The sequence below is a fragment of the Dietzia maris genome (assembly GCF_036287335.1).
Classification (GTDB): domain Bacteria; phylum Actinomycetota; class Actinomycetes; order Mycobacteriales; family Mycobacteriaceae; genus Dietzia; species Dietzia cinnamea.
This window is the reverse complement of sequence record NZ_CP143053.1, coordinates 3,199,600-3,254,936: the sequence shown is the minus strand read 5'-3', so window position 1 is coordinate 3,254,936 and position 55,337 is coordinate 3,199,600. Positions and strand designations below refer to the sequence as shown.

Here is a 55,337-nt window from a genome sequence, read left to right as displayed (position 1 = left end):
CCGGAGGCGTGGGCGGCGGTCGGTTCCAGCGAGATGGCGTACGGGGATGTCGCCGCCTTCGGGGTCACCGGGGGGTTGCGCGAGGGGATCATTCGCGAGATCGACGCCTACCGCATCGCCCACGGCCGCGGAGCCCTTGCGCCCAACGCCGACCTTGACCGCGAGGCCCAGGCGTGGGCGGATCGCCTCGCCGCCCGGGATGAGGTGATTCACAACACAGCATTGATCAACCGGGGTCACGGGGAGAACATTGTCGCCGCGGGCACCCATTGTGGGGCGATCTGCCTGGTCGACCTGTGGAAGAACTCGCCCGGCCACAACGAGAATCTCCTCGACCCGGGCTACCGCTCGGCGGGCATGGGCATCGCCTACTCCGGCAACGGCAAAGTTTTCGTGGTACACAACTTCGCGTACTGACCTATGAACTCTGACTGAGCTACTCGATCCGGCAGCGGTGCTCTGAGGGGGCCGAGACGACGGGAGAGATCATGTCCGAACGGATACTGCGAGCACTGAGGCTCAAGACCGATCCGGGGGTGTTCTTCTCGACTGTCGGGGTGATCCTCGCCTTCGTCGTCATCACTTTCTTCGCCGGCGAGTGGGTGGGCGAGGTCTTCGGCACCGCGTCGGGTTGGATCATGACCAACCTCGGGTGGTTCTACATCTTCGGCGTCACCGCCTTCCTGGGCTTTCTCTTTTGGATCGCGCTCAGTCGGTTCGGGCACGTGCGGCTCGGCGGCGACGACGAGGACCCGGAGCACTCCACCGCGGCGTGGTTCGGCATGCTCTTCGCCGCGGGCATCGGCACGATCCTCATGTTCTGGGGCGTCGCGGAGCCCATCTCTCATTTCGCCACGCCGCCGCGGGGGAACGTGGAACCGGGCAGCACGGACGCCGCGCAGGAGGCGATGGCGTTCACGCTGTACCACTTCGGTCTGCACACGTGGACGATCTTCGCCCTGCCGGCCCTCGCGTTCGCCTACTTCATCTACAAGCGCAAGATGCCGCCGCGCGTCAGCTCGATCTTCGCCCCGATCCTCGGGGACAAGGTCTTCGGTCCCATCGGCAAGACAATCGACGTCGTGGCGCTCGTGGGTACCGTCTTCGGCGTGGCCACCTCGGTCGGCCTCGGTACCCTGCAGATCAACGCGGGCCTGGCGGAACTCTTCGGCATCGCGATGTCGCCGGTCGTCCAGGTGCTCATCATCGCGGTCGTCACGTCCGTGGCCTGCATCTCCGTGGCCCTGGGGCTGGAGAAGGGCATCAAGCGGCTGTCCAACCTCAACATCGCCATGGCGATCGCCCTGCTGCTGTTCATCCTCGTCACGGGCCCGACCCTGTTCCTGCTCAAGGGCACGGTCGAGTCGCTGGGCGTCTATCTCGCCACGCTGCCGGAGCTGGCCCTGTGGAACAACGTCTTCCCCGCCAGTGACGACCTGGAATCGTGGCAGAACACGTGGACCGTCTTCTACTGGGCGTGGACCATTACGTGGTCGCCGTTCGTGGGCATCTTCATCGCCCGGATCAGCCGCGGCCGCACCATCCGTCAGTTCGTCTTCGGCGTCCTCGGCCTGCCGGTGGGCTTCTCGGTCCTGTGGTTCGGGATCTTCGGTATGGCCTCGTTCCATGTCGAGTTGTTCGGCTCGGGCGGGCTGACCGAGGCGGTGGTCGACGAGGGTGACATCCCGGGTGCGCTCTTCGCGTTCCTGTCGAACTACCCGCTCGCGACGTTCCTGTCCGGTCTCGCGGTCGTCCTCGTCGTCATCTTCTTCACCACGTCCGTGGATTCCGCGGCGATGGTCGTGGACATGATCGCGTCCGGGAAGGACGACGACGTCCAGGTCTCGCCCACCCATCAGCGCGTGATCTGGGGCGTGCTCATGGGCGCGGTCGGTGCCACGATCCTGGCGGGTACCGGCGAGGGCGGTCTGACCGCCCTTCAGGAGGTCATCACGGTCGTCGGTCTGCCGTTCTTCGTGGTGGGCTTCGTGATGATGTACAGCCTCGTGCGGGGTATCAGCAACGATCTCGGCGAGCGGCCGCCCACGGTGACCCGCCAGTGGCGCCGTGCGTACTCGCCGGAGGCGCTCGAGCGGAACGAGCACTCGCCGTCGCCCGAACCTGTCCACCCGCTGCATCACATCCCGGACTCCGAGCAGGATGACGGGGCGCCGTCGGCCGCCACCGAGGAGGGCTAGGCCAGCGGGAAGGGCTCGGCCAGCGGGGAGGGCTAGTGTCCGCGCACGTCGAGCATGGTCATGCCCGCGTGCATCTCCCAGACGAGGATCTCGGCGCCCTGCGCGCCGGCGGTGACGCGTCGCCCGCCCGTGGCGGTGAGGCGCGCGGCGTCGCCGGTGTCCAGGGCGCCCTCGCCTTCCAGGGTGACCGACCCGAGTGGGACGTAGAGGTGGAGGAAGGGCGCGTCGGGGAGCTCGACGGTGCGTCCGGGTGTGAGCCGGGCGGCGTGGAGCGCGGACGTGCGGTTGCGGATCCGGATGGCGGCGCGGTCCTCGTGGGTGGGTAGGCCCCCGGCGACGACGACGAGGTGGTTCTCGAGCTCGCGCGGATCGATCTCCATTTGTTCGTAGCCGGGTTGCTCACCGGTCGTGTCCGGCACGACCCACATCTGGACGAGGTGGACCGGTTCGGCGGGGGTGTCGGCACGGAGCGAGCCGTCGCGCCAGCCGTCGTTGCGTTCGGAGTGCAGGATCCCCGAGCCCGCGCTCATCCGCTGGGCGAGCCCCGGGTAGATGACGCCGCTGTGGCCCTCTGAGTCCTGGTGGACCAGCGAGCCGGACAGGACCCACGTGACGATCTCCATGTCGCGGTGCCCGTGGGTGTCGAAGCCGGTGCCGGGCGCGATGTGGTCGTCGTTGTTGACCAGCAGTCGCCCGAAGTGCGTGTTCATCGGGTCCTGGTAGCGGCCGAAGGAGAACGAGTGCTGCGAGTCCAGCCAGCCGCCCCGGTCGCGGGACCGCGCACGGGAGCGGTGGATCTCGACGCCGGGGACGAGCGCGGGCACGGTGACCTCCTCGGGACATGGCGGGCCCTGTGCGAGCGCCGCCGGCTCCGGTGACGCATCAACTATAGCGGCGGGGTGGCCGCGCCGCGCCGGGGATGGCCCGCGCCGCATCGGGGTCGCCCGCACCCGCACCGGGGCCGGGGGTCGCCCGCACCGGGGTCGCCCGCACCCGCACCGGGGTCGCCCGCACCCCCGGGCCGGGGGTCGCCCCGATCTGCGCCGAGTGGTCACAAGCGCAGGGCCGACGGGGTCGCGACCGGCGCAAACGTGATCGGATTCGACCGTTCGGCGCTACCCCGCCGGCTGACGGGCGGGATCCGGTGGCATCCGAGTAGGGGGATGGTTAGCGTTCGGAGTCGCACATCAGAACGGGCGTCCAGGTTTCTGGGTGGAAGTACCCGCGGGCGACCATGCTCGCAGGTACCGTGACAGGAGTCACATTTATCGACGGAGGGTAGAGGATGTTGCAGAACGCGCTGATCGCCACGGTTCGAGTGAGTGTGGCCACCTACGCCGGGGTGACGCAGCTCCTCGTGGACAACACGCTCGGCCGCGTACTCGACACGAACCCGGACAAGGTCCGCTAGGCGCCGGTCGACCCCTGAGGTGCGCCCGTTTCGGCCTCCGGGGTGGCATCACGGACCTCGCCGACGAGTCGGGCGAGCACGTCCTCCAGAACCACGAGACCCGACGGGCCGGCTGCGGAGGTGTCGTCCGCGGCGTCATCGCGGTCGACGACCCCCAGGTGGGCCCGGGCCCGCTGCATGGTGGCCAGCACGTCGTCCAGTGGCGTGTCGGGCGACACCGAGCCGAGCCGGCGGATCCGCTCGGGGCGCAACGGGCGGGACGGGTCGTCGGCCAGGACGTCCTTGACGTGGACTTACCCCACGTACCGGCCGTCGCGGAGCACGGGGAACCGAGAATGCCCGGTGCGGACGCACAGCTGTTGTATCTCGCCGGTCGTGAGGTCCGCGTCCACCGCGTCGACCTCATCGAGCGGTCGGAGCACATCCGCCGCGGTGATGTGATCGAACCCCAGCGCGCCCGCGAGGAGGGTGGTCTCGTCCTCGTCCAGCAGGCCCGATTCGCCGGCCGCCGCGACCATCCCGCGCATCTGGTCCACCGTGACCGTGGTGTCCACCTCGGACTTCGGCTCGACGCGTAGGACGTGGCGCACGACGAGGTCGGCGGTCTTGTTCATCAGCCAGATGGCGGGCAGGAACACCAGGACGAACACCCGCAGGACCGGACCCAACAGCAGCGCGGCGGCGGCGGGCCGTGCGATCGCCATGTTCTTGGGCACCATCTCGCCGAGCACCATGTGCAGGAACGTGACGATGAGCAGGGCGATCACCAGCGCGATGGGGTGCGCGAACCCGGTCGACACCCCCAGCCACTCCAGCGGCCTCTCGATGAGGTGCGCGATGGCGGGCTCGCCGACAGCGCCGATGAGGAGGGAACACGCGGTGATCCCGAGCTGCGTGGCGGCCAGCGAGAGCGAGACGTTCTCCATGCCGCGCAGCGACCACCGGGCGCGGACGCTGCCCCGCGCCGCGCGGGGCTCGAGGTGGTCGCGGCGCGCGGAGACCATCGCGAACTCGGCAGCAACGAAGAAGCCGTTGCCCAGCAGGAGGGCGGCCAGGATCAGGATCGCGACGCCGTCAGTCATCGGACTCCTCCCGCTCGCCGCGCAGGACAGTGGCCCGGACCCGCTCGGCCCGGTAGTCGCTCACCGTCTCGACCCGCAGCCGCACGCGAGCCCGGGTCGGGAGGTCGTCGCGGTCGCGGTTCTCGTGGTCGTGGGCCTCCAGCTCGACCTCGTCGCCGACCTCGGGCAGGCGGTCCGCCGATTCGGTCAGCACCCCGGACAGGGTCGACGCGGCGCCCGCCGGCGGGATCTCCAGCCGCAGGATCGCGCCCAGTTCGTCGGGCCGCATCATTCCGCCGACCAGGACCGTGTCGTCGTCGATCCGCTCGTGCGTGCGGGACGCACGGTCCTGCTCGTCGTCGATCTCGCCGACGATCTCCTCCACCAGGTCCTCGAGCGTGACGATCCCCGCGGTGCCGCCGAACTCGTCGACGACCACCGCCATCTGCAGGTCGGTCTGCCGCAGGAGCCGCATCAGGGGATCGAGGGTCATCATCTCCGAGACCACGGTCGGCTCGGCGGCGATGTCGCGCACCGGGGTGCGGTCCCGCGTATCGGGATCGACGGCCAGTGCCTGGCGGTAGTGGACGACGCCCACCACCTCGTCGACGGTCTCGCCGAGGACGGGGAAGCGGGACCGGCCGGTCGCGGCGACGGTGTCGAGCAGGTCCTGCGCGGTGTGGTCGCGCAGGAACGTCACCAGCGGCCTGGGCACCATCGCGTCGGCCGCCCGGTGCTCGCCGAACGAGATCGACCGGGTCACGAGTTCGGCGGTGTGGGGGTCCATCACGCCCTCGCGTCCGGACCGCGCCGCCGACGCGCGCAGTTCCTCGGGGGAGCGGGCGTCCCCCGGTTCCTCCGTCGGGGTGAACCCGAGCAGGCGCAGCACCTGGTTGGCCGAGGCGTTGAGGGCGGTGACCAGCCAGCCGAACACGGTCATGAAGGTGCGCTGCGGGCGCACGACCAGTCGCGCCACCTGCATGGGTGCGGCGATGGCCCAGTTCTTGGGGACGAGTTCGCCGAAGACCATCTGGAGGAAGGTGACGACGACGAAGGCCGCCGTCATCGCGATACCGCGGGCCGCGGCCTCCGACATTCCGGACAGGCCCAACGCGCCGGTGAGCAGTTCCCCGACGGAGGGGCCCGTGAGGTATCCCGCCACGAGGCTGGAGACCGTGATGCCGAGCTGGGCCCCCGACAGGTTCGTCGAGGTCTTCGAGAGCGAGGAGTCCAGGGCCGCGGCGACGCGATCGCCCTCCGAGCCGGCGGCGCGGACGTCGTCCCGGTTGACGGTGAGGAATCCGAACTCGACCCCGACGAACAGCGCGTTCGCTGCGATGAACAGGACCAGCGCCAGCGTGAGGAGGAGTGCGACGGTCACCGGGCGACCGGGCTACTGACCGTCGGCCGTGCCGTCGGAGCCGCCGACGGCGTGGTCCGGCTGCTCGGGGGTCCGGTAGACCTTCGCCTGCTCGGCCCTGTCGGCGGAGCTCTCACCGGACGCGCCGGTGGCCTCGTCGGCGACGGCCTGCCCGGTGTTCCCGGCGGTCGGGGGCCGGGACGCCGGGGCGCGGCCCTCCTCGCCGGTACCGCGGGTGGTGCTCCCGTCACCGGCGCCGGAGCCGTCGACGGTGTTGCCGAGCTCCTCCGGCGACTCGTCGGGCACGCGGGCGTCGTTCTCGGATCGGGTCGAGTCGGTCACGGTCGCCTCCGGGTGTCGTCGGTGGGTCGTGCTGTGTGGTGCCTCGGTCTGTGGTGTCGAGCCTAGCCGTGTCCGCCACGGCCCGTCGGGCTCTCGCGGCGTCACAGGTGTGCCTTAGTCTGGTGCCCATGTCGGACAATCCCTTCGGTCGGGTCATCACCGCGATGGTGACCCCCATGCACGACGACGGCTCGATCGACTTCGACGCGCTGCAGCGACTCGCGGTCCATCTCGCCGACCACGGCCACGACGGTCTGCTGGTCAACGGCACGACCGGCGAGTCGGCCACCACTACGGACGACGAGGACTACGACAGCGTCGCCGCGGTCGTCGAGGCCGTCGGCGACCGCGTGCAGGTCATGGCCGGATGCGGCACCAACGACACCGAGCACTCCATGCGAGCGGCCCGCGAGATGGTGGCGAGGGGTGCGGACAGCCTGCTCGTGGTGACCCCGTACTACAACAAGCCCACACAGCACGGGATCGTCGAGCACTTCCGGATGATCGCCGAGGCCGCCGACCGGCCGGTGATGGCGTACGACATCCCGGGGCGCACCGGCACCGCGCTGGCCACCGACACCATCCGTCGGCTCGCGGAGATCCCCCACGTGCGGGCGGTCAAGGACGCCAAGGGGGACCTGTTCGAGGCCAGCCGCCTCATGGCCGAGACCGACCTGCTCTGGTACTCGGGTGACGACGTGCTCAACCTGGCGTTCCTGGCCCTCGGCGCCACGGGGATCGTCTCGGTGGTCGGCCACGTCGCCGGCGACGACTACCGGGCGATGATCGACGCCGTGGACGCGGGCGACCTGCCGCGGGCCCGCGAGATCCACACGCGCCTCATCCCGGCCGTGGACGCCATCATGCACACCTCGCAGGGCGCCATCCAGGTCAAGGCCGCGCTGAAGATGGCCGGTCTCATCGGCTCGGACCGCCTGCGCATGCCGCTGCTCCAGGGGCCGCCCGAGCATCAGGCCAAGCTGCGCGACGGGCTGGCCGCCGCCGGGCTGGCCTGACGGGTCGCTCCTAGCGGAACGCCGCGGCCTCCGTGCACCGCCGCCACAACGCGGCGGCGGTGGCACGGTCGTGCGAACGGCGGCTCGACCGGGTGAGGTGCGGGTGCCCCCGCAGACCACCGAGGCGGTCCGGTCCGACGAACGCCCCGCCCGGCACGTCGGGCACCGTCGCGGCGTAGAGCACGGACAGCGCGCCCGTCTCCGGTGACAGGCCCGCCCAGGTGAGGGAGTTGCCGAGTGCGAAGAACCGGTCGGCGACGGGGTTGCCGCTCTGCCGGATGAGTTCGGTCGCGGTGTAGCCGGGATGCGCGGGGACCGAGCGGAGGCCGCCGCCGGCCCGCTCGAAGTGCCGCTGCCACTCGTAGGCCAGCATGATGCACGCCAGCTTGGAGTTCGCGTACGCGGCCATCGGCCGGTAGCCGCGGACGTCCATGCCGAGGTCGTCGGTGTCGACCCGCCCCATCAGATGCGCGAGCGAGCCCAGCCACACCACGCGGTCCGTCAGGATCGGCTCGAGACCCAGGGTGAGCGCGTGGTGGCCGAGGACGTTGACCCCGAACTGCATCTCGTGGCCCTGCGCCGTGCGGGCGTGCGGGATGTTCATCACGCCGGCGTTGTTGATGAGGACGTCGACCCGGCCGGCACCGGACCGCGCCGCGTCGCTCGCCGCGGCCTCCGCCCGCATGGCGGCGACGAACGCGTCGACGGAGTCCAGATCGGCCATGTCGAGTCGACGCACCTCCGCCCGCTCGCGCGAGGCCTCGGGCAGGGTCGCGCGTGCCGCTTCCGCCTTCTCCAGGTTCCGGCAGGCCATCACGACCCGGGCCCCCCGCGCCGTGAGCGCGGCCGTGGTGGCCAGCCCGATGCCCCCGTTGGCGCCGGTCACCACGAACGTCCGCCCGGTCTGGTCGGGGATGTCGACGGCGGACCATCTGCGGGATCGTGTCATGAAGATCAGTCAACCAGCCGCGCCTGCCCTGCGGTGGTGCTCTCCTGTGGTAACGCGGGGATATCGTCCGCGATCTCTTTGTGACACACTCGTCGGGGTGCGTGAGTCCCACAGGCCACACGCCTCCCTCACCGTTCGAGATCCCGGAGTACCTCCATGACGTTCGACCGCCGATCCTTCCTCCGTCGCGCAGGCCTCAGCGCGGCCGGGGCCGGCGCCATCGCCGCGGGCCTGACCCCCGCGGTGGGCGCTCAGTCCTCCATCCCCGCCGAGATCGGTGCCCTGCCGGGCGCGGGAGCCGGGGTCCCGGTCGGCACGCTGCTCGACTACGCCTCCGGCCCGCCGTCGGCGGCGTCGGTCCGCGCGGCCGGCCACATGGGTGCCGTGCGCTACTGCTCTAACCGCCGCCCCGGCGCCGAGTGGATGTCCGGCAAGCCGCTCCTGCGCCGCGAGGTCGACGACTTTCGTGCCCACGGACTGAACATGGTCTCCTGCTACCAGTACGGTCGCGCCGAGACCGCGGACTGGAAGGGCGGCGCCGGCGCCGGCGATCACCACGCGCCCATCGGCATCCGCATCCACCGGGAGGCCGGCGGGCCGTCGGGCGTGCCGATGTACGTGGCGATCGACGACAACCCCACCCGCTGGCAGTTCGACAACCAGATCCGCCCGTACCTCGAGCGCTGGCGCGCCCACCTGCACGGCTCGGGCATGAAGCTCGGCGTGTACGCCAACGCGCCGACGATCGACTGGTGCCGGCAGATCGGCCTCGGGCAGTACTTCTGGCAGCACGACTGGGGTTCCGGTGGGCGGCTCAACCCGGCCGCGACGATCCACCAGCTGCCCGTGGCGCAGCAGGTCACCGTCGGCGGTGTGGTGTCCGACCTCAACCGCGTCTACGCGCTGGACTACGGCCAGTGGTGGCCGATCGACCCGCTCGCGCTCGCGCAGTCGGCGCTGGGCAGCTCGATCTGACCGACCGGCGACGCTTCGGCACGCCCCGGCGTCGTCCGCGTCCGCGATCCCGCGGCCGGCGACACCGGGGCGCACTGCTATCCGGCGACGGTCACTCGACGGTGATCTCGCCCATCGTGCCCCACTGATCGCCCTCCGCCGGGGTGTTGATGATGCGCGGCGTTCGCTCGAGGTACCGGGCGGCTGACCCCGTGAACTGCTGGAAGTGGTCCGACTGCACATGCAGGGCCGGCGCGTCGCCCTCGCGGAACGCCTCGCACAACAGGTAGGTGTTCGGGGACTCCGGCGAGCGGTACCAGTCGAACCACAGGTTGCCCGCCTCGGCGCGGGTGGCCTCGGTGAACTCGCGGGTGATCTCGAGCCAGGAGTCGGCGAACTCGGGTTTGACGTCAAAGCGCACGTTGATGAGGATCATGTCCCCATCCTGCCGGGCCCGGCGAGGGTCGTCGAGGCGTGGCTCGGCACGGGCGATTCGGCCGTGACTCGCCCGGCGTCGCCGCACACGCCTACCCTGTATCAGGTGACCATCGAGCTGAGCATCGAGAACCCGTGCGTCCCGCAGGCGGAGGCCGACTCCTCCGTCCGCGCCGTCTGGAACCGCTTGTCGCTCGACGCGACCTCGAGCCGGAACGAACCGCTGATCGCGGGTCTGGTCCTGGATCTCATCGACGGGTGCGACGACCTCGGTGAATCCCTGGCGCGGCTCGCCGCGTCCCGGATCGCGACGCCCGAGATCGGCCGCCACGTCCTGGAGAAGGAGATCCGGGCGGTGCTGGTCGAGCACCCCCACGTCCTCGACGCCGTGGCCGCGGACCTCGTGGTGAGCTACGAGAGGAACCCGGCCTACCCCAACTATCTGGTGCCCTATCTCTTCGCCAAGGGTTTCCTCGGGCTCCAGGTGCACCGCGTCGCCCACGAGATGTGGAACTCCGGTCGCGTGATGGCCGCGTCGTTCCTGCAGAGCCGCATCTCCGAGGTCTTCGCGATGGACATCCACCCGGCCGCGCGGGTGGGCTCGGGCATCCTCGTCGACCACGCCACCGGCATCGTCGTGGGGGAGACCTGCGTGATCGGCGACGGCGTCTCGATCCTCCAGGGCGTCACCCTCGGCGGCACGGGGAACGAGGACGGCGACCGGCATCCCAAGATCGGGTCCGGCGTCCTGCTCTCGGCGGGCTCGATCGTGCTCGGCAACGTCCGCGTCGGCGACTGCTCGAAGGTCGCCGCCGGTTCGGTCGTCCTGCACGAGGTCCCGCCCCACACCACCGTGGCGGGAGTGCCCGCCAAGATCGTCCGCCGGCACGCGGATTCGCTGGTCCCCGCCGAGCGGATGGACCAGGAGATCGACCCGCAGGGATAGGGCGGCGAGCCGATGCGGGTCCTGGTGGTCGACGACGAGCCGGCGCTGCGCGAGAGCCTGCGCCGCGGCCTGGCCGCGGGCGGGTGGTCCGTGGAGACCGCCCCCGACGGCGAAGCCGGTCTCGAGATGGCCTGCGGCGACGACTTCGACGTCGTCGTGCTGGACATCATGATGCCGCGCCGCAGCGGGTACGAGGTGGTCCGCGAGATGCGGCAGCGGGGCATCTGGACCCCGGTGCTCATGCTCACCGCGAAGGACGGCGAGTACGACGAGGCCGACGCGTTCGACCTCGGGGCCGACGACTACCTGGTCAAGCCGTTCTCGTTCGTCGTCCTCGAGGCGAGGCTCCGGGCCCTCGTGCGCCGCGGCGCACCCGAACGCCCCGCCACCTTCGAGGCCGGTGACCTCGTCGTGGACCCCGCCGCCCGGGAGGTCCGCCGGGGCGACACCCGGATCAGCGTGACCGCCAGGGAGTACGCGGTGCTCGAGTACCTCGTCCGCAACCGTAACCAGGTGGTGTCCAAGGCGCAGATCATGCGGGCCGTGTGGGACTCCGCCTACGACGGGGACGACAACATCGTCGAGGTCTACGTCGGCTACCTGCGCCGCAAGATCGACGCCCCGTTCGGTGCCCACGCCATCGAGACCGTCCGCGGCCAGGGCTACCGGCTGGTCGACAGCGAGGTCACTCCGTCAGGGACAGTGCCTCGCGGTACGTGAGCTTGCGGCCGGTCTGCATGATCGACCGGCGGTAGACCCGCTCGGCGATCCGGATGATCACCGCGGCGGTGACGAGCGTGATCACGGTGGCAACGGCCGGCTCCCACCACGACGCCGTGCCGGCGACCAGGCGGATCGGCATCGTCACCGTCGACATGATGGGCACGTAGGAGCCGATGACCTGCCACGTGTCCTGGAGGAAGAGGCCTCCGAAGAACACGATCATGATGACCGTGAGCAGGGGTGAGGTCGTGGTCTGGACGTCCTCGGCGCGGGTGGCCATCGCGCCGGCGACGGCGAACAGGCACGCCAGCGCGACAAAGCCGATGACGAAGAGCACCAGGTACCAGACCGCCGCGCCGGCGACCGACGGCAGCAGGGTGGCGTAGTCGGTGAAGCTCAGGCCGATCAGGCCGATGGCCACGAAGATCACCATCTGCCCCAGGGCGAGGGCCGTGGCGCCGACGACCTTGCCGACGAGCAGCTGCCGCAGCGGGATGGCGGCGGCGAGGATCTCGACGATCCGCGACTGCTTCTCCTCCACGACGCTGTTGGCGATGGCGTAGCCGAAGAGGATCGCCGCCATGTAGAAGAGGAAGACGAACACGAACCCGGCGATCACCTGGACGCCCTCGTCGTCCGCCCCGTCGGCTTCGAGGAGACGCTCCTCGACGACCGAGCCCGCGGTGAGATCGGTGACGGTGGTCCCGGCGGCCGTGGCGTTGCGCTCGAGCGCCTCGGTCGCCACCGTCGCGCTGACCGCGGCGGCGACGTCCGGGTCGACGCCGTCGGAGCCGACGAGCGTCCACGCCCCCGGCTCGCCGAGGAGGGCGGCGTCGACGTCGCCGTCGCGTACCGCCTGCTCGGCCGCCGCCGGATCCGCCACCTGCTCGATCCCGAGTCGCACGGTGGGTGCACCCGCGGTCGGCGACGAGCCGGTGTCCTCGCCGTCGGCGGCGTCGGCCCGCACGTTCGTCTGCTCGACGATCGTCACCGCGTCGCCCGAGACGACAGCGATCCGCTTCTCCCCGTCGTCCCCGCCCAGCAGGAACGACACGCCGAACGCGACGACGAAGATCGCGATGGTCGTGAGGGTGGAGATTATGAAGTTCCGGTCGCGGAGTTTGACCATGATCTCGCGCCCGGCGACGATCCGCCATGCGGCGTCCGTGGAGCGGGGCGCGGTGGCGGCGTCGTCGTGGTCGGCCGACGACGGGCGTCGGGTGACAGGGGTGGCGGTCATGAGGTCACCTCGCGGTAGATGTCGGACAGGCTGGGGACGACCCGGGCGAGCTCGCTGACGCTGCCGCGGGCCATCGCCTCACGCAGGACGAGGTCCGTGCTCCCCGGGCCTTCGAGTTCGAGCAGTGCGGTCGGGCCGTCGACGTCCACGACGTGCACGCCGGGCAGTGCACGGACCCAGCCGGCGTCCCCGCCCACGACGAGGCGGTGCAGCACCCGGCCCCGGCTGCGTAGTTCGGACACGGTACCGGTCGACACGACCCGCCCGCGGGCCAGGACGACGAGCTGGTCGCAGAGCCGTTCGACGAGATCGAGTTGGTGGGAGGAGAACAGGACGGGCACGCCCCGGGTGGTGTGCTCGCGCAGGAGGTCGACCATGGAGTCCACCGCCGCCGGGTCCAGTCCGGAGAACGGCTCGTCGAGGACGAGGAACCCGGGTTCCCCGATGACGGCGGCGGCGATCTGGACGCGCTGTTGATTGCCGAGTGAGAGCGACTCGAGCTTGTCGCTCGTGCGCTCGCCCAAGCCGAACCGGTCGAGGAGGTCGAGCGCGGTCTGCTTGGCGCCCGCCGCGCTGCGGCCCTGTAGCCGGCCGAGGTAGACGAGCTGGTCGAGGATCGGCTGCTTCGGGTACAGCCCCCGCTCCTCCGGCATGTAGCCGAACGTGCGCCGGTCGGCGACCGTGACCTCGCGACCCGCCCACGTCACCGTTCCGGCGGTGGGCTGGAGGACGCCCATGATCATGCGCATCGTGGTGGTCTTGCCGGCGCCGTTGCCGCCGACGAAGCCGGTCATCGCCCCGGCGGGGACCTCGAAGGTCACGCCGTCGACGGCGAGGTTGTCGCCGAATCGTCTGGTCAGTCCGTTGACTCCGAGCATTCGTGCCCTCCCTGGTGCCGGTGTACCGCTCACGCTAGGCCCGGGAGGTACGTCGGCGGATCAGCCCACGGGATGATCTGACGCGGACGACGACGGACCGATCTCCTCCTCGAGGGGGAGGCGCGGCCGGGCGGCACGGGCGACGCGGCGGCGGGGAGTGGCCGGGCGGGCTCAGTCGCCGGGGTGGACGAGGCCGACCTCGTAGGCCAGGACCACCGCCTGGACGCGGTCGCGCAGGTGGAGCTTGGCCAGGCAGGACGACACGTGGCTCTTGACCGTCGCCTCACCCACGACCAGTTCGCCGGCGATCTCGGCGTTGGACAGCCCGCGCGCGACCAGGCGCAGCACCTCGGTCTCGCGCGCGGTGAGCCCGGCGAGTGCGGACGTGCGCGACCCCTGTCGCTCGGCATCCGGGGCGTCGTCGGCCGGGGGCGGGGCCGCCAGGCGCTCGATGACCCGGCGCGTGACCTCGGGTGCGAGCAGGGCGTGGCCGTGGCCCACCGCCCGGATCCCGTCGACCAGGTCGTCGGGGTCGGAGTTCTTGAGCAGGAAGCCGCTCGCGCCGGCCCGCAGGGCGTCGAACAGGTAGTCGTCCCGGTCGAAGGTGGTGAGGATGAGGACCTTGGCCAGGTGCTCGCCGGTGATGATCTCCGTGGCGGCGATGCCGTCGGTTCCCGGCATCTGGACGTCCATCAGCACGACGTCCGGACGGAGGCGGCGGCACTTCTCGATCGCCGTCGCACCGTCCGCCGCGTCGCCGACGACGTCGATGTCCGGCTCGACGCCGAGCATCATCGAGAACCCGGAGCGCATGAGCGCCTGATCGTCCACGACGAGCACACGGAGCACGCCGGCGCGGGCGGCCTCGTCGGTGTGCTCGCTGCCGGCGCGCGGTCGGTCGTTCGTCCCGGGCACGGTCACTCCTCGCCGCCGTCGGCGCCCGGCCGGTACGGCAGCCGCACGCGGACGCGGTAGCCGCCGGTCACCCGCGGGCCGATCTCGCACTCCCCGCCGTGCGAGCGGACCCGTTCCCGCATCCCGAGCAGGCCGAGGCCGCTGCCCGAGGTCCCGGTGCGCGGCCGCCCGTCGTCGAGGACCTCGACTTCCGCGTACGGGGTGCGATCAGGGCCCTCCCCGGTACGCAGCACGACACCGGCGCGGTGCGCGGTGGAGTGGCGCCGGACGTTGGCCAGGGCCTCCTGGGCCGTCCGGTACAGGGACAGGCCGATGACCGGCGGGACCTCATCGATCGGGTGCCCGGGGTCGGCGGCCACGGTGACGGTGGTGGAGAAGCCGGCCGTGTCGTGGGAGGCGGCCAGCCGCGCGACGTCCGCGAGACCGTGACCGGCGGTCCGGGACGCCTCGCCCGTCGACCGGGGCGCGTCGCCCTCGGAGCGGGTTCCCGGCTCGTCGGACCGGAGGGCGCCGAGCAGGGCCCGCATCTCCGCGACGGCCGAGCGCGAGGAGTCCTCGATCGTGCGCAGGGCGCCCGCGGCGGCGTCGGGGTCGCGGTCCATGACCCGGCGAGCGGCGGCGGCCTGGACCCCGATCGCCGCGACGTGGTGGGCGATCACGTCGTGCAACTCGCGGGCGATACGCAGCCGCTCCTCCACCACGGCCTGATCCCGCAGCGCATCGGCCTGCTGCTCGATCGTCCGGGCCTGCTCCGCGAGGTCGTGTCGGCGGCGGGCGCCGCGCCACGAGGCGATGCCGAGTGCGGCCGCCCCGCCGAAGTAGACGATGTTGATGAGCACGGTGTACAGGAGATAGGCGGGGACCGGCGGGAGGAGGCCGCTCGAGCGGTCGACGTCGTCCACGGCGTCGAGGATCTGCTGCATCCCCGAGCCCAGGGCGGTGTACCAGACCATCCACACCGCCAGGGCGGCGGCGATACCCGCGGCGACGCCGATGAGTGCCCGCCGGTCGCGGGCCCAGGCGACCGCGGAGTAGACCCCGACGAAGTACAGCACCTGCTGCGAGACCTGCCCCATCACCAGCGGCATGACGCTGCCGACCACCAGCAGGTGCGCGGTCGCGCCCATACCGGTCGTGAGCGGGAAGCGGCGGCGGACCGCAAGCAGGGCCGCCACGCTGGCCATGGCCAGGTACTGGGCCCAGACCGGCGCGCTCTCGTCGGCCAGGACGCCCATGCTCCGCAGGATCTCCACACCGACCGCCGAGCACGCGAACACCGCCAGGGCGAGGACCGCGTCGGCGCGGAGGTAGTGCTCCGGCAGGGGGCGGATCCATGCGTCGTCGGCGTCGAACAGGCGGTTCAGACGGTCCCACACGAGAAGTGAGCCTATCGGGTGGCCGGACGGCCCGGCTCGCCGTCCGGTTCGTCTCCCGGCTCGTCCAGCGGCTCGACCGGGAGCTCGACGACGAACCTCGCGCCGCCGCCGGGCGCGTCCTCCACCCATACCGATCCGCCGTGGGTCCGCGTGATTTCGGAGACGATCGCCAGGCCCAGTCCGGATCCGCCGGTGCCCCGCGCGCGGTCGGCGTCCAGGCGGGCGAAGCGATCGAACACCGACTCCCGCTGGTCGGGGGGAACACCCTCGCCGTCGTCGTCGACGATGATCACGGCGCGCGGGGCTCCGACGCCGGACCGGTCGACGGTGAGGCGCAGCGCCACGCGCTCGCGCGCGTGCCGCCGCGCGTTGTCGACGAGGTTGCGCACGACGCGCTGGAGGGCGTCGGGATCGCCCACCAGTCGCGCGGGCTCGACCGAGACTGCCACCTCGAGCCCGGCCGCGTCACCGGGCCCGGCGAGGCCGCGCAGGCGCGCGGCCTCCGACAGGACGACGTCGTCGAGGTCCACGTCGTCGCGCCGCAGCGGCATCCCGCGCTCGTCGCTCTTGGCGAGCAGGAGTAGGTCCTCGACCATCGCGCGCATCCGCTCCACCTCCGGCAGGAGCAGCTCGTCGACGGTCTCGACGTCCACCGGGGTGCCGGAGGTGGACGCCAGCTCGAGCATGGTGGACAGCGTGGACAGTGGGCTGCGCAGCTCGTGGGAGGCGTCGCCGACGAAGGCCACCTGGGCCGTGCGGGCCGCGTCGAGGCGGGCGAGCATCTCGTTCATGGTGCGGGCCAGACGCGCGATCTCGTCCTCGGCCTCGGGCACGGGCACCCGCTCGCCGCGGCCGGACACGGAGATCTCGGCGACGCGGGAGCGGATCGACTCGACGGGCCGCAGTACCCGGCCCATGGCGTAGTAGACGAACCCGGCGGTCGCGAGTCCGGCGACGGGCACGAACGACAGGAAGAGCACCGCGCCGGCGGCCAGGACGGTGTCGTACCGGTCGCTGTCGGTGCCCACGTCCACGGCCAGCGTCATCCCGCGCATGTCCACGCCGACGGACGTGACCCGCAGGTCGGTGCCGTCGGGGGCGTCGACCTGTCGACGGAGGAGCTCGCCGGGAGCCGGGACGGGCAGGGCGGGGACGGTCTCGAGCCCGCGAGTGACCTGGCCGGCCAGCACGCGGCCGTCGGGGGCGACGACCCGGACCAGGTCCACGCCGGACAGCGGTTCGGAGACCAGTTCGAGGGAGGCCTGCGGGCCGCGGGCGGCGAGCCTGGACGCCACGTCGACCGCGCGGTCGCGCGCCGCCGAGTCGATCGCGCCGTGCACCGCCGAGCGCAGCAGCAGCCAGGCACCGCCCGCCGCGAGGGCCAGCACCAGCATGACGATCGCGGTGGCGATCACCGTCGTGGCGACCCGGATGGGCCAGCGGCGGGGGGTCGTCAGGGCCTCGGGGGTCAGGGGCACGTCTCCATTGTGCGGTGCGCCGGGGACCCGGGAAGGGCGGGAACGCGGACCGGGGGCCTGACTAGAACACGTGTTAGCGTCGCCGGGTGAGAGAATCGCAGCACAACGGCCCCGAGCCCCGCCTGGGCCTGACGTTCACTGAGAACCCGGACGGCACGGTGAGCTGGCACCAGCCGGTCTCGGAGCAGTTCGTCGACCCGTCCGGCCGCTTCGCCACCGGCGGCCTGGCCGTGCTGGTGGATTCGGGGCTCGGCGCGGAGAACCACCGCCGCCGCCCCAGCGGGAAGTGGACCGTCACCACCGAACTGCGCCTGGATCTGATCGGCGCGCCGCGCGAGGGGTCGACCGGCCTGGGGATCCGCGCGGACCACCTGGGACACGACGGTCACTGCCTCACCACGCGCGGTGAGGTCGTCGACGACGACGGCGAGGTGATCGCCTCGGGACTGGTCAAGACCATGGAGTTCGCGGCGGGCGTGGACGCGGAGGGCTATGACGACGAGCCGCCGTGGCCGTCCGCGCTCGAGCCGGGGACGCTGGCCGAGGTGCTGTGTCTGACGCTGAGCGAGCGGGGCGACGGCCCGGGCGGCGGCCGCGTGGTGGAGGGCGTCGTCGCGCCGGAGCCGACGCTGGCCAACCCCCTGGGCAATCTGCACGGGGGCGTGTTCGCGGCGGCCGCGGAGGTCGTCGGCGCCGCGGTCTTCTCGCACGAGCGCGACGTCAGCTCCTCCTCGCTGGACGTGCGGTACGTGCGGCAGATCCCGCTGGTGCAGCCGGTGACGGTCCGCGCCGAGGTGCTGCACGACGGTCGGAGCTGGGGGATCTCGCAGGTCACGACGCGGGACGAGCGGGGCCGGGTGTGCGCGGTGGCGACGGTCACGGTCTACGGCCGCCGGTAAGTCGTTGTCACGTCACTCACGTAGGATGGACGGGTAAGAACCAGTCCGTACGACGAGAGGGGACGCATGAAGATCGGCATCATCCTGGGCAGCATCCGCGAGGAGCGGACCGGCAAGTCCGTGGCCGAGTGGGTCGCGCAGCAGGCCCGCGAACGACAGGACGCGACCTATGAGCTCGTCGATCTCAAGTCCTTCGACATCCCCCTGCTGACCTCGGCCACCGTGCCGGGCGCGGCGAACAAGCAGTACGAGGACGAGCGGGTCCAACGCTGGAGCTCGGCCATCGACTCCTACGACGCCTTCGTCTTTGTGACCCCCGAGTACAACCACAGCGTCCCCGGCGGTCTGAAGAACGCCTTCGACTCGCTCGGGAACGAGTGGGCCGACAAGCCCGTCGCGTTCGTCTCCTACGGTGCCGAGGGTGGTGTGCGCGCGGTCGAGCACTGGCGGCAGATAGTGGCCAACTTCCGCATGTTCGGCGTGCGTCAGCAGATCTCGCTGAGCCTGTTCACCGAGTTCGGCCCCGAGGGCGTCCGGCCCGCGAAGCGGCGCACCGAGGAGATCGCGACCCTGTTCGACCAGCTCGAGGAGGCCACGCGGCGATTCGCGCTGGTGGACGCGGGCGCCTGAGCGATCCCGCGCTGATGACAGACACGCGGCCCGCCCCCCGGGATACGGGGGCGGGCCGCGTCGCTTCGTCGGGGAGCCGTCAGTTCACGGCGGCGAGAGCGGAGTCGTAGTCCGGCTCGGTGGTGATCTCGTCGACGAGCTGGGTGTGGACGACCTTGCCCTCGGCGTCGACCACGACGACCGAGCGGGCGCACAGGCCGGCCATCGGGCCGTCGGTCATCTTGACGCCGTAGTCGGAGGCGAAGTCGCTACGGAACGTCGACCCCGCGGTGGCGTTCTCGATGTCCTCGGCGGCGCAGAAGCGCTTGTGCGCGAACGGCAGGTCGGCCGAGATGTTGACGACCACGGTGTCGTCCAGGCCGCTGGCCTTCTCGTGGAAGGTGCGTACCGACTGCGCGCACACGCCGGTGTCCACGCTCGGGAAGATGTTGAGGATGAGCTTCTTGCCGGCCAGCGACTCGGAGGTGACCGGGCCGAGGTCGGTGCCGACCAGCTCGAACGCCGGAGCGGTGGAGCCGACGGCCGGGAGCTCGCCGGAGGTCGTGACGGGATTGCCCTTAAATGCGGTGGTTGCCATGTGTCCGTTCTACCGGACGCCCCCGGCCGACGGGTGGCCGGTCAGCGCGGCGTCGCGACGTGGACGGCGATCTCCTCGGGCACGCCTTTGACCCCGCCCCACCGGAAACCGCGCTTGGGGCGCGTCGCGACCCGGGCCGGATCCAGTCCGGCGCGCGTGACCTCGCTGACGAGGATCTCCCCGGCGCCCGCCTTCTCCGCGAGCCGCGCGGCGATGTTCACGTCCATGCCCAGGTAGTCGCCGCCGATCCTGCGGGGCCGCCCGGTGTGCACGCCGACCCGCAGACGCGGGCGCCACCCGGCCACCTCGACCCCGGCCACCCCGTCGAGGCACGCCGCCACCGCGTCGAGCGCGAGCTGAGGCGACGGGAAGGCCGCCATGAGGCCGTCGCCGAGCCGCTTGACGACCACACCGCGGTGCCGCGTCACCTCCGGTTCGGTGGCCCGGGCGACGTCGCGCAGCAGGCGCAGCGCGTCCTCGTCGCCGGCCCGCATCGCCCAGTCGGAGAACCCGACGATGTCGGTGAACACGATCGTCACCTCGGCGCCGACCCCGGCGCGGCCGGTGCGTTCGCGCAGGACCTGCCACACCTGGAGCGCCCCGAGCGTCATCTCGCGGCTCGCGGTGGTCCGGTCGTCGAACAGTCGCCCGGCCAGCCGCGCGATCGTCCCGGCGCCGTCGCGGCCCGCGGCCGAGAGCGGGTCGCCGAACCCCGAGTCCCCCGGTAGTGCCCGACGTGCGCGACGCATCCACTCGACCGAGGCGGGGTCGGAGTTGACCTCCCGCGCCCTCGCCGCGGCGCGGGCCGCCGCCGCCCGCGTCCGCTCCCAGTACAGGTTCGCCATGCGCCGAGCCTAGGACGCCGCCGTGGGTGCGGGCACCGCCTCGCCGGTCTGGTCCACCGCGCGCCACAGGTACCAGGAGGCCACGGACCGGTACGGGGCCCACCGCCGCGCCCGTTCGAGCATGAGGTCGGGGGAGGCCTTCTCGTCGAGGCCCAGCACCCGCTCGAAGCCGCGCCGGACCCCGACATCCGCCACGGGGAAGACGTCGGGTCTGTCCAACAGGAAGATCAACTGCATCTCCGCGGTCCACCGGCCGATCCCGCGGACGGTCGTCAGGGAGGCGATGACCTCGTCGTCGTCGTACTCCCTCAACGCGGCGAGGGACGGGACCCGACCGGTGCCCACCGCATCGGCGAGATCCCGCAGGGCGGCCACCTTGGGCCGCGAGATGCCGCACGCCCGCAGCTCCTCGTCCGACAGGGCGGCCACCCGGACGGGGTCGAGCTGACCGGCGCTCGTGGCGCGCTCACGAAGCCGCCCGGCGATCGTCGCGGCGGCCTTGACCGACAGCTGCTGGGAGAGAATCGACGAGGCCAGACGGTCGAACAGCGTGTGCGGCCCCGCATCCGGGGTGGGGGTGAGCGTGCACGGTCCCACCACGGCGATGTGCGCACCGAGCTCCGGATCCGCCTCGTGGAGGTACCGCGCGGCCGTTACTCTGTCGTATCCTTCCGGCATGCCGTGCAGGGTAGGCGGCGACTCCGTGACCGCCCCGTGCTATGGGTAACGGCCGCCCCGTGATCGGCGATAACCATTCGGTCACGACACTGCTTGGGAGAGGAACGTTCTCGTGCGTAGAACACACACGCGTCTCGCCGCGATCGCGGCCGCCGGCGCGCTGGCGCTCGGAGCCGGGGCCGGCACCGCATCCGCCGGATCGGCCGAGATGCCCACACCGGTCGCGCTGTACAGCGGGCTGACGTCGCTCGGCTGCCAGCAGGTCGACGCCTCGCTGCTGCCGCTGTGTGGCGACTTCGAGGTGCTCACCTCCGATGACCCGGCGATGCTCACCATCAACCCCTTCACGACCGACATCGTGATCCTGGGCGCCGGCCTCTTCCCCGACGGCGGCATCCGCCCCGTGCTCGAGGAGCGGCTGCGCACCGGCTACCGGCTGGCTCAGGAGTACCCGACGGCCCGCATCATCGTCACCGGCGGCGTGCCGCAGAACGGACGCACCGAGGCGCGCGCGATGGGCGACTGGCTCCGCGGCGCCGGCATCTCGCCGCTGCGGATCACCGAGGAGGGCAACTCCAACTCCACGGTGCAGAACGCCCAGTTCACCGACCGGATCTTCCGTGACCGCGGCACCACCGGCGCGGTCGTGGTGACGACCGGCGACCACGTCAAGCGCGCGGTGCTCAACTTCCGGCAGGCCGTGGGCGGGCGCATCCCCGTCACCGGCGTCGTCGCGCGGGGCTGACCGGCCCGGCGCTAGTCGGCGTCGGGCTCCGGCCACGCGCCGGTCCGCAGCAGCTCCAGGCTCGCCTGCTGGTCGACGATCGGCTGGCGCATCTGTTCGGCGCAGAAGTCGAGTAGCGCCTCGGACAGCTCCGAGTTGTCCGACGAGATCGCGCCACTGGCGATCGCGACGTGCAGGTTCTCGGCGAACCCGTCGATCGCGGTCTGCGCCACGCAGCTGTGCGTCGACACCCCGCACACCAGCAGGTGGTCCACGCCCAGGTGCGCGAGCCGCGCCTTGAGGTCGGTGCGGAAGAAGGCGCTGTCGCGGGTCTTCACCACCTCGATGTGGTTCCCGGTGACCAGCTCGTCGAGGAACTGCGCCTGCTCGGTGCCGGGGTAGGCGAAGCCCTGGCCGTCCTCGCACATGTTGAGGGTCCACGTGGACCCGTCCCGGGCGTGCTCGGTGCGCACCAGCACCACGGGCCGGCCGGCCTCGTGGGCGGCCTCGATGAGTTCGTTGATCGACGCGACCAGCTCGTCGCGCACGGAGGCGAGGTCGGGGAACTCGAAGTACGAGTTCTGCATGTCGATCACCACGAGCGCGGTCTGCTCGCCCGGACGCCACCAGGTGTCGGACACCTCCACCGGGGTGGTGCGCTTGTGGCGGTTGCGGTGCCACACCGACTCGATGGTCTCGGCGATCTGCTCGGGCACGTCGCGGCCCTCGAGGTAGTCGTCGATGTCGTCGTAGCGCAGGCCCAGCTCGTCCTCGTCGGTCTGCCCCTCGTTCTCGTCGAGCAGGTCGGCGGTGGGCACCTTGTTCCACAGCTGCTCGGGCGCGCCGAGGTGGCGCAGCAGGGCGCGCCCCTGCCGCTTGTTCAGGCCCGACAGCGGGAGGACGTCGGCGGCGCCGTCGCCGAACTTGGTGAAGAAGCCGGTGACGTTCTCGGCGGCGTGGTCGGCGCCGATCACGAGCAGCCCGCGGTCCCCGGCGAGGGCGTACTGGGCGACCATCCGGTGGCGGGCCTTGGCGTTGCCCTTGGTGAAGTCCGTCAGCTCTGCGCCGGTGGCCCGGGCGATCTCGCCGTTGAGCGCATCGACGCCGGGCGCCACGTTGACGGTGACGGCCTCGTCGGCGTCGACGAACTCCACGGCCGCCACGGCGTCGGCCTCGTCGTGCTGCACGCGGTAAGGCAGGCGCATCCCGACGAACACCGCGTCCCCGCCCTCCGCGCGGATCCGCTCCACCGCGAGCTGGGCCAGGCGACCGGCCAGCGTCGAGTCGACCCCGCCGGACAGGCCCAGGACGTACCCCTTGGCGCCGCTCGCCCGCAGGTAGTCCACGAGGAACCGCACCCGACGGTCGACCTCGGCGGCCGGGTCGATCTCGGGCTTCACCCCGAGGTGGTCGATGATCGTCCTCTGAAGTTCACGCATGGCCCCATTGTGTGGATGCGCCGCGGCGGCGCGCCACCGGAGGCCGGAGCCGCGTTCAGGCGAAGAGTTGCTCGATCTCCGCCGCGTAGAGATCGTCGACCACCCGGCGTCGCAGCTTCATCGTGGGTGTGAGCTCGTGCCCGGGGCGCCAGTCCTGCCGCAGCACCGTGTACTTCTTGATCTGTTCGACCCGCGACAGCGTGGCGTTGGCGCGATCGATCTGCACCCGGATCGCCTCCTCGAGTTGCGGGTCGCCCGCCCGCTGCGGGTCCGCCACGATCAGGGCGACATTGTAGGGGCGCTGATCGCCGATCACGGCCACGTGGGAGATCGCGTTGCCCGCCGAGCGGATGGCCATCTCGATGTTGGCCGGGGACATGTTCTTGCCGGCCGCGTTGATGATCAGATCCTTCTTGCGGTCGACGATCCACAGGTAGCCGTCCTCGTCGAGTCGGCCGATATCGCCCGTGTGAAGCCACCCGTCGCCGTCGATCGCCTCGGCGGTCTTCTCCGGCGCACCGCGGTACCCCCGCATGACCTGCGGGCCGCGCACCGCCACCTCGCCGTCCTCGGCGATCCGGACCTCGACGGTGTCGAGCGGCTTTCCGACGCTCCCGAGCTTGATGGCGTCCGGGGTGTTGGTGGCCACGCAGCACGAGACCTCGGACATCCCCAGCATCTCGCAGAGCGGGAGGCCGAGGGCGGTGAAGAACTCCAGGACACCACGAGGGGTCGGGGCCGCCCCGGTCACGACCCACCGGGCCTCGTCGAGTCCGATCTTGGCCCGCAAGGCCTCGGCTACCTGCGGGTTCGCGACGGAGTCGGCCACCGCGTCACCCGGGTAACCCGCCTCGAGTGCGGCCTTGAGCTTCTCCCACACCCGCGGGACGGCGCCGAACAGGGTCGGGCGCGTGGCCACGAGCGCGGCCGGCAGCTCCGCCATGTCGGCCACGCACGTCACCGTGTTGGCGTAGGCCATGAAGCCGGAGTAGTGCGAGGTCCAGCGATCGGCCACGTGGGCCGCGGGCAGGAACGAGATCTGGCGCCCGTGTCCCGGCAGCGGGACCGCGTGATGGACTCCGCGAAGCTGCGTGAGCATGCCCTCGTGGGTGAGCTCGACGCCCTTCTGCGGCCCCGTGGTGCCGGAGGTGTAGATGAGCGTCAGCAGGTCGTCGGGGCGGATCGCCTCGGCGCAGGAGAAGTCGAAAGCGGTCTCCTCGGCGGCCAACTCGCGCAGCAGGTCGTCGTGGTCGTCCGGGCTCTCGTCCACCAGGACGAGCCGCTCCACCGCCGGGGCGGACCCCCGTGCAGCCCCGAGGACCCCGACGAACGCCGACTCGGTCACGATGGTCTTCACACCGGCGTCCGCCAGGACGTAGGCACATTCTCGCCGGGTTCGTGATCGCGGTGACACCCCCGGAGGTCGTGGAAGATCACCCGAACGGGTGCCGGACCCGGCGGGCCGGGCCGGGAACACACGCTGCCGTAGCCTGGGCTGATGCACGACGATCCGTCCCTCGACTACCGGGACCTCCTGGCCCGGCTCGCGGATGTCGTCTACGCCGTCGACACCGACGGCAGGTTCACCTACATCAACCCCGCCGGCGAGCGGATCTTCGGCTGGGACCTCGCGGATCTGATCGGCGAACACTTCTCCAAGGTCATCGACCCCGACGCCCTCGCGGAGACCGTCGAGCACTTCCGACTGGGGATGGCCAGCGCCGACCCTGGGCGCTACTTCGAGACGCGGATCCTGCAGCCGGACGGCCAGGTCCGCGACCTGGAGATCCACGCCGGGAACATCTACCGCGGCGGCCGGCTGGTCGGCCGGCAGGGCGTCGGCCGGGACATGACCGAGCTGCGCCGGCTCCAGGCCAACCTGGCCACCAAGACCAGGCGCCTGGAACTTCTCGAGGAGCAGCAGCGCGCCGCGCTCGAGGTCTACCGGCGCCTCAACCTCATGGTCGGCCGCGCCGGCGGTGACCCGGGCCGGACGGAACAGGCGCTCGACGCCGTGGAGAGCTCGCTCCAGCTCGAGACGGCGCGCGTGATGGGGTTGCAGGACGACCTCGAGATCATCGCCCTGATCGCCGACGGCTACTCCAACCAGGAGATCTCCGACCGTGTCCACCTGAGCGTGCACACGGTCAAGGACCGCGTCAGCCGCATCATCACCAGGCTCGGCGCCCGCAGCCGCGCCGCGGTGGCCACCCGCGCTACCGAGTCGGGGCTGCTCCGCTCTCGCCGGTGAGAGCCCCGATGAAGTCCGACACCGCCCGCGGCCACTCCTCGACCTCCGCCGGGGAGCGGGCGACCTCGAGCCGGGCGTCCGGCAGCAGCTCCAGCAGGTGCTCGGCCACCTCGAGCGGGTGGGAGGCGTCCTGCGGCCACGCCAGCAGCAGCACCGGCATCCGCAGCCGCCCGATCTGCTCCTCCGGCGGGAGATCGGTCGCGGCCGCGCCCCGGAACGCAGCGGGCAGCCACTCGTCGCGCACGTCGGGGGCGGTGGGCGGCCGGTCGGGATCGATCGCCGGCGAGGTCGGCGGCGTCCTCGTCAGCTCAGACCACCGCGCGCCGCCCCACCGGGCCACCTGCCGCGCGGCGAGGTCGTACAGGCGGGACTGCTCACGCCGCCACCCCCACACCGTCGGCGGGATGCCCAGCGTGAGAGAGGCGAACCGGTCCGGCTCGGCGGCCGCGGCGGTGAGGAGCGTGGCCGAGCCCATCGACTGGCCCACCCCGTGCACGCGCTCGCCCGGGAACTCCTCGTCGAGCAACGCCAGCAGGTCGCGGGCCAGCGCGGGCCACGTGTAGTCGTCGGGATCTGTGGTGCCGGGCGACTCGCCGTGTCCGCGGGCGTCGTAGCGGACCACCTGCAGACCGTCGCGGCCCGCCGTGAGATCGAGCCCGAACACCTCGTCGCGGCGCCGGCTCGAGCTGAGCCCGTGCAGTTGCACCACCGGAAGGCCGGTGCCCCTGCGGTCCCGGGCCAGCGCGTGTCCGTCCCCGCCGGGCGGGGTGTCCGCCCGTCTCGTCGTCGTCACACTTCGCGCCTTTCCCCGTAACACGGCGGCCCTACCGTGCGGGCCATGAGGCTCACCACGGTAACCCGGATGGAGCTGCCGGACGGCGTCGTCCACCGGTATGTGACGAAGATCAGTCCAGCTCAGGACGCCGATCTGCCGCCGTCGTTCGACCAGGCGCGGCACGCCTCGCTCGGGCCGCGCGCGGGGTCGTGGATGGCGCTGGCGTTCACCCTGCCGCCGGCGGCCGACCGCGACCTGGTGGCCCGCGCGTGGCTGGGGGTCATCGAGCGGCACGGGACCCTGCGCACGGTGCTCGAGGGCGGGGGTCGCCGCGGCCGGGACGGGGCCGGGCACGGCGTGGGCCACGGGAGAGGTGACGACGACGAGGTCGACGACGAGCTCCGCCTGCGGCCGGTGACCGTGCAGCCGCTCGGCTGGCGGGCCCTGCGGACGGGGCCGGGTGAGGACCCGCGGGCCGTGGTCCGGCGGGTCTTCGACGAGGCGTGCAGTCCGTTCGCCCGGCCGGCGCACGCGCTGTGCCTGGTGCAGCCACGGGATCGGCGGGAGCGTCCGGTGGTGGTCATCGGGTTCGACCACAGTCACGTCGACGCGTGGTCGCTGCTGGTGGTGATGCGCGACTTCTGCTCCGGCCTGCACGATCTGGCCCGCGGTCTCGAGCCGGGCGCGGGCCTCCCGCCGGCGGCGCCGTTCTCCGAGCACACCGCCGAGCTGGCGGCCCGACCGCCGGCGCCGGCCCGGGCGCACAGGAAGTGGGCGGCGATCATGGATCGCGGCGCCGGCGGGATGCCGGTCTTCCCGCTGGACCTGGGCGACATCTCGGTGCCCCGCGAGCAGGTGGTCGAGGTGCGCGACGTGCTCGACCCGAACGGGGTGGCCGCGCTGGAGGCGGCGGCCACGGCGGGCGGGGTTCGGATGATCGCGCTGGCCGTGGCCGAGATGACCGCGGTGCTGCGCCGCCGCGCCGGGGTCGGGCTGCGGGCGGTGCTGCCGGTCCACTCGCGCCACGATCCGGACCGGCCGCACCGCTGGGTCGACTCGGTGGGCTGGTTCATCACCAACTCGATCATCGAATGCGACGACCCCGACCCGGCGGCCTGTGCGGCGGCGGTGCGCGAGGCTATCGAGCTGGGCTCGCACGCGCTCGCGCCGATCCTCGCCCCGTACGGCGGGATGCCGCAGACGCCGGGCATGTTCGCGGTCTCGTGGCTCGACCATCGGCGCCTGCCGATCGACGTGGACCTGGACCTGCGCCCGCAGCACGTGTCGGCGGTGATCCGCACCGACGGGGTGATGGTGTGGTTCGTGGTCAACGGATCGGGTCTGCACGTGCGCTGCCGCTACCCGGACACGCCCGCCGCGCGGGCCTCGGTGGGCGGGTGGCTCGACGAGTTGTGCGCCGGGTTGGTGCGCCGCGCCCTCGGAGCCCTCAGCCCGGCGGGGGCCGGTGCCCCGGGGGCCCCTGGTGACCCGGGGATCGGTGACCCGGACGCGCTGTCGGGGGCGCCGCCGGGTCCGGGCCGAGGTCGGCCTGCATCCAGGTCACGTCCAGCCACCGCCCGTGCTTGAACCCGATCCGCTCCAGCCGCCCCGCCTCCCGGAACCCCAGCGCCCGGTGCATCCCGACGCTGGGCTCGTTGGGCAGGGTGATGATCGCGAGCATCCGCCGGAAGCCCAGCCCCTCGAGCCGGGTGAACAATTCGCGGTAGAGCGCCCGGCCCAGCCCGTTGCCGCGGGCGTCGGGGTCCACGTAGACGCTCACCTCGCAGGACCAGGCGTACGCGGCGCGCTCCTTGACCGGCCCGGCGTAGGCGTAACCGGCGATGCGCCCGTCGAGCTCGGCGACCAGCCAGTCGTAGCGGTCGAGCGCCCGCGAGATCCGCGCGGCGAACTCGTCGACGGTCGGCACCTCGTCCTCGAACGTCACGGTCGTCTCGCGCACGTACGGCGCGTAGACGTCCCGGCATCCGGCGGCGTCGCCGATCGTGGCCGGACGGATCACCGGCCCGTTCTCCGACCTGCTCGCACTTCCCGTTGACCTGCTCATACCTCCGGCCCTCCCGGGTTGCATCCCTCGGCCAGCATCCGCTCCGGCGAGACGACCGGCCGCCACGGCTCGACGTTCCACGTGGGCTTGTCTGGCTCGAGCAGACGCGCCCACGTCCAGTGGCAGTCGAACTGCTCCCACATGCCCGGGGTGTCCGCGTCGGGGGCGAGCCGCAGCACCTCCTGCCAGGCGGCCTCGGCGTCGCCCTCGGCCCACGCGCGGCGCCCCGAGTCGGTCGGTGCGACCTCGAGGGTGGCGCCGTAGTCGGAGTCCGCCCAGGTCGCGGCGGCGATGAACGGCGGTGCGGGCGGGGTCGGCGGCGACCGCCGGGCGGACGAGGTGGGTCCTGGGGCCGACGGCGAGGTGGCCGGCGACGACGTGCCCGGAGTCGGCGACGACGAGGAGTTTCCTGGCGAGGTCGGCGTCGCGTCGGTCGCGGTCGCCGGCCCGGCGGGATCGTCGGGGTCGGCCGCACACCCGCCGGTGAGAGCGATCGCCAGGAGCGCCGCGAAGGCGGTGGCTCGGAGGGGCGGTCGGTGGCGCATCGCACGCAGTCTGCCACGAGGGAGGGGTTGCGCCCGAGTGTGACGGCAGAGGATCCTGGGGACAGAGGGAGCCCGGCGACGGCGGAGAGCCCGCACGCCGCCCTCTGCAAGAGAAGGAGCGTGACAGATGCCCCCGTTCGACCTCTCCCAGCTCCAGGCCATGTGGGATGGAATCTTCCCCGCGATCTTCGGGCCCCTGGCAGCCGTGGTCGACACCATCGGTGCGTCGGTCCAGGGCCCCTGATCTTCTGACGGCACGGCCCTCGGCCCGGGGCGGTTCAGCCCAGGACGACTCAGCCCAGGGCGAGGATCTTGCGCAGCGTCCTGATGTTGCGCATGGTCAGATGCCGCCCGTGTGACCTCCCGCTGGTCACCTTGGCGGCGGGCGAGCTCAGCGTGAGCCCTCTGGGCACCCGCCAGTAGACGCACACCGATCCGGCCGCGACCTCCTCGGTGCCCTCGGCGGCCATCGCAGCGCGCATCGCCCCGGCGACGGCCACGGTGACGTCCGGGTCGTCGCAGAAGATCAGGTAGTCGTGATGGTCGTCGAGGGTGGCGAACGGGTACGCCGCGACCGCGTCCTCGACGGCGCCGCGCGTGAGGACCTGGACCACCGCGTCGTAGCCGAAGCGGTCGGCGTAGGCCGCCTCCAGCGCCGCACGTAGCTCTGCCTCGGGGCGAGGGTCGGTGACGACCACGTTGCCGGTGGCCAGCACCGTCTTCACGTCCGCGCAGCCGGCGGCTTCGGTGCACTCCCGCAGGTCCGCCATGGCGATCCGCGCGGCCTTTCCCACGTTGATCCCCCGCAGGAGGGCGATCTTGCGATCGGTGGCGGCGTTCATGGATCGATCGTCCCACCGTATTCGCGCGTGAGGGTAACTTCTCGGCCATGGCAGTGTCAGTGCAGTCCGTGACGACCATCGAGGCCGGGATCCCCGAGATCATGGCCGTCCTGGCCGACGTGGAGTCCCTCGTCGACTGGTCGGAGGCGCACCGCGCCGTGGAGGTCCGCGAGGCCGACGACGAGGGCTGGCCCATCGTGGTGTGGGAGAAGATCTCCCAGTACGGCATGACCGAGGAGATGGTCGTCCGCTACGAGTGGTACGACGGCGAGGTGAGCTGGACCCTCGAATCCGGGACCAACCAGAAGATGCAGAACGCGCGGTACTCACTCACCGACAACGGCGACGGGACCACCCGGGTCGTGTTCGACCTCGAGGTGGAGCTCAAGGCCAAGCTGCCGGGCATGGTCGTCAAGAAGGCCCAGAAGCACATCGCCGACGTGGCCACGGCCGGCCTGCGCGAGGAGGTCCTGCGCCGCTACGGCTGACCCGCACCCGGGTGCAGCAGGCCGAGAGCCGCGCGCACCCCGGCCGCGGGCAGCTGGCCCGGCGCCGAGGCCTCGCCCACGGTGGCGAACGTCGCGGCCGAGCCGAACGCACCGCCGCCGATCCGCGTGACCGCGCCCGGCGCCCCCATCGACATGGTGATCAGCGGGATCTCCGCCTCGCGATAGCGACGCTCGGTGGCGGCCAGCAGCGTCACCACGTCGGCCGCCGAGCGCGGCATCACGGCGATCTTGGCCACGTCCGCGCCCGCCTCCTCCATGGCGGCCAGGCGCGCGACGATCTCCTCGACAGGCGGGGTCGCGTCGAAGTCGTGGTTGGACGCCACCACGGCGACACCGTGGTCGTGCGCGGCGGCGATCGCCCGCGCCGCGAGTGGGTGCCGGTACTCCACGTCGACAGCCGCGGCGAGGCCGCTCGCCGCGAGCGTGTCGACGAGCCGCACGTAGAGCTCGTCGGACAGGGGCGCGCCGCCGCCCTCGGCGGTGGTGCGGAACGTCGCGAGGATCGGGGTGTCCGGCAGCGCGGCGGCCAGGGCGCCGAGGGCGGCCACCACCGGGACGGGATCGAACCCGCTCCCGGCGGCGTCGCGACCTCCCGCGGCGTCCGCCCCGACGGTGGCGGTGAACGACTCGTAGAGGTCCACCCGCCACTCGATCAGGTCGAACGGCCGGGCGGCGCCCGCGGGGTCTTGGTCGTCCTCCGCCTCGTACGCCCGGATGTCCGCCACGCCGTCCTCGCCGGCTCCGGCGTCAACGCCGACTCCGACGGCCCCGGCGCGGGCGCGCGCGAGTGCCTCGGCCTGTCGGCCGAGCTCGGAGCGGTCGCGCGCGGTGACCGGCACGATGATCGACGGCGAGTTCGCGTCCAGGTGCAGCGGAGTGCGGGGCATCCCTAGACCCTACGACGACCCGCGGGTAGCCTCGGCTGTCAGTCGCACACCTCGCACGGGCAGGGCCGACGCGCGGGGATCAGCTCGAGCGCGGAGAGGCCGCCGGTCCCGGCGGTGCGGTAGTAGCGCGCGGCCAGCACCAGCGTGCGCGACGGGCGCCGCACCGGCACGAGTTCCCAGGTCGGCCCGCCGGAGCCCTCGCACAGCAGGTGCCCGGCGTCGAAGACCTCCCCGGACAGGACGGTGTCACCCCACCGGGAGAGCAGTCCGGCGGTCTCCCGGGCGCTCAGCCCGCGGACCATCAGTTCCGGGTGCCCGACGCCTGTCAACCCGATCGTGTAGCCGAACCTCTGGTCCGGTGGTAGTGGCGCGGCCGTGCACTCCCCGCAGTCACACCCCTCGCCGATGTGGATGACGTGCATCCCGTGACGGTCGATGGCCGAGGCGATCCCGAGCATGGTCGGATCGATCGTCGCGGCGAGGCCGGAGCGGGAGGTGAGCGGGATGGCGGTGCGGGACATGGCTTCTCCTGATGGTGAGTCGTCCGGACTGTGGGTCCGATATCGAACAGGTGCTCGATACGGTGCAGACGGTAGATCGCGCCTACGACACGAACGGGTGACGATGAGGCCAGTGGCCGGCACGCGCCCGGTGCACACTGGTCACGACCGCGCGGGGATCGCGCGCGGAGACTGGGCAGGAGGGGGCGCTGATGAGAGTGGCGTTGGCACTGGGATCCGGCGGGGCACGCGGGTACACGCACATCGGGGTGATCCGCGAGCTCGAGGCACGTGGGCACGAGGTCGTCGGCGTCTCCGGCGCGTCGATGGGCGCGATCGTGGGCGCGCTCTACGCGGCCGGGAGGCTCGACGACTTCGAGGACTGGGTGTGCGGGCTGACGCAGCGTGACGTCCTGCGGCTGCTCGACGTGTCCTTCGCCGGCGGCGGGGCCATCCGGGCCAACAAGATCATGGGCGTGATCGGCGCGATGCTCGACGACGTCCGCATCGAGGACCTGGCGATCCCGTTCACCGCCGTCGCCACCGACCTTCGGGCCCGGCGCGAGGTGTGGTTCACCCGCGGGCCAGCCGACGTCGCCGTCCGGGCGTCGTTCGCCATCCCCAGCGTGATCACCCCGGCGCTCGTGGGCGGGCGGCTCATCATCGACGGCGGCGTCACCAACCCGGTCCCGCTGGAACCGCTCGCGCCGGTGAGCAGCGACCTGTTGCTGGCCGTGTCGCTGACGGGCCGCCGGACCGGGATCCGGGGGTCGACGTTCGAGGAGAGCTCGGACCCCGATGAGGCGACGCCCGACGCGGAGCCGCGGATCGCCCGCAGGGGCCCCGGCGGCGGGGCGAGGCCGGCGGGACGGCTGACCGGCCGGATCCGCACCGCGGCGGCGGACGTCCGCGACGCCGACCTGATCCGGCTCATCGCCGCCCGTTTCGGTCAGGACCCCGAACCCGATCCGACCGTCGCCGCCGTCGACGGGGTGGACGCCGGTGCGACCGTCACCGCTTCCGACGGCTCGGTCGGTGCGAAGACGCCGCGGCAGCTCTCCCACGAGGTCGAGGAGGCCGTGGAGCACGGCGAGGAGGAGGTGGCCGATGGCGACGAGGAGTCGCTTCCCGGTTCGCTGCGCATCTTCGACGTGGTCACGCACTCCATCGAGGCGATGGAGAGCATCGTGACGGCCTACCGCCTCGCGGGCAACCGCCCGGACGTGCTGGTCGAGGTGCCCTCCGACGCGTGTTCGACCTTCGACTTCCACCGGGCAGACGAGCTCATCGCTCTCGGGCGACGGTTGACCGCGGAGGAACTCGACCGGGCCGGCGTCTGAGACAGGGCCGGGTCTCCCGCGTCAGGCGCCGCCCCCGGCCTCTCCGGCCTCGCCGCCCCCGTCCCCGTCACCCTCGCCGACCTGCGGCAGGTGGTGCGAGCAGAACGCCTTGACCGCCGCCGTGACCACGACGGGCGCCTCGGTGACCGGGGCGTCGGGGTGGGCGTCGTTGTACTGCCGGAGCACGTCGACGTAGCCGGTTCCGGCGTCGAGCGAGGCGCATGCGTCGCGGCCGCGGGCGAGATAGTCCTGCTTGTTCCCGGCGTCCACGCCCACCCGCCCGATGTCGCGCAGGAACTCCTCGTCCGGGTTCCCCGACCCGCCCTCGCCGCCCGTGGAGTCCTCGGGCTGTGGTTGGTCGCCGGTCGTGGCGTCGGGGTCGCCCTCGCCGTCGTCGCGCGTGGCGTCACCCACCGCGCTCGTGGCCTCGGCGGCGGCGGACCCCACCGCGCTGGTGGCCTCGCCGACCGCCTGCTCGGCGCTGCCCTCCTCGCCGCAGGCGCCGAGCGCCAACGCCAGGGCGGCGAGGCCCGACGCGGCGGCGACGGCGCGGGGACGGGAGGGGCCGGAACGGGCGGCGCGGGAGCGGGTGGGGCGAGCGGATCGGGATGCGGTGAACACTCGGGTCCTCCTCCGGAGACGGTGTGCGCACGCGGTGGTGTGCGCAGAATCGGTGTGCGCGAACGGCCCTCGAGGCCGACGTGCCCGAGAGGCTACGGGCCCGCGCGGGGGCGGGTGGCCCGGATCGCCCGATCGTCCGTGAGTGGTGTCGCAATCGAGACGTGAACGAGATGGGTTTGGGGGGTCGCGGGCGGCTGCCGCGAGCGGTTCGGATGCGTCTTAGGCCCGCCCGGGTGGAAGCCTGCGGCCTCGCCGGCGCCGTCCGCCCGCCACCCGATAGTCGGCGGGGGCCACCGAGCGCTACTAAGGTGTGACTCATGGGAACCGCCGTGAGTCTCGCCGAACCACTTGTCGTCGGTACCGAAAGCCACGCGCGCGGCGTGCAGCGACTCGTCGACAGCTTCCGGGCCGTGCCCGCCCACGAGCCCGTCCGGCTGGCCAAGTCCACGTCCAACCTCTTCCGCCCGCGCGCCTCGTCGTCGTCGCCCGGTCTCGACACCACCGGCCTCACGCGCGTCGTCTCCGTGGATCCCGACGCCCGCACCGCCGACGTCCAGGGGATGTGCACCTACGAGGACCTCGTCGACGCCACCCTGGCGTACGGCCTGATGCCCTACGTCGTGCCGCAGCTCAAGACCATCACCCTCGGCGGCGCCGTGACCGGCCTGGGCATCGAGTCCACCTCGTTCCGCCTGGGCCTGCCGCACGAGTCCGTGCTCGAGATGGACATCCTCACCGGCACCGGTGAGATCGTCACCGCCCGCCCCGGCGGCACCGATCGCGAACGCGCGCTCTTCCGTGGCTTCCCCAACTCCTACGGCTCCCTCGGGTACGCGGTGCGGCTGCGCATCGCCCTCGAACCGGTCAGCCGGTTCGTGGAGCTGCGGCACGTGCGGTTCGACTCCCTCGCCGCGCTCGAGTCGGCGTTGGCGCGGGTCAGTGAGTCGGGGACGTACGACGACGAGGAGGTCGACTTCCTCGACGGGATCGTCTTCTCGGCCGACGAGTCCTACCTCTGTCTGGGGCGGCGCACCGACGAGCCCGGGCCCGTCTCGGACTACTCGGGTGTGGCCGACAAGCAGGCGATCTACTACCGCTCCGTCCAACACGGGGGTCCCGCCGGATCCGTGCGGCGCGACCGCCTGACGACCCGCGACTACCTGTGGCGGTGGGACACCGACTGGTTCTGGTGCTCCCGCGCGTTCGGGGTGCAGAACCCGAGGGTCCGCCGGTTCTGGCCGCAGCAGCTGCTGCGCTCCTCGGCGTACTGGAAGATCATCGGCCTCGACCACAAGTACGACCTCGGCAACAAGATCGGCGCCCTCAAGGGCGAGGGGCCGCGCGAGCGCGTGGTGCAGGACGTCGAGGTGACCCTCGACCACACCGCCGAGTTCCTCGACTGGTTCCTGCGTGAGGTGCCCATCGAACCCCTGTGGATCTGCCCGCTGCGGCTTCGGGAGTCCACCCCGGCGCCGGGCCTGGACGGCGAGCCGGCGTCCGACCGTCCGTGGCCGCTGTACCCCCTGGCCGCCGACACCACCTACGTCAACATCGGTTTCTGGTCGTCGGCGCCGATCGAGCCCGGGATGGCCGAGGGCGCGTGGAACCGGCGCATCGAGGAGGAGGTGTCCCGGCTCGGCGGTCACAAGTCGCTGTACTCGGAGGTCTTCTACTCCCGTGAGGAGTTCGCCCAACTCTACGGCGGCGACCACGCGGGCCGGCTCAAGACGCAATTCGATCCCGAGGGCCGGTTCGCGACCCTCTACGAGAAGGCGGTGGGTGCACGGTGACCACGACGAGCGCGGGGACCGCGGAGCCCGCGGGCGCGGCGGGTGCAGCGGGTGCAGCGGGTGCAGCGGGCAGGATGACGATCGGCGAGATCATCGCAGCCTTCGCCACCGGTGAGCCGCCGCTGCGGATCGAGGCGTACGACGGGTCCGCGATCGGCCCGGCGGACAGCCGACTGGTGCTACGCCTGAAGAGTGAGAAGGCGCTGCAGTACTTCGTCACCGCCCCCGGCGACCTCGGCCTGGCCCGTGCCTACCTCATGGGCGAGCTGGAGATCGACGGCGTGCACCCCGGGGCGCCCCACGACGTGTTCGGCGCGCTCGAGGTGTTCCGCAAGCACATGACCCGTACACCCGACGCCAGGACACTGGCGCGGATAGCCCGGTCCGTGGGCACGGAGAACGTCCGGTTCCTGCCTACTCCGCCGATGGAGGTCAAGCCCGCGTGGAAGCGCGTCCTGTCCGGGATGCGGCGGCACTCCAAGGAGCGGGACTCCGAGGTGGTCAGTTACCACTACGACGTGTCGAACCGCTTCTACGAGTGGATCCTCGGACCGTCCATGACGTACACGTGCGCCTGCTACCCGGACGCCGACGCGTCGCTCGAGGCGGCGCAGGAGAACAAGTACCGGCTGGTGTTCGACAAGCTCGGGCTCAAGGCGGGGGACCGGCTGCTCGACGTGGGCTGCGGTTGGGGCGGCATGGTCCGCTACGCCGCACGCCGCGGCGTGAAGGTGATCGGTGTGACCCTGTCCAAGGAGCAGGTCGAGTGGGGCCGCGCCGCCATCGAGGCCGAGGGGCTGGGCGACCTTGCCGAGGTCCGGCTGCAGGACTACCGCGACGTGCCCGAGCGAGACTTCGACGCCGTGAGCTCGATCGGCATCACCGAGCACATCGGCCGGAAGAACTACCCCGACTACTTCGCCAAGTTGCACGGATATCTCAAGCCGGGTGGGCGGCTGCTCAACCACTGCATCACCCGGCCGGACAACGTCGGCAAGGTCAAGGCCGGGCAGTTCATCGACCGCTACATCTTCCCCGACGGCGAGCTCGCCGGGGCCGGCACCGTGCACCTCGAGGCGGAGAACGCCGGATTCGAGGTGGTGCACGAGGAGAACCTGCGCCAGCACTACGCGTTCACCCTCCGCGACTGGTGCACCAATCTCGTCCGACACTGGGACGAGGCGGTCGAGGAGGTCGGCGAGCCCATGGCCAAGCTGTGGGGCCTGTACATGGGGGCCTGCCAGTACGGGTTCGAGCACAACAAGATCCAGCTGCACCAGATCCTCGCCGTGCGCCCGGACGAGCGCCAGACCTGGGACGTGCCGCTGCGGCAATGGTGGCAGGCCTGAGCGACTGACCCCCGGCGAGAGGGTGAGCCGGCGGGCCGACTATGCGGCCCGGCGACTACGCCGGGTCACTGGAGGTCGAGCGCGAGCAGGACCTGACCGGTCGGCGCCGGCGAACCACCCGCGGGCTCCTCGGTGATGCCGATCTGCTCTGAGTCACGGATGCCGTCGATCCGGGCCGAGGGCGACGGGCCGACCTCACCGGACTCCATGGTTCCCGCGGAGATGGGCTCGTGATCGCCCATGAGCCACAGCTGGTAGGCGCGGCCCTCCGGCGGGGCGGGGAGGTCCGTCATCGAGATGACGGCCATGTCCGCCGACTTCGACGCCAGCACGGTGGCGGTTCCGGTCCCGCCGACCTGGCCGCGGACCACCGCGAGATCCTCGGCCGCCAACAGCGAGGTGACCTGAGGCGGCATCGTCCCCGAGGGGGGCGCGGCGGTGGGTAGGTTCTCAGGCCCGGTCCCGTCGGTGAGGCGACCGATCATCACACCACCGACCAGCAGCACCACGGCGGCCGCGGCGACCGCGAGGAACGTCAGTAAACCGGGCCGTCGGCGCTCGCGTTCGCGCCTCAGGTCGATGACGTCCGCACCCCCGTCGGCGTCCCGCCCGGAGCCGCGGCGGTCGCCCGGACCGACGGGACCGGTGGTGCCGGACGGCGAGGAGACCGCCGCCAACTCGAGGATCCGCTCCCGCAGCTGCGGCGGCGGCGCGGTGTCGAGTCCGGCGTCCGCGACGAGGGCCGCGACGACCTCACGTGTCGACGCGATGTGCGCCAACATCGATGACCGGTCCTCGGGGGCGGCGCTGACCAGTGCGGCCTCGACGGCATCGGCCTCGTGTTCGGGCAGTGCGTCCAGCGCGTAGAGGTCGAGGTCCTCGGGGCGGACGCTGTCAGGGGTCGACGGGTGATCGTGGTGACGAACGCTCATGACAGCTCACCTCCCAGGCAGTTCTTCAGGCGACGGAGTCCGTCGCGGATTCTCGATTTGACGGTGGGTAACGCGGTGCCCAGTCTCTCGGCGACCTCACGGTAGGTGTGGCCGGAGAAGTACGCCATCTCGATGGACTCGCGCTGGTTGTCGGTCAGCGTCTCCAGGCACCTGCGCACCTCGGCGGCCTCCTCGCCGCGGGAGATCTGCTCCGTGACCTGTTCGGCGACATCGCCTCCGTGGATGGTGCCGGTGGCGGCGTCGACCTCGTCACGTCGTGCAGCCGAACTCTCGGAACGGACGCGGTCGACGGCCCGGCGGTGTGTGATGGTCAGCACCCAGGACTGGACGGACCCCAGCGAGGGCCGGTAGTCGGCAGCCTGCTTCCAGACCTGCAGGAACACCTCCTGCGCCGTCTCCTCGGCGTACCCCGGGTCGCGTAGGACCCGCAGGGCGAGCCCGTAGACGCGTGGGGCCATGAGGTCGTAGAAACGACCGAAGGCCTGGAGATCACCGGACGCGGCCAACTCGAGCAGGCTCCCCGGGTCGGTCAGCGGCGGGGAGGCTGGCTCGGACACGGCGACCAGTCTAGTGCCAGCCGGCTCGTGACCGCGCGACGGCGGCGCGGGTGGTCGACCCGGTGGCCGCGCCGACGGTCTGCGGGTGACCTGGAGGGTCATGCCGCCACCACCCGGAACGTGCGGTTGTGCCAGCCGGTGGCGCCGCTGGGTACGGGATCCCTGCGCTCCTCAGACTGGACCTCACCGGTCGAGTCGGTGGCCCGGACGTGCAGGGTGTGCAGGCCCGGTTCGGCGTCCCAGACCCACGACCACATGCGCCACGTGTCCACCGAGTACTCGTCCGCCAGTCGGGCGTCCTGCCACGGCCCGTCGTCGACCCTCACCTCCACCCGGTCGATGCCGCGGCGCTGCGCCCACGCGGTCCCGGCGACGACCGTCGGTCCGGGCGGCAACTCCGCCAGCGGGGCGGGACGGTCGATACGGCTCGCGGTGCGGATCGGGCCGGGCTCCGCCCAGCCGCGGTCGGTCCAGTACGCGCTGGCCCGGTCGAAGCGGGTGACCTCCCAGTCCACGACCCACTTGGTGGCCGAGACGTACCCGTACAGGCCGGGGACCACCTGGCGGACGGGGTAGCCGTGCTCGAACGGCAGCGGCTCGCCGTTCATCCCCACTGCCAGCAGGGCGTCGCGGCCGTCCGTCAGAGCCTCGAGTGGCGTCCCGGCCGTCCAGCCGTCGACCGACGTCGACAGCAGCATGTCGGCCTCGGGCAACGGACCCGCCTCGGCGAGCAGGTCGGCGATGGGGAACCCGGTCCAGGTCGCGGTACCCACCAGGTCCCCGCCGACCTCGTTCGACACGCAGGTCAGGGTCACGATTCGATCGCGGGCCTCGCGGTCCACGAGCGTCTGCCAGTCGAGCTCGATCTCCCGCTCGACCATCCCGTGAACCCGCAGCCGCCACTCGGTGGTGCTCAGGGACAGCACGCGAAGGGCGGTGTCGATGCGGTAGAACTCGGCGTTGTCGGTGAGGAACGGTGTCACGCCCGGCGCGTCGGGCACGACGCCCGGCGGAACCGGGGCGGCCGCGTTGCGGGCGAGTACCCGCGGCAGTCGCAGACCGGTGCGTTCGGCGACCGCGTCGGCGGCCCGGCGGGTCAGCGCGATGCCCGTGGTGCCGGCGGCGGCGATCACGGCGACAGCGGACCCGGCCAGAACGAGGAAGCGTCGGCGGTCGGGTGCGGGCCGGTCGCCCAGCCGCGCTCCGGGCTGCGGCGTCGGCGCCGACGGTGGCGTCGACGCGGGCGGCCCCGCCTCCGAGGAGGTGGCTGCGGACGGTCGGGACCCGGCCTCTGCCGTGAACAGGGTCCCGATGAGGGCTCGGAGCGCCACGACGGCGACGACCACGCCGAGCAGGGTCGGTACGGCCCACAGCGGCCCGGCAGACGGGCGGGCCAGCGCCGCCACCATGCCGACGAGGCCGAAGACGACCAGGACGGCGCTCCCGGCGGGGCGACGCGGACGCTCGACGAGGCCCGCCACCACGCCCGTGACGAGGAGGATGGCCGCCAGGCCGAGCATCAGCGCGGGCTTGTCCGCGGTGCCGAGCGCGTCGATCGTCACCTCGCGCACGGCCGCCGGTGCGCGGTCGACCACGGAGTCGGCGACCGCGAGGAATGGGGACGAGCCCGGGGCGACGAATCCCGCCATGGCGTGCCCCACCGCGACGGCGAGGCCGGTGGCGAGGAGGCCCGAGGCGGCCCGAGCGACCGCCCTGGGTCGTTGCTCTGTGCTGTCCATGCCAGGAGTTCGGAGCCGGGGTCCCGGTGGACCGGTACGAAACAAATTCCCTACGGCACCCATCCGGACCGGATGGCCCGCCGAAGCACTGGTGACCCACTGCACAGAGGCCCGCCAACTCGGCGGGGCCCTACCGAAAGGAAACGCACCATGGGCATCACGATCTCCCGGCGCGTCGCGTCGATCGCCGCGGCCGCCGCGGTCTCCGGTCTCGTCCTCGCCGGCTGCTCGAGCGACGAGGGAAGCGATACGGAGAACACCGCCGAGGGCACCGCCACCTCGGTCATGACCACCACGTCGGCGAGCGAGACCTCCACCATGGAGTCGGAGCCTGCCGGCATGCTCGTCGGCGCGGGCTGCGCGGACTACGCCGAGGCCAACCCGGAGGGCCCGGGCTCGGTCGAGGGTATGGCAATGGAGCCCGTCGCCACCGCCGCCTCCAACAACCCCATGCTCACCACGCTCACCTCGGCCGTCTCGGGCGGCGTCAATCCGGAGGTCGATCTCGTCGACACCCTGAACAGCGGCGAGTACACCGTGTTCGCCCCGATCGATGACGCCTTCGCGCAGATCGACGAGGCCACGATGCAGTCGCTGCAGACCGACGCCGACCTGCTCACCGGCATCCTGACCTACCACGTGGTGGAAGGTCAGGCCGCGCCCGATCAGGTCGTCGGCGAGCACACCACTCTCAACGGTGCGCAGCTCGAGGTCACCGGCTCGGGTGACGAGCTCATGGTCAACGGCGCCGGCGTCGTCTGCGGCGGCGTCCAGACCGAGAACGCCACCGTCTACCTCATCGACCAGGTGCTCATGCCCGAGGAGTGAGCAGACCGGCGTCCGGTGCCCTGAACACCTGACGCCACCTGCGGCAGGTGCCCTGAACACCCCGCCGAGGGCATCAGTGGGAGCCCTGAACTCCCACGCAACGCGACCCGGGCCCGGGCCGACGCCACGTCGGTCCGGGCCCAGTCGCGTCAGAACCAGTCGTCGCGCATGTCCAGCGTCGTGCGGTCGCCGGCGGCCAGCAGGTCGAACTTGGCGTCGACGATCGGCAGCTCGCGGCGCAGGAAGTACTCGGCCGCCTTGAGCTTGCCGGCGGCGAAGGCGTCGGCGCCGGCACCGCCCGCCACCCGGTCACCCAGCGCGAGCAGCTGCTCGATCCAGATCCACGCGATCACCACGTGGCCGGTCGCCTCGAGGTACTCGGTGGCGTCGGCGAGGAACGCCTCCGGGTCGGTCGCGCCGACCTCAGCGAGCGAAGTGGTGACCTCGATGAGCCGGGTGACGCGCGGGCGCAGCAGCGAGGCCAGCTCGGCGACGACCCCACCGGCCGCGGCCGCCCGATCGCAGCTCTGGGTGATCCGCCCGGTGAGCGCTGTCAGTCCGGCGCCGCCGCCGGCGAGGACCTTCCGGCCGAGCAGGTCCTGCCCCTGGATGCCGTGGGTGCCCTCGTGGATCGGGTTGAGGCGGTTGTCGCGGTAGTGCTGTTCGACGTCGTAGTCGATCGTGTACCCGGCCCCGCCGAGCACCTGCACCGCCAGCTCGTTGGCCTTGAGGCACCACTGTGACGGCCACGATTTGGCGATCGGGGTGAGGACGTCCAGAAGCGTCTTCGCGGCCATCGACTCCTCCGGCGAGCCCGTCTTCTCGTCGTCGACCAGTCTCGCGCAGAACAGGCACAGCGCCAGCGCGCCCTCCACGTACGACTTCTGGGCGAGCAGCATCCGCCGCACGTCCGTGTGACGGGTGAGCATCACCTGCGGCGTCGACGGATCGGCGCCGGCGGGCCGGCCCTGGGGCCGGTTGCGCGCGTAGTCCAGCGACTTGAGGTAGCCGGTGTAGCCGATCGCGGTGGCACCCAGGCCCACGCCGAGCCGGGCCTCGTTCATCATGGTGAACATCTTCTTGAGGCCGGTGTTCTCCTCGCCCACGAGGTACCCGACCGCGCCCGGCCGCCCGCCGGGGGTGTGTATGCCCTGCCCGAGGGTGGGCATGGTGTTGACCGTGCCGCGGAAGCCCATCTTGTGGTTGAGGCCGGTGATGACGATGTCGTTGCGCTCACCGAGCGAGCCGTCGTCGTCGACGAGGTACTTGGGCACGATGAACAGGCTGATGCCGCGGGTGCCGGCGGGGGAGCCGGGCACCTTGGCCAGGACGAGGTGGACGATGTTCTCGGCCATCTGGTGCTCGCCGCCGGAGATCCACATCTTCTGGCCGAACAGGCGGTAGGTACCGTCGGGCTGCGGCTCGGCGCGGGTGGTGATGTCGGCGAGGTTGGAGCCGGCGTGCGGCTCGGACAGGCACATCGTGCCCGTGTACCGGCCTTGGATCATCGGCTCGACGTACGTCCGGATCTGCTCGTCGGAGCCGTGTGCGAGCAGCAGGTTGGCGTTGCCGGTGGTGAGCAGCGGATAGGCGGCCGTGGAGATGTTGGCCGCGTAGAACCAGGCCATGCACGCCAGGTACGCGGTGTAGGGCAGTTGCATGCCGCCGACCCGCTCGTCCATCGCCGCGCCCACGAGGTCGGCCTCGGCGAACTTCGCCAGCGCCTCGCCGATCTCGGGGATGAGCTCGACCTCCTCGCCCACGAGGCGGGGCTCGGTGAGGTCGGCCTTGCGGAAGTGGGGCGCGAAGTACGTCTCGGCGAGCTCGGCCGACAGGTCCAGCACGGCGTCGATCGTGTCGCGGGAGTGGTCGGTGTAGCGCTCGCGCCCGGTCAGCTCGGACACCCGCAGCCAGTCGTGCAGGAGGAAGTCGAGGTCGGCGCGGGACAGGAGGTGGGAGGGGGTCATGCTCCGCAGGTTACTCGCGGGTGGCGCGAGCGAACTTCCGACCCATCTCGGTCATCGTCTTCTCGTAGGCGGCGGGCATCAGCCGCTTGCCGCGGTAGGAGCGCCGCGCCTCGGGGTCGGGGAGGATGAGGAACTGCTTGGCGTCCAGGCCCGTCATCACCTCGGAGGCGATCTCGTCGGCGCCCCGCTCGGAGCGGTCGATGAGCTTGCTCGCGAACCCGCTGGCGGCGGGGTCGGAGGCGTTGAGACTGGAGGCGAGGTTGGTGCGGAAGAAGGACGGGCACAGCACCGACACGTCCACGCCGAACGGCTCGAGCTCCCACCGCAGGCTCTCGGAGATCGCCACGACCGCCGCCTTGACCGCCGTGTAGGAGGACATGGTGGGCGGGTGGACGAGGCCGGCGAGAGAAGCGGTGTTGACGAGGTGACCGCTGCCCTGCGCCTTGAGCATCGGGACGAAGGTGCGGCATCCGCGCGCGACGCCGAGCAGGTTGATGTCGACGATCTGCCGCCAGTCGTCCTCGGTGAGCATCTCGATGCGGCCGCCCTGGGCGATACCGGCGTTGTTGACGAGCACGTCCAGGCCGCCCCAGATCTGCTCGACCTCGGCGCGTGCGGCCTGCCACTCGTCCTCCGAGCGCACGTCGAGCCGGAGGTAGTGGGCGTCGGCGGGCACGGAGTCGGGGCGGTCGTCGGTGGGGGCGAGGTCGGCGATGATCACCCGGTCGCCGCGCTCGAGGAACGCCGTCGCCAGGGCCAGACCGAGGCCGGAGGCGCCGCCGGTGACGAGGACGCGGCGGTGGGTGTCGGCGGGGGAGGGGGACGACGACGAGAAGGGCAGTCGATCGAGTCCGGGCAGCGGCAGGGCGGACAGGGAGACCGCGGGCAGGGGGAGGGCGGGGAGGGGGACCTTGGGAAGGCGCATGGGCCGAAACTACCCGTTTCAGCGTGCCGACAGCGGAGCCGGTTGCCCTGCGGCGCCGAGGAAGTCGGCGGCCATCTCCACCGCGGGGGCCGAGGAGTCGGCGCCCTCGATGAGCACGGCCACGGCGATGTCGCCTGTCGAGCCGACGAACCAGCCGTGCGACGGGCCGCTGCCGACCTCGGCGGTGCCGGTCTTGCCGCCCAGGCCGGGGACCGCTCGGGCGGCGGTCGCGGTGCCGGACTGCACGGTCTGCACCATGTACCGGCGCAGGGTGTCCACGACGGCCGGGGGCAGTGGCTCGGGCGAGGCGGCGGCCACCGCGGGCATTCCCGCGACGACCTGCGGCAGGATCATCCGCCCACCGTTCGCGACCGAGGCCTGCATGACGGCCAGGCCGAAGGGGCTGGCCAGGACCTCGCCCTGCCCGATCGACGCTTCGACACGCGCCGGGCCGCGCTCGGTGACGGGCACCGAGCCGGTGAACCACGACGAGCTCATCCCCGGGCCGGAGAACCCGACGCCCAGGCCCAGCTGCGCGGCCGTGTCCTTCATGGCGGTCGGCTCGAGCCGGTCGCTGATGACGGCCTGGCTCGTGTTGCAGGAGCGGGCGAAGGCGGTCTCCAGGGGCACCGGGCCCAGGTTGAAGTCGTCGTCGTTGGGGATCGTGCGGCCCGAGACGGTGATCGAGGCCGGGCACGGCACGATCTCGTCGGGACCGACGGCGCCGGACTGCAACGCGGCGGCCGTGGTGACCACCTTGAACGTGGAGCCGGGCGGGAAGCGGCCCTCGAGCGACACGGGCCCCTGCTGGTCGGCGGCGGAGTTCTGCGCCACGGCCAGGATCCCGCCGGTCGAGGGCTGGATCGCGACGATCGACGCCGCCAGCCCGGTGCCGGCCACCGCGTCCGTCGCGGCCTGCTGCACGGATATCTGGACGGTGGAGACGAGGTCCTCGACCTCCCCGACCGGCGCGCTGCCGAGCTCGATCGGTTCGACGCCCGGGTTGACGATCTCTGCACGCCACCCGCCCTCGGCCTGCAGCGCCGCGAGCCACGCGTCGGGCAGTCCGTCCAGCACCGGGGAGCGGAGCTCGCGGTCGGTGCGGATCAGCTGGCCCTGTTCGGGCAGGCTCACGCCGGGGACCGCGGCGAGTCGCTCGCGGATCGGGTCGATGTCGCTGGGCCGCAGCGCGACCACCTGGTACGGCTGGTCGCCGGCCTGCGCCATGCCGTCGCGGATCGACTGCCCGGTGATGGTCGGGGCGGCCGCGCTCACCAGGGCCGCGACCGCGTCGGCGCTCCCGGCGGCGTCGGGGGCGAGCGTCACCGCCGTGACCGGAGTCCATTGCAGCAGCGGCGCGCCCGTCCGGTCGAGGACGGACGTGTCGTAGTCGAGGATTTCGGAGAACGCCAGGTAGCCACCCGGTTCGAGACGGGTGTCGAGGATAGTCGGCGCCCACTTTACCTTCCACTGGTCGTCCACCTTGGTCGTGGCGGCCTCACCCGTGGTCGTGGCCACGCGCGGGGCGGGCGACGGCTCACCGCCCCCGCCGGCCGGGTCGGCGCCGCCCTCGTCGTCGTCACCCTCACCCCCGCCGCCTCCGGCGACGCCCATGTCCCACGTGATCTCCACGGGCACGGGGTCCTTGTCGGGGCGCCGGTCCCCCTCGGGCGTGTCGATCGTCAGGGTCGGCGTGAACCCCATCGACTCGATGTTCGCGGCGAGCGTCTCCTCCGCGGCGGCCGGGTCGGTGGTCATCGCGGCCGCCCCGGCGACGTCGCCGGCCTCGAGCGCGGAGAGGAACTGCTGGAGCTCGTCGGAGCCGGTGTCCCCGGTCAGCGCCGCGCAGCCGGTTCCCCCGAGGGCCACGGTCAGCACGGCGGCGACCACACCGGAGGCGGTGCGGCCGCGCCGACGGCGGGTCGTGCGGAAGGCGGGCGCGGTCGTCATCTCTCCACGAAACCAGATTCCGGCCGCGTCCGCCCGTCGTGTGGTCGGCGCCGCCGCCGGTCCGCCACGTACCCTCGGGCCACATGAGCGACAGCCGCCCCGCGCGGGCACCCGCCGACCGTCCGGGCGCCTCGCCGGTGACCGCCGGCCTCGCGCGAGTCCTCGACGACCTCGTCCGGGTGCCGGGCACCAACTACCGCGTGGGGCTGGACCCGGTGATCGGCCTCGTGCCGGTGGTGGGTGACGCGGTGGGCACGGTGGTCGCCGCGGCCGTGTTCGCCGAGGCCGTGCGCAATCGCATCCCCGTCCACCTGCTGTTCCGCATGGGGTGGAACTACCTGGTCGACGCCGCGCTCGGCGTGGTGCCCCTCGTCGGCGACGTCGCCGACGTCGCGCACAAGGCCACCTCCAAGAACCTTCGGCTGGTGGACCGCGCCATCGCCGAGGGGCGCCGCGTGGACACCGACGCCCGCGGCTACCTGCTGCGGGCGATCGGCGCCGTGGGGCTCATCCTGCTGGTGCTCCTCGGCCTGGTGGGCCTGGCGCTGTGGGGACTGCTCAGGCTCATCGGCCTGGTGTTCTGACCCGCGCCGCGCCGACGGGGAACGCCCCCGGGAGGCCAGTCCTCCCGGGGGCGTGTCGTCGCGGTGCGTGGGTCAGGCCGAGGTGACCGGCAGGAGGCGCCGGACCACGTCGTCGAGCGTGAGGACGCCCCGCACCTCGGAGACGTGGGTGCCCGGGTGCCCACCGGACTGTTCGACGACGACGAGGTGGGCGCGCGCCTCACGCATCCGGCGGAACGCCTCGGCGACCGTCAGATCGTGCTCGAGTGACAGGCTCGGCCGCATGAGTTCCCGGGCCGTGGCGTCGCCGTCGACGTTGATCGCGTCCCGCGCGTGGACCACGCCGACCGCGGTGTCGTCCTCGAGGACCAGCAGGCGCAGATGGCCGGTGCGGCGCGCGGTGTCGAGAATCTCCTCTGGGCCCGCGTCGACGCCGACCGAGGACATCTCCTCGGGCGCGGCGGGCTGATCGAGGTCGCGCTCGCCGAGCAGGTCGCCCACGGTGAGCTCCTGCAGTTCGAGGGCGCTGAGCAGCTGCCGCTGATGGGTGTCGTCGAGCGTCCCGGCCTCGCCGGAATGCCGGACGAGCTCACGCAGCGAGTCGGCGTCCTGACCCGCGGACACCTCGTCCCTCGACTCGACCCCCAGCCGGTGCAGGATGTTGTTCGCCATGGCGTTGAGGGCGACCAGGAGCGGACGGGTGAGCCAGAGGAACGCCCGCATCGGAATCGCCAGCAGGGTGGCCGAGTACTCGGGGTGGGTGATGGACCACGACTTGGGGGCCATCTCGCCCACCACGAGGTGCAGGAACGTGACGATGATCAGCGCGAGGATGAACGCGATGACGTCGGCGGTCCACAGCGGGAGCCCCCATCCGGCGAACACCGGGGTGAGCCAGTGGTGCACGGCGGGCTTGGTGATGGAGCCCAGCGCCAGCGCGCACAGCGTGATGCCGAGCTGGGCGCCGGCGAGCAGGAGCGTCAGCTCGGACGCGTTCTTCAGAGCCGCGCGGGCGGCGGCACTGTGCGCGGCGTCGTCCTCGAGCCGGTGCCGGCGGGCGGAGATGAGCGAGAACTCGACGGCCACGAAGAACGCGGACGCCGCGATGAGCAGGACGGTCGCCACCAGGACGACCCAGGGGTTGCTCATGATCCCACCGTCGGCGTCGGCGGCGAGAAGGGTGGTGGTGGGGGTCATCGTGCGGCCTCCTCGACCACGACGTGCAGTTCCGCGGGGACGCGGCGTTCGATGCGGCGGACCTCGGTCCGCAGGACGCGATCGGCGGAGATCTCCTCGAGGACGTCCGTGTCCGGCAGCGGGATGTCGACGCGGGCGCCGACGTCCGGCAGGTCGCCGATCGTCTCGATGACCAGGCCGCCGAGTGTCTCGGCGTCGACCTCGGGGAGGGTGATGTCGAGGAGACGCTCCACCTCGTCGAGGTGCGTGTCGCCGGTGAGGATCCAACCCAGCCCCTCACTGACAGGGACGTCCGCGGCCTGCGGGTCGTGCTCGTCCGCGATCTCGCCGACGATCTCCTCGGCCATGTCCTCCATGGTCACGACGCCGGCGAACCCGCCGTACTCGTCCACGACCACGGCCATCTCGGAGTTCTGGGCGCTCAGTCGGGCCGCCACCTCGGGCAGCGGCAGCGACGTGGGCACCCGGATCGGGGCGCGCATCACCGTCGACACCTGGGTCAGCGAGCCGTCGGTGTCGTCGCCACAGAGCACGAGGAGGTCGTGCAGGTCGACGATGCCGATCACGTCGTCGGAGTCCTCGCCCACCACGGGGTAGCGGGTGTGTCCCGTCGCCATCTTGGACAGCACCTCGTCGACGGAGTCCTCGGCGCGGACCACGTCGGTGCGCGAACGCGGGATCATCGCGTGCTCGGCCGGCTGCCCGGGGAAGTCGAGCATCCGGTCGAGGAGCCGACTGAGCTCGGGGGAGAGTTCGCCGGCCTCGCCCGACTCGGCGACGATGTGCTCAAGGTCGCGAGCGGTGGCCGAGTGCTCCTTGTCGTGCACGGGCTCGATGCCGACCGCCTTGAGCAGCGCCTCGGAGGCCTTGTCGAACAGGCCGATGATCCAGCCGAACACGGCGAGGTAGATGGCGGTGGACCGGGCCAGCCACCGGGCCACGGGCTCGGGCTTGGCGATCGCGAGGTTCTTCGGCACGAGCTCGCCGAAGAGCATCTGGACCACGGTCGAGAACAGCAGTGCCAGGATCGTGCCCACACCGACGCCGACGGCCTGCGGCACCGAGGCCAGGCCGAGGAGGTCACCGATCGCCCGGCCGATGAGCGGCTCGGCGACGTACCCCACGACGAGGGTGGTGACGGTGATCCCGAGCTGTGCGCCCGAGAGCATGAACGACGTGCGTCTGGTGACGCCGAGGACCCGCTCGGCGACGGGGTCGCCCTTCTCGGCCGCCGCCCCCATGCGGGAGCGGTCGACGGCCATGAAGGCGAACTCCTGGGCCACGAAGTAGCCCGTCAGCGCGGTGATCGCCAGTACGACCACGACGCCCACTAGTAGTGAGAGCGCGATGCTCATCCGGTGTGCCCCCTTCCGTGAAGGGGGCTGGTAGATCGGGCCGGGGTGTCGGCTCGGCTCACTGGAGGTGCTCCTGCGCTCATCGGGTTGCACCCCGGGCCGGTCGCCCGAGGGTTGATTTCTCCGATTGTCCTGTCCCGGGTGGGAAATGTCGACTCCCACCTGTGGGGCGAGATCGACGGCACAGTTTGTCCCGCAGGAAAAGCAGGAGTAGCACTGTCTGTCATGACAACTCGGAATGCCGAGGTGGCTCTCGCCGATACGGACCGCAGGTTCTTCGGCCATCCACTCGGATTGGCGAACCTGTCGGGTATCGAACTGTGGGAGCGTTTCAGCTTCTACGGCATGCAGGGCCTGCTGGCGTACTACATCTACTACGCGGTCGCGGACGGTGGCCTCGGGTACTCCGAACAGATCGCGGCGTCGATCGTCGGTGCTTACGGCGGTCTGGTCTACGCCTCCGCGATCCTCGGCGGCTGGATCTCGGATCGCCTGTTCGGCGCCGAACGGACCCTGTTCGGGGCGGCCGTGCTCATCATGCTCGGCCACCTGTCCCTGGCCCTCGTGCCGGGCCCCGTCGGGCTGGGGATCGGCCTCGTGTTCGTGGGCGTCGGCGCCGGCACGCTCAAGGCCACCACCTCGACCGTGGTCGGCGACATGTACCGGCGGACGGACGACCGGCGTGACGCCGCGTTCTCCATCTACTACATGGCGGTGAACATCGGTGGCCTCACCGGCCCGCTGATCACCGGGGTGCTGTGGCACGCCAATGGATTCCACTGGGGATTCGGCGCCGCGGCGGCGGGAATGGCGATCGGCCTCATCCAGTACGTCGCGGTGCGTGGCGCCACGCTCAAGGGCGTCGGGGCCGTCGTGCCCGACCCGCTCCCGCGGCCGCAGCGGGTCCGGGCCCTGGTCATCGGCGTGGTCGTGGTGGTGCTCGTCGCGACAGCGCTGGCCCTGGGCCTCATTCCGCTGGAATCCCTGGCGGACATCGTCACCGCGATCGCCGTGGTGGGCGCCGTCGCACTGTTCGCGCTGCTGATCACCAGCCCCAAGACGCAGCCCGACGAGCGAAGCCGGGTCGTCTCGTTCATCCCCATGTTCATCGCGTCGGTGGCGTTCTGGGCGCTCTTCCAGCAGCAGTTCACGGTGATCGCGATCTACTCGGACCAGCGTCTCGACCGCAACCTGGGTGGCTGGGAGATGCCGGCGAGCTGGGTCCAGTCCATCAACCCGCTGTTCATCATCATCTTCGCCGCGGTCTTCGCGACCCTGTGGGTCAAGCTCGGCAGCCGTCAGCCCTCGAGCCCGATCAAGTTCGCGCTCGCGAACCTCATCATGGGCATCGCCTACCTGGTGTTCCTGTTCTTCGTCGGCAGCGTCGCGACGCCGCTGCTCGGCATCGTCGGTATCCTGTTCCTGTTCACCATGGCCGAGCTGCTGCTCTCGCCGGTCGGGCAGTCGCTGTCGACCAAGCTCGCACCGGAGGCCTTCAAGACGCAGATGGTCGCGCTGTTCTTCCTCAGCGTCTCCATCGGCAGTGCGCTGTCCGGCGTGCTCGCGGGGTACTACGACCCGAACGACGCCGGGGCTGAGCGCAACTACTTCCTGGTGCTCGGCGTCGCGTCGATCGTCCTGGCCGGGATCATCGCCGCGCTGTCGCCGTGGATCCGCAAGAACATGATGGGCGTGCGCTGACGCACGACCCCTGACGCGCCCGGGTCGACCCGCCCGGCTAGTCAGCCGAGCCCGTCTGCCAGACCTCCCACGGAACCGACCAGTCACCGTTCTGCCAGACCTCCAGCTCGGGTCCGCCCGTGCCGCGCACCTCGACGACATCCCCGGTGACCGCCTGGTCGAAGTACCACTTCGCGTCCGCGGGCGAGAGGTTGAGGCAGCCGTGCGAGGTGTTGGTGTTGCCCTGGGCCCACATCGACGACTCGAGGGCGTGGAAGTAGATGCCGTCGTTGGAGATGCGGACGCCGTGATCGACGGTGACCCGATAGCCGGCGGACAGGGGCAGGCCGTAGGTCGTGGAGTCCATCAACACCGAGCTGGACTTGTCCAGGACGGTGTAGGTCCCCGGCTGGGTCCAGAAATGCATGGTCACGCCGCCGTACGTGGCCCAGCCGCCCTTGCCCATGGAGGTGGGCATGGTCTTGAGCAGTTCGCCGTTGCGGTACACGGAGACCGTCTTGGTCGCGTCGTCGGCGATCGCGATGCGCCGGTCGCCGATAGTGAAGTCGGCTTCCGCGCCGGCACCGCCCCACTGGTCGCCACCGAGGTCGCGCCCCTCGGTGTCGAGTTCGACCCGCACTCGGGTGCCGGTCTCGTAGTAGTCCTTCGGACGCCAGTGTGCCGAGGAGTCGTCGGCCCAGAACCAGTTGCCCTCCACCTCGGGCGAGGTGGTGACCTTCATGTGTTTCTCAGCTTCTCTGCGGTCCGCGATGGGCTGGTCGAACTTCGCCACGATGACGATTCCGACGCCGTACTCACGGTCCGACTGCAGGGTCCCGCCTCCGGTCGTGGTCAGGGTCGGGGTCACGACGGCCGCCGGGTCGGCCATGCTGAACGTCCGTGTGTCCGTCCTGGTCCCGCCGACCGCACCCTCGTAGGTGATCTCCAGGGTATAGGTGCGCCCGAACCCGAGTGTGACGGCCGGCTCCCACTCCGATCCGTCACGCGAGATTTCGCCCTCGATCCGCTTGCCGGCGTCGTTGGTGAGCACCGCGTTCGTGATGGTGCCGTTCTCGACGGTGGCCCGGACGCCGTCGACCACGGCGACGTCCGTGGCGCCGTCGGCGGGGACGACCTCCAGTGCCGCCGGGGCGGGCGCCTGCGCGCTGGGCTCGGTGGGGGTCGTCTCCCCGGCGGAGCCCGTGGGCACCGGGATGGTGCACCCGGCGACGACGAGGATCAGCGCGAAGAGTCCGGCGAGCAGGGCGAGGGGGCCCGTCACCGCCGGAAGAGAGGGGGTTCCAGACCTGGACAGGGACATGCATCAACTCCGAAGCGACAAGCGTGGGGCATCCGGTGAATCACGGCTTATGTCGACATGATGCACTCCGTGTCCGACACGGAGCGAATCCGAAACGGCCGGCCGCCCACTCGTTGTGGAGTTGTGACCGTCGTGGGGCCCGCGCGATGGCGGAAGCCGGTCGGTGGGGATGCGTTCGGACGGGTACAACGGAGGCCATGAGTATCGATCGACCAGTGACCATCATCGGCGGCCACGGCAAGGTCGCCCTCCGCACCGCCCGGATCCTGTCGGACGCGGGCGCAGAGGTGCGCTCGGTGATCCGCAACCCGGACCACGCCGACGACATCCGGGCGGCGGGCGCCACCCCTGTGGTGGCGGACGTCGAGAAGCTCGACGTCGAGGGCCTCCGCGAGGTCGTCCGCGGCAGCGGCTCCGTCGTCTGGTCCGCCGGCGCGGGCGGCGGCAATCGCGACCGCACCTACGCGGTCGATCGCGACGCGGCGATCCGCTCGATGGACGCGAGCGTCGCCGAGGGCGTGGAGCGCTACGTCATGGTGTCCTACGACGGCGCCGGACCCGATCACGGCGTGCCGGAGGACAACGCGTTCTTCCCGTACGCCGAGGCCAAGGCGGCGGCCGACGCCCACCTGCGCGAGTCCGATCTGCAGTGGACCATCCTGGGGCCCGGCGCGCTGACCGACGAGCCCGGTGGCGAGATGATCGGGATGGGAGCGGACAAGCGCGAGGACCGGGCGACCAGTCGGGACACGGTCGCCGAGGTCGTCGCCGCCGTCCTGCGCCGGCCCGACACCGTCCGCCGCACCATCGAGTTCTCCGACGGGGACACCCCGATAGGCGAGGCCCTGACGAGGGACTAGCGCCGCGTTATCCTCACCGGATGAGGATCCTGGTGGGAGGTTCGTGGATCACCGTGATCTGCGCACTGCTCACCGCGTCGTGGAGCGTCCCGCAGTACATCATCACAGACACCGTCACGCTCAACTCCCATCCGTTGTTCGTGGTGCTGTTCTTGTTCCCGGCGCAGATCGGCGTGCCGGTGTGCCTGTTGGTGGCGCTCAACTCGCTGCTGATGGGCCTCCGTCGTCAGCTCACCACGATGCCGCGGCGGTTCCTCGCGGGAGGCCAGCTCGTGACGGTCATCCTGCTGGGGATCTGCGCGGCACTGCTGATCTCGCCCACCGCATTCGGTCGGGAGTTCATCGTCATGGCGCTGGCGTTCCAGGTGGGCCAGGTGCTGGTCGCGTTCGGGCTGGTCCTGCACCTGCTCCGCCGGCGTCGTCATCGCCGTGCGGCGGAGGGCGCCGGCGTCGGCTGAAACGTCCGGCGCGCGCGTCGGCTGAACCCTCCGGCGCGCGCGTCGGCTGAGCCGAGCGGGGCACGCGCGCAGTGGTGGGCTGACACTATGGACCGCATGCGTGCCATCCACATCTCCAGCCATGACGGACCCGCCGCCCTCGAGGTGGTCGATCTTCCTGAGTCGGAGCCCGGCGCGGTCCTGATCGACGTCCACGCCGCCGGCGTGACGTTCCCCGAGGTGCTCCAGACCCGTGGCAGGTACCAGATCTCGCCGCCTCTGCCCTTCATCCCGGGCTCGGAGGTCGCGGGCGTGGTGCGGTCCGCGCCCGAGGGATCGGGATTCGCCGCGGGGGACCGCGTGTGCGCGTTCCCCGGTCTGGGTGGCTTCGCCGAGGTTGTGGCGACCGAGCCGTCCCAGGTGTTCCACCTGCCGGAGAACCTCAGCTTCGTCCAGGGCGCGTCGATCCCGATGAACGTGCTCACCGTCCACTTCGCGCTGGCCCACCGCGGTCGGCTGCAGCCGGGCGAGACGGTGCTCGTGCACGGCGCGGGCGGCGGGATCGGTATCGCCGCCACCCAGTTCGCCACCGCCCTGGGTGCCCGCGTCATCGCGGTGGCCTCCACCGAGGAGAAGCGGGAGCTCGCTCGCAAGGCCGGCGCGACCGATGTCATCGCGCCGGAGGGGTTCAAGGACGCCGTGAAGGAGCTCACGGGCGGTCAGGGCGTCGACATCGTCGTCGACCCCGTAGGCGGTGACCGGTTCACCGACTCCATCCGCGCGCTGGGCCAGGAGGGGCGGATCCTCGTCATCGGCTTCACGGCAGGCGAGATCCCCACGGTCAAGGTCAACCGCCTGCTGCTGGGTAACAAGAGCGCGGTGGGCGTCGGCTGGGGCGAGTACTGGATGTCCAACCCCGGCTACCTGCAGAAGCAGTGGGCCGAGGTCGAGCCGCTGCTGGCCTCGGGCCGGCTCGACCCTCTCGTCGGTGCGGAGTTCCCGCTCGAGAACGCCGCCGAGGCGCTCGAGCTCATGGACGGCCGCGGCGCGGTGGGCAAGATCGTCCTGACCACCGGCCGCTGACCCGGGCCGGCGCCGGGGCGCGCCGGGGTGGGGCGGGTGCGGGGCCGGGCGGCGTCAGCGCACCAGGGCCTGCAACCGCCGCCCGGCCTCCGCGAGCACCTCGGGTCGCTTGCAGAACGCGAACCGCACCAGGTGCGACCAGTCGTCGGTGAACGCGTCGGTGAACGGCGCGAACGGCACCGCCGCCACCCCGACCTTCTCGGGGAGCTCGAGGCACCACGCCGCCGCGTCGGTCACCCCGAGCGGGCCCGGATCGGCGGTCAGGAAGTACGTGCCCTGTGCGACGACGAGGTCGAACCCGACCCCCGTGAGGATCTCGGCCAGCTCGTCCCGCCGGGCCTGCATGTCCTCCCGCAGCGTCGCGATCCACCCCTGCTCGTGGCGCAGGGCGTGCGCGACGGCCGGCTGCAGCGGCGAGGCGACGGTGAAGCTCATGTACTGCCGCGCGGTGCGCGCCCCTTCGACGAGGTCCGCCGGCCCGGTGAGCCACCCGATCTTCCAGCCCGTGCAGTTGAGCAGCTTCCCCGCGCTGGAGATCCGCAGCGTCCGCTCCGCCATCCCGGGCAGCGTGGCGATCGAGACGTGCTCGACCCCGTCGTACGTGAGATGGGAGTACACCTCGTCGGAGATCGCGATCGCGTCGAACTCGTGGCACAGGGCCGCGATCTCCTCGAGGTCCTCCCGCGGCAGCACGGCGCCCGTGGGATTGTGCGGCGTGTTGACCAGCACGGCCCGCGTCCGCGGTGAGAACGCGTCCCGCAGCGAGTCCACGTCGAGTCGGATATGGCCGCCCGAGCGGACCAACCGCGCGGCGCGACGGGTGGCGCCGGCCATCGCCACCGCGGCCACGTAGGAGTCGTAATACGGCTCGATGACGACCACCTCGTCGTCGTTCTCCACCAGGCCCACCACCGCGGCGGCGATGGCCTCCGTCGCGCCGACCGTCACCAACGTCTCGGTGTCCGGATCGTGCACCAGGCCGGTGCGCGCGGTCTCGTCGGCGACGATCGCGTGACGCAGCTCGGGGATCCCCATGCCGGGCGGGTACTGGTTGTGGCCGTCGCGCAGGGCGCGCACCGCCGCCTCGATCATCGACTCCGGCCCGTCCGTGTCCGGGAACCCCTGTCCCAGGTTGATCGCGTCGAACTGCGTTGCCAGGCGCGAGACCTCGGTGAAGATCGTCGTGGCGTGGGGCGCGAGTCTGCGGACCGTCATGGGGGAAGCCTAGGTGTGTTGACGGCGCCGGTGGCCGCGGGCCGGGCCGATACGATGGGCGGCATGTCCGAGCCCTTCTCCGCCGCCCCCGCTCCGATCGGTACCTCCCCCGCCCGTGCCAGCGGTGCCCGCTCCACCACGGTCGGCCCGTGCACGCAG

At 71.7% G+C, this 55,337-nt stretch carries 56 protein-coding genes and 1 pseudogene (2 of these 57 only partly in view); 22 read left to right on the top strand and 35 right to left on the bottom strand.

Translation table 11 applies throughout. The features are described 5' to 3' along the window. Positions 1-417 carry the 3' portion of a CAP domain-containing protein gene (locus VYL96_RS15135; protein WP_131885143.1) on the top strand. 183 nt of this gene lie to the left of the window's left edge, so the window shows 417 of its 600 coding nt (coding positions 184-600); the start codon falls outside the window, past its left edge; its stop codon occupies positions 415-417. Between the two features lie 71 nt (positions 418-488). Beyond that, positions 489-2,198 carry a BCCT family transporter gene (locus VYL96_RS15130; RefSeq protein WP_131885142.1) on the top strand — a complete coding sequence of 570 codons (1,710 nt, stop codon included), beginning with the start codon at positions 489-491 and terminating at the stop codon, positions 2,196-2,198. A 32-nt stretch (positions 2,199-2,230) separates the two neighbouring features. On the opposite strand, the gene VYL96_RS15125 is transcribed toward VYL96_RS15130, so the two are convergent. Beyond that, the gene (locus VYL96_RS15125) at positions 2,231-3,022 is read right to left on the bottom strand and encodes a pirin family protein (protein WP_061229264.1); all 792 of its coding nucleotides are present in this window, start codon (positions 3,020-3,022) and stop codon (positions 2,231-2,233) included. A 461-nt stretch (positions 3,023-3,483) separates the two neighbouring features. On the opposite strand from VYL96_RS15125, the gene VYL96_RS15120 reads away from it, so the two are divergent. Further along, positions 3,484-3,609 (top strand): hypothetical protein, encoded by a 126-nt coding sequence (locus VYL96_RS15120; protein ID WP_256386791.1) that lies wholly within the window; start codon positions 3,484-3,486, stop codon positions 3,607-3,609. Here the strand turns inward: VYL96_RS15120 and VYL96_RS15115 are convergent. From VYL96_RS15115 to VYL96_RS15100, 4 genes are all read right to left on the bottom strand, one after another. Continuing rightward, positions 3,606-3,827, bottom strand: a complete 222-nt coding sequence (locus tag VYL96_RS15115) for a hypothetical protein (protein ID WP_232303028.1) — start codon at positions 3,825-3,827, stop codon at positions 3,606-3,608. The two genes, VYL96_RS15120 and VYL96_RS15115, sit on opposite strands and share 4 nt — an antisense overlap. A 75-nt stretch (positions 3,828-3,902) precedes the next feature. Next, the gene (locus VYL96_RS15110) at positions 3,903-4,691 is read right to left on the bottom strand and encodes a CNNM domain-containing protein (protein WP_243699595.1); all 789 of its coding nucleotides are present in this window, start codon (positions 4,689-4,691) and stop codon (positions 3,903-3,905) included. Continuing rightward, a complete protein-coding gene (locus tag VYL96_RS15105) occupies positions 4,684-6,051 on the bottom strand; it encodes a hemolysin family protein (protein WP_131885141.1) in 1,368 nt (455 codons plus the stop codon). Before VYL96_RS15105 ends, VYL96_RS15110 begins: the two co-directional genes overlap by 8 nt. 12 nt (positions 6,052-6,063) lie before the next feature. Further along, positions 6,064-6,372, bottom strand: coding sequence for a hypothetical protein (locus VYL96_RS15100; protein WP_131885140.1), 309 nt, complete (start codon positions 6,370-6,372; stop codon positions 6,064-6,066). Between the two features lie 128 nt (positions 6,373-6,500). On the opposite strand from VYL96_RS15100, the gene dapA reads away from it, so the two are divergent. Next, positions 6,501-7,388 (top strand): 4-hydroxy-tetrahydrodipicolinate synthase, encoded by an 888-nt coding sequence (dapA, locus tag VYL96_RS15095; protein ID WP_061229261.1) that lies wholly within the window; start codon positions 6,501-6,503, stop codon positions 7,386-7,388. A 10-nt stretch (positions 7,389-7,398) separates the two neighbouring features. Here the strand turns inward: dapA and VYL96_RS15090 are convergent, their stop codons facing one another. Then, complete coding sequence (locus VYL96_RS15090) at positions 7,399-8,337, bottom strand: SDR family NAD(P)-dependent oxidoreductase (protein ID WP_131885139.1); 939 nt, start codon at positions 8,335-8,337, stop codon at positions 7,399-7,401. A gap of 156 nt (positions 8,338-8,493) precedes the next feature. Between VYL96_RS15090 and VYL96_RS15085 the strand changes: the two genes are divergently transcribed. Beyond that, positions 8,494-9,312 carry a DUF1906 domain-containing protein gene (locus VYL96_RS15085; protein ID WP_061229259.1) on the top strand — a complete coding sequence of 273 codons (819 nt, stop codon included), beginning with the start codon at positions 8,494-8,496 and terminating at the stop codon, positions 9,310-9,312. A gap of 91 nt (positions 9,313-9,403) precedes the next feature. On the opposite strand, the gene VYL96_RS15080 is transcribed toward VYL96_RS15085, so the two are convergent. Beyond that, the gene (locus tag VYL96_RS15080) at positions 9,404-9,727 is read right to left on the bottom strand and encodes a putative quinol monooxygenase (RefSeq protein ID WP_061229258.1); all 324 of its coding nucleotides are present in this window, start codon (positions 9,725-9,727) and stop codon (positions 9,404-9,406) included. Between the two features lie 105 nt (positions 9,728-9,832). Between VYL96_RS15080 and epsC the strand changes: the two genes are divergently transcribed. Together epsC and VYL96_RS15070 are read left to right on the top strand one after the other, a co-directional pair. Further along, positions 9,833-10,672, top strand: a complete 840-nt coding sequence (gene epsC / locus VYL96_RS15075; RefSeq protein ID WP_131885138.1) for a serine O-acetyltransferase EpsC — start codon at positions 9,833-9,835, stop codon at positions 10,670-10,672. A gap of 12 nt (positions 10,673-10,684) precedes the next feature. Then, the gene (locus VYL96_RS15070; RefSeq protein ID WP_131885137.1) at positions 10,685-11,392 is read left to right on the top strand and encodes a response regulator transcription factor; all 708 of its coding nucleotides are present in this window, start codon (positions 10,685-10,687) and stop codon (positions 11,390-11,392) included. Here VYL96_RS15070 and VYL96_RS15065 read toward each other — a convergent pair. From VYL96_RS15065 to VYL96_RS15045, 5 genes are all read right to left on the bottom strand, one after another. Further along, on the bottom strand, positions 11,358-12,635 hold the full coding sequence (locus tag VYL96_RS15065; protein ID WP_131885136.1) for an ABC transporter permease: 1,278 nt from the start codon (positions 12,633-12,635) through the stop codon (positions 11,358-11,360). The two genes, VYL96_RS15070 and VYL96_RS15065, sit on opposite strands and share 35 nt — an antisense overlap. Continuing rightward, positions 12,632-13,513, bottom strand: a complete 882-nt coding sequence (locus tag VYL96_RS15060) for an ABC transporter ATP-binding protein (protein ID WP_131885135.1) — start codon at positions 13,511-13,513, stop codon at positions 12,632-12,634. Before VYL96_RS15060 ends, VYL96_RS15065 begins: the two co-directional genes overlap by 4 nt. A gap of 171 nt (positions 13,514-13,684) precedes the next feature. Then, positions 13,685-14,362, bottom strand: a complete 678-nt coding sequence (locus VYL96_RS15055; RefSeq protein ID WP_279432739.1) for a response regulator — start codon at positions 14,360-14,362, stop codon at positions 13,685-13,687. Positions 14,363-14,430: 68 nt separating this feature from the next. Continuing rightward, positions 14,431-15,804, bottom strand: a complete 1,374-nt coding sequence (locus VYL96_RS15050; protein ID WP_131885134.1) for a sensor histidine kinase — start codon at positions 15,802-15,804, stop codon at positions 14,431-14,433. A gap of 11 nt (positions 15,805-15,815) precedes the next feature. After that, on the bottom strand, positions 15,816-17,282 hold the full coding sequence (locus VYL96_RS15045; protein ID WP_007631497.1) for a sensor histidine kinase: 1,467 nt from the start codon (positions 17,280-17,282) through the stop codon (positions 15,816-15,818). An 86-nt stretch (positions 17,283-17,368) separates the two neighbouring features. Here VYL96_RS15045 and VYL96_RS15040 point away from each other — a divergent pair, with 86 nt between their 5' ends. Then, a complete protein-coding gene (locus tag VYL96_RS15040) occupies positions 17,369-18,181 on the top strand; it encodes a PaaI family thioesterase (RefSeq protein WP_007631496.1) in 813 nt (270 codons plus the stop codon). A gap of 66 nt (positions 18,182-18,247) precedes the next feature. Continuing rightward, positions 18,248-18,811 (top strand): NADPH-dependent FMN reductase, encoded by a 564-nt coding sequence (locus VYL96_RS15035; RefSeq protein WP_007631494.1) that lies wholly within the window; start codon positions 18,248-18,250, stop codon positions 18,809-18,811. Between the two features lie 79 nt (positions 18,812-18,890). Here the strand turns inward: VYL96_RS15035 and tpx are convergent, their stop codons facing one another. Genes tpx through VYL96_RS15020 form a run of 3 tightly spaced genes read right to left on the bottom strand, consistent with a single transcriptional unit; the run spans position 18,891 to position 20,911 of the window. Beyond that, a complete protein-coding gene (gene tpx, locus VYL96_RS15030; protein WP_007631493.1) occupies positions 18,891-19,388 on the bottom strand; it encodes a thiol peroxidase in 498 nt (165 codons plus the stop codon). Positions 19,389-19,429: 41 nt separating this feature from the next. Then, a complete protein-coding gene (locus tag VYL96_RS15025) occupies positions 19,430-20,233 on the bottom strand; it encodes an adenylate/guanylate cyclase domain-containing protein (protein ID WP_007631492.1) in 804 nt (267 codons plus the stop codon). A gap of 9 nt (positions 20,234-20,242) precedes the next feature. Next, positions 20,243-20,911 carry a DNA-3-methyladenine glycosylase family protein gene (locus VYL96_RS15020; protein WP_131885133.1) on the bottom strand — a complete coding sequence of 223 codons (669 nt, stop codon included), beginning with the start codon at positions 20,909-20,911 and terminating at the stop codon, positions 20,243-20,245. A 112-nt stretch (positions 20,912-21,023) separates the two neighbouring features. Here VYL96_RS15020 and VYL96_RS15015 point away from each other — a divergent pair, with 112 nt between their 5' ends. Next, entirely contained in the window at positions 21,024-21,656 is a 633-nt protein-coding gene (locus VYL96_RS15015; protein WP_131885132.1) for a YdcF family protein, read from the top strand. An 11-nt stretch (positions 21,657-21,667) separates the two neighbouring features. Here VYL96_RS15015 and VYL96_RS15010 read toward each other — a convergent pair whose 3' ends face one another. The 3 genes and pseudogenes from VYL96_RS15010 to VYL96_RS15000 all read right to left on the bottom strand — a co-directional run bounded on the left by VYL96_RS15010 (position 21,668) and on the right by VYL96_RS15000 (position 24,488). Beyond that, positions 21,668-22,231 carry a cysteine hydrolase family protein gene (locus VYL96_RS15010; RefSeq protein ID WP_329440288.1) on the bottom strand — a complete coding sequence of 188 codons (564 nt, stop codon included), beginning with the start codon at positions 22,229-22,231 and terminating at the stop codon, positions 21,668-21,670. A gap of 24 nt (positions 22,232-22,255) precedes the next feature. Continuing rightward, positions 22,256-23,074 (bottom strand): annotated as a pseudogene (gene nadE / locus VYL96_RS15005) (ammonia-dependent NAD(+) synthetase); the annotation flags it as partial. A 55-nt stretch (positions 23,075-23,129) separates the two neighbouring features. Further along, positions 23,130-24,488 (bottom strand): AMP-dependent synthetase/ligase, encoded by a 1,359-nt coding sequence (locus VYL96_RS15000; protein WP_279432737.1) that lies wholly within the window; start codon positions 24,486-24,488, stop codon positions 23,130-23,132. 84 nt (positions 24,489-24,572) lie between these two features. On the opposite strand from VYL96_RS15000, the gene VYL96_RS14995 reads away from it, so the two are divergent. Next, positions 24,573-25,325, top strand: coding sequence for a helix-turn-helix transcriptional regulator (locus tag VYL96_RS14995; protein ID WP_007631480.1), 753 nt, complete (start codon positions 24,573-24,575; stop codon positions 25,323-25,325). Here the strand turns inward: VYL96_RS14995 and VYL96_RS14990 are convergent. The 4 genes from VYL96_RS14990 to VYL96_RS14975 form a co-directional block, all read right to left on the bottom strand. After that, positions 25,291-26,118 (bottom strand): alpha/beta fold hydrolase, encoded by an 828-nt coding sequence (locus VYL96_RS14990; RefSeq protein ID WP_131885130.1) that lies wholly within the window; start codon positions 26,116-26,118, stop codon positions 25,291-25,293. The two genes, VYL96_RS14995 and VYL96_RS14990, sit on opposite strands and share 35 nt — an antisense overlap. Before the next feature lie 1,429 nt (positions 26,119-27,547). After that, on the bottom strand, positions 27,548-28,165 hold the full coding sequence (locus VYL96_RS14985) for a GNAT family N-acetyltransferase (RefSeq protein ID WP_061228564.1): 618 nt from the start codon (positions 28,163-28,165) through the stop codon (positions 27,548-27,550). After that, the gene (locus tag VYL96_RS14980; RefSeq protein WP_061228563.1) at positions 28,162-28,710 is read right to left on the bottom strand and encodes a DUF2599 domain-containing protein; all 549 of its coding nucleotides are present in this window, start codon (positions 28,708-28,710) and stop codon (positions 28,162-28,164) included. Before VYL96_RS14980 ends, VYL96_RS14985 begins: the two co-directional genes overlap by 4 nt. Before the next feature lie 293 nt (positions 28,711-29,003). Then, positions 29,004-29,552 (bottom strand): DUF1697 domain-containing protein, encoded by a 549-nt coding sequence (locus VYL96_RS14975; protein WP_131885129.1) that lies wholly within the window; start codon positions 29,550-29,552, stop codon positions 29,004-29,006. A gap of 47 nt (positions 29,553-29,599) precedes the next feature. Between VYL96_RS14975 and VYL96_RS14970 the strand changes: the two genes are divergently transcribed. Beyond that, positions 29,600-30,040 (top strand): SRPBCC family protein, encoded by a 441-nt coding sequence (locus VYL96_RS14970; protein WP_061228561.1) that lies wholly within the window; start codon positions 29,600-29,602, stop codon positions 30,038-30,040. Here VYL96_RS14970 and aroD read toward each other — a convergent pair. Together aroD and VYL96_RS14960 are read right to left on the bottom strand one after the other, a co-directional pair. Further along, a complete protein-coding gene (gene aroD / locus VYL96_RS14965; RefSeq protein ID WP_131885128.1) occupies positions 30,031-30,948 on the bottom strand; it encodes a type I 3-dehydroquinate dehydratase in 918 nt (305 codons plus the stop codon). The genes VYL96_RS14970 and aroD overlap by 10 nt on opposite strands. A 38-nt stretch (positions 30,949-30,986) precedes the next feature. Then, entirely contained in the window at positions 30,987-31,469 is a 483-nt protein-coding gene (locus VYL96_RS14960; protein ID WP_061228559.1) for a DUF4262 domain-containing protein, read from the bottom strand. A 191-nt stretch (positions 31,470-31,660) separates the two neighbouring features. Here VYL96_RS14960 and VYL96_RS14955 point away from each other — a divergent pair, with 191 nt between their 5' ends. Continuing rightward, positions 31,661-32,788, top strand: coding sequence for a patatin-like phospholipase family protein (locus tag VYL96_RS14955; protein WP_131885127.1), 1,128 nt, complete (start codon positions 31,661-31,663; stop codon positions 32,786-32,788). Positions 32,789-32,809: 21 nt separating this feature from the next. On the opposite strand, the gene VYL96_RS14950 is transcribed toward VYL96_RS14955, so the two are convergent. Then, positions 32,810-33,409 carry a DUF732 domain-containing protein gene (locus tag VYL96_RS14950; protein ID WP_131885126.1) on the bottom strand — a complete coding sequence of 200 codons (600 nt, stop codon included), beginning with the start codon at positions 33,407-33,409 and terminating at the stop codon, positions 32,810-32,812. Positions 33,410-33,726: 317 nt separating this feature from the next. On the opposite strand from VYL96_RS14950, the gene VYL96_RS14945 reads away from it, so the two are divergent. Further along, positions 33,727-35,199, top strand: a complete 1,473-nt coding sequence (locus VYL96_RS14945) for an FAD-binding oxidoreductase (RefSeq protein WP_131885125.1) — start codon at positions 33,727-33,729, stop codon at positions 35,197-35,199. A gap of 74 nt (positions 35,200-35,273) precedes the next feature. Then, complete coding sequence (locus VYL96_RS14940; RefSeq protein WP_131885192.1) at positions 35,274-36,548, top strand: class I SAM-dependent methyltransferase; 1,275 nt, start codon at positions 35,274-35,276, stop codon at positions 36,546-36,548. A gap of 65 nt (positions 36,549-36,613) precedes the next feature. On the opposite strand, the gene VYL96_RS14935 is transcribed toward VYL96_RS14940, so the two are convergent. The 3 genes from VYL96_RS14935 to VYL96_RS14925 all read right to left on the bottom strand — a co-directional run bounded on the left by VYL96_RS14935 (position 36,614) and on the right by VYL96_RS14925 (position 39,797). Then, positions 36,614-37,480: an anti-sigma factor gene (locus VYL96_RS14935; protein WP_131885124.1), complete on the bottom strand. Its 867-nt coding sequence runs from the start codon at positions 37,478-37,480 to the stop codon at positions 36,614-36,616. Continuing rightward, positions 37,477-38,058 (bottom strand): ECF RNA polymerase sigma factor SigK, encoded by a 582-nt coding sequence (gene sigK / locus VYL96_RS14930; protein ID WP_131885123.1) that lies wholly within the window; start codon positions 38,056-38,058, stop codon positions 37,477-37,479. The genes VYL96_RS14935 and sigK overlap by 4 nt, the downstream gene beginning before the upstream one ends. Positions 38,059-38,156: 98 nt before the next feature. Then, positions 38,157-39,797 (bottom strand): molybdopterin-dependent oxidoreductase, encoded by a 1,641-nt coding sequence (locus tag VYL96_RS14925; protein WP_131885122.1) that lies wholly within the window; start codon positions 39,795-39,797, stop codon positions 38,157-38,159. A gap of 150 nt (positions 39,798-39,947) precedes the next feature. On the opposite strand from VYL96_RS14925, the gene VYL96_RS14920 reads away from it, so the two are divergent. Further along, a complete protein-coding gene (locus tag VYL96_RS14920) occupies positions 39,948-40,625 on the top strand; it encodes a fasciclin domain-containing protein (protein ID WP_131885121.1) in 678 nt (225 codons plus the stop codon). Positions 40,626-40,774: 149 nt separating this feature from the next. On the opposite strand, the gene VYL96_RS14915 is transcribed toward VYL96_RS14920, so the two are convergent. Genes VYL96_RS14915 through VYL96_RS14905 form a run of 3 tightly spaced genes read right to left on the bottom strand, consistent with a single transcriptional unit; the run spans position 40,775 to position 45,467 of the window. After that, positions 40,775-42,592 (bottom strand): acyl-CoA dehydrogenase, encoded by a 1,818-nt coding sequence (locus VYL96_RS14915; protein ID WP_131885120.1) that lies wholly within the window; start codon positions 42,590-42,592, stop codon positions 40,775-40,777. 10 nt (positions 42,593-42,602) lie between these two features. Next, positions 42,603-43,517 carry an SDR family NAD(P)-dependent oxidoreductase gene (locus tag VYL96_RS14910; protein WP_131885119.1) on the bottom strand — a complete coding sequence of 305 codons (915 nt, stop codon included), beginning with the start codon at positions 43,515-43,517 and terminating at the stop codon, positions 42,603-42,605. Between the two features lie 18 nt (positions 43,518-43,535). Beyond that, on the bottom strand, positions 43,536-45,467 hold the full coding sequence (locus VYL96_RS14905) for a penicillin-binding transpeptidase domain-containing protein (protein ID WP_131885118.1): 1,932 nt from the start codon (positions 45,465-45,467) through the stop codon (positions 43,536-43,538). A gap of 83 nt (positions 45,468-45,550) precedes the next feature. On the opposite strand from VYL96_RS14905, the gene VYL96_RS14900 reads away from it, so the two are divergent. Continuing rightward, positions 45,551-46,051, top strand: coding sequence for a DUF4112 domain-containing protein (locus tag VYL96_RS14900; protein WP_061228548.1), 501 nt, complete (start codon positions 45,551-45,553; stop codon positions 46,049-46,051). 72 nt (positions 46,052-46,123) lie between these two features. Here VYL96_RS14900 and VYL96_RS14895 read toward each other — a convergent pair whose 3' ends face one another. Both VYL96_RS14895 and VYL96_RS14890 read right to left on the bottom strand, forming a co-directional pair. Then, positions 46,124-47,227, bottom strand: a complete 1,104-nt coding sequence (locus VYL96_RS14895; RefSeq protein ID WP_243699593.1) for a hemolysin family protein — start codon at positions 47,225-47,227, stop codon at positions 46,124-46,126. Then, positions 47,224-48,582: a hemolysin family protein gene (locus VYL96_RS14890; RefSeq protein WP_061228547.1), complete on the bottom strand. Its 1,359-nt coding sequence runs from the start codon at positions 48,580-48,582 to the stop codon at positions 47,224-47,226. Before VYL96_RS14890 ends, VYL96_RS14895 begins: the two co-directional genes overlap by 4 nt. Positions 48,583-48,807: 225 nt before the next feature. Here VYL96_RS14890 and VYL96_RS14885 point away from each other — a divergent pair, with 225 nt between their 5' ends. Then, positions 48,808-50,283, top strand: a complete 1,476-nt coding sequence (locus tag VYL96_RS14885) for a peptide MFS transporter (protein WP_061228546.1) — start codon at positions 48,808-48,810, stop codon at positions 50,281-50,283. A gap of 37 nt (positions 50,284-50,320) precedes the next feature. Here VYL96_RS14885 and VYL96_RS14880 read toward each other — a convergent pair whose 3' ends face one another. Next, entirely contained in the window at positions 50,321-51,583 is a 1,263-nt protein-coding gene (locus VYL96_RS14880; RefSeq protein WP_131885117.1) for a L,D-transpeptidase, read from the bottom strand. A 197-nt stretch (positions 51,584-51,780) separates the two neighbouring features. On the opposite strand from VYL96_RS14880, the gene VYL96_RS14875 reads away from it, so the two are divergent. The 3 genes from VYL96_RS14875 to VYL96_RS14865 all read left to right on the top strand — a co-directional run bounded on the left by VYL96_RS14875 (position 51,781) and on the right by VYL96_RS14865 (position 53,963). Further along, positions 51,781-52,443 carry an SDR family oxidoreductase gene (locus VYL96_RS14875; protein ID WP_131885116.1) on the top strand — a complete coding sequence of 221 codons (663 nt, stop codon included), beginning with the start codon at positions 51,781-51,783 and terminating at the stop codon, positions 52,441-52,443. 20 nt (positions 52,444-52,463) lie between these two features. Then, the gene (locus VYL96_RS14870; protein ID WP_061228543.1) at positions 52,464-52,901 is read left to right on the top strand and encodes a hypothetical protein; all 438 of its coding nucleotides are present in this window, start codon (positions 52,464-52,466) and stop codon (positions 52,899-52,901) included. Between the two features lie 96 nt (positions 52,902-52,997). Further along, positions 52,998-53,963: an NADPH:quinone oxidoreductase family protein gene (locus VYL96_RS14865; RefSeq protein WP_061228580.1), complete on the top strand. Its 966-nt coding sequence runs from the start codon at positions 52,998-53,000 to the stop codon at positions 53,961-53,963. A gap of 54 nt (positions 53,964-54,017) precedes the next feature. On the opposite strand, the gene VYL96_RS14860 is transcribed toward VYL96_RS14865, so the two are convergent. Then, entirely contained in the window at positions 54,018-55,178 is a 1,161-nt protein-coding gene (locus VYL96_RS14860; RefSeq protein ID WP_131885115.1) for a pyridoxal phosphate-dependent aminotransferase, read from the bottom strand. Positions 55,179-55,241: 63 nt separating this feature from the next. On the opposite strand from VYL96_RS14860, the gene VYL96_RS14855 reads away from it, so the two are divergent. After that, on the top strand, positions 55,242-55,337 hold the 5' end (the start) of the coding sequence (locus VYL96_RS14855) for a Rieske (2Fe-2S) protein (RefSeq protein WP_232303032.1). It continues 411 nt past the right edge of the window; only the first 96 of its 507 coding nucleotides appear in the window; its start codon is at positions 55,242-55,244; its stop codon lies off the right edge, out of view.

Coding starts and splice junctions, on each gene's coding strand:
- VYL96_RS14860 (WP_131885115.1), bottom strand. CDS start 55,178: ATGACGGTCCGCAGACTCGCGCCCCACGCCACGACGATCTTCACCGAG.
- VYL96_RS14970 (WP_061228561.1), top strand. CDS start 29,600: ATGGCAGTGTCAGTGCAGTCCGTGACGACCATCGAGGCCGGGATCCCC.
- VYL96_RS15110 (WP_243699595.1), bottom strand. CDS start 4,691: ATGACTGACGGCGTCGCGATCCTGATCCTGGCCGCCCTCCTGCTGGGC.
- VYL96_RS14905 (WP_131885118.1), bottom strand. CDS start 45,467: ATGACGACCGCGCCCGCCTTCCGCACGACCCGCCGTCGGCGCGGCCGC.
- VYL96_RS15020 (WP_131885133.1), bottom strand. CDS start 20,911: ATGCCGGAAGGATACGACAGAGTAACGGCCGCGCGGTACCTCCACGAG.
- VYL96_RS14870 (WP_061228543.1), top strand. CDS start 52,464: ATGAGGATCCTGGTGGGAGGTTCGTGGATCACCGTGATCTGCGCACTG.
- VYL96_RS15070 (WP_131885137.1), top strand. CDS start 10,685: ATGCGGGTCCTGGTGGTCGACGACGAGCCGGCGCTGCGCGAGAGCCTG.
- VYL96_RS14935 (WP_131885124.1), bottom strand. CDS start 37,480: ATGAGCGTTCGTCACCACGATCACCCGTCGACCCCTGACAGCGTCCGC.
- VYL96_RS15065 (WP_131885136.1), bottom strand. CDS start 12,635: ATGACCGCCACCCCTGTCACCCGACGCCCGTCGTCGGCCGACCACGAC.
- VYL96_RS14910 (WP_131885119.1), bottom strand. CDS start 43,517: ATGCGCCTTCCCAAGGTCCCCCTCCCCGCCCTCCCCCTGCCCGCGGTC.
- VYL96_RS15080 (WP_061229258.1), bottom strand. CDS start 9,727: ATGATCCTCATCAACGTGCGCTTTGACGTCAAACCCGAGTTCGCCGAC.
- VYL96_RS15085 (WP_061229259.1), top strand. CDS start 8,494: ATGACGTTCGACCGCCGATCCTTCCTCCGTCGCGCAGGCCTCAGCGCG.
- VYL96_RS14880 (WP_131885117.1), bottom strand. CDS start 51,583: ATGTCCCTGTCCAGGTCTGGAACCCCCTCTCTTCCGGCGGTGACGGGC.
- VYL96_RS14985 (WP_061228564.1), bottom strand. CDS start 28,165: ATGAGCAGGTCAACGGGAAGTGCGAGCAGGTCGGAGAACGGGCCGGTG.
- VYL96_RS14875 (WP_131885116.1), top strand. CDS start 51,781: ATGAGTATCGATCGACCAGTGACCATCATCGGCGGCCACGGCAAGGTC.
- VYL96_RS14955 (WP_131885127.1), top strand. CDS start 31,661: ATGAGAGTGGCGTTGGCACTGGGATCCGGCGGGGCACGCGGGTACACG.
- VYL96_RS14995 (WP_007631480.1), top strand. CDS start 24,573: ATGCACGACGATCCGTCCCTCGACTACCGGGACCTCCTGGCCCGGCTC.
- VYL96_RS14980 (WP_061228563.1), bottom strand. CDS start 28,710: ATGCGCCACCGACCGCCCCTCCGAGCCACCGCCTTCGCGGCGCTCCTG.
- VYL96_RS14920 (WP_131885121.1), top strand. CDS start 39,948: ATGGGCATCACGATCTCCCGGCGCGTCGCGTCGATCGCCGCGGCCGCC.
- VYL96_RS15060 (WP_131885135.1), bottom strand. CDS start 13,513: ATGCTCGGAGTCAACGGACTGACCAGACGATTCGGCGACAACCTCGCC.
- tpx (WP_007631493.1), bottom strand. CDS start 19,388: ATGGCAACCACCGCATTTAAGGGCAATCCCGTCACGACCTCCGGCGAG.
- VYL96_RS14895 (WP_243699593.1), bottom strand. CDS start 47,227: ATGACCCCCACCACCACCCTTCTCGCCGCCGACGCCGACGGTGGGATC.
- VYL96_RS14915 (WP_131885120.1), bottom strand. CDS start 42,592: ATGACCCCCTCCCACCTCCTGTCCCGCGCCGACCTCGACTTCCTCCTG.
- VYL96_RS14960 (WP_061228559.1), bottom strand. CDS start 31,469: ATGTCCCGCACCGCCATCCCGCTCACCTCCCGCTCCGGCCTCGCCGCG.
- VYL96_RS15090 (WP_131885139.1), bottom strand. CDS start 8,337: ATGACACGATCCCGCAGATGGTCCGCCGTCGACATCCCCGACCAGACC.
- VYL96_RS14940 (WP_131885192.1), top strand. CDS start 35,274: ATGACGATCGGCGAGATCATCGCAGCCTTCGCCACCGGTGAGCCGCCG.
- VYL96_RS14945 (WP_131885125.1), top strand. CDS start 33,727: ATGGGAACCGCCGTGAGTCTCGCCGAACCACTTGTCGTCGGTACCGAA.
- VYL96_RS15120 (WP_256386791.1), top strand. CDS start 3,484: ATGTTGCAGAACGCGCTGATCGCCACGGTTCGAGTGAGTGTGGCCACC.
- dapA (WP_061229261.1), top strand. CDS start 6,501: ATGTCGGACAATCCCTTCGGTCGGGTCATCACCGCGATGGTGACCCCC.
- VYL96_RS14975 (WP_131885129.1), bottom strand. CDS start 29,552: ATGAACGCCGCCACCGATCGCAAGATCGCCCTCCTGCGGGGGATCAAC.
- VYL96_RS14925 (WP_131885122.1), bottom strand. CDS start 39,797: ATGGACAGCACAGAGCAACGACCCAGGGCGGTCGCTCGGGCCGCCTCG.
- VYL96_RS15035 (WP_007631494.1), top strand. CDS start 18,248: ATGAAGATCGGCATCATCCTGGGCAGCATCCGCGAGGAGCGGACCGGC.
- VYL96_RS14885 (WP_061228546.1), top strand. CDS start 48,808: ATGACAACTCGGAATGCCGAGGTGGCTCTCGCCGATACGGACCGCAGG.
- VYL96_RS14890 (WP_061228547.1), bottom strand. CDS start 48,582: ATGAGCATCGCGCTCTCACTACTAGTGGGCGTCGTGGTCGTACTGGCG.
- VYL96_RS14865 (WP_061228580.1), top strand. CDS start 52,998: ATGCGTGCCATCCACATCTCCAGCCATGACGGACCCGCCGCCCTCGAG.
- VYL96_RS14900 (WP_061228548.1), top strand. CDS start 45,551: ATGAGCGACAGCCGCCCCGCGCGGGCACCCGCCGACCGTCCGGGCGCC.
- VYL96_RS15130 (WP_131885142.1), top strand. CDS start 489: ATGTCCGAACGGATACTGCGAGCACTGAGGCTCAAGACCGATCCGGGG.
- VYL96_RS15025 (WP_007631492.1), bottom strand. CDS start 20,233: ATGGCGAACCTGTACTGGGAGCGGACGCGGGCGGCGGCGGCCCGCGCC.
- aroD (WP_131885128.1), bottom strand. CDS start 30,948: ATGCCCCGCACTCCGCTGCACCTGGACGCGAACTCGCCGTCGATCATC.